The 48,900-nt window shown below is 56.7% G+C and carries 43 protein-coding genes and 2 pseudogenes (1 of these 45 cut by a window edge); 15 read left to right on the top strand and 30 right to left on the bottom strand.

Going from position 1 to position 48,900, the window contains the following annotated elements; translation table 11 throughout:
- Positions 1–274: 274 nt before the first annotated feature.
- The 3 genes from HHUB_RS15420 to HHUB_RS15405 form a co-directional block, all read right to left on the bottom strand.
- Positions 275–655, bottom strand: a complete 381-nt coding sequence (locus HHUB_RS15420) for a hypothetical protein (RefSeq protein ID WP_059059082.1) — start codon at positions 653–655, stop codon at positions 275–277.
- Between the two features lie 14 nt (positions 656–669).
- On the bottom strand, positions 670–1,665 hold the full coding sequence (locus HHUB_RS16910; protein WP_157534033.1) for a hypothetical protein: 996 nt from the start codon (positions 1,663–1,665) through the stop codon (positions 670–672).
- A gap of 509 nt (positions 1,666–2,174) precedes the next feature.
- Positions 2,175–2,711: a hypothetical protein gene (locus tag HHUB_RS15405; RefSeq protein WP_059059076.1), complete on the bottom strand. Its 537-nt coding sequence runs from the start codon at positions 2,709–2,711 to the stop codon at positions 2,175–2,177.
- 297 nt (positions 2,712–3,008) lie between these two features.
- On the opposite strand from HHUB_RS15405, the gene HHUB_RS15400 reads away from it, so the two are divergent.
- Positions 3,009–4,742, top strand: a complete 1,734-nt coding sequence (locus tag HHUB_RS15400) for a transposase (protein ID WP_059059074.1) — start codon at positions 3,009–3,011, stop codon at positions 4,740–4,742.
- Positions 4,743–5,130: 388 nt separating this feature from the next.
- Here the strand turns inward: HHUB_RS15400 and HHUB_RS15395 are convergent, their stop codons facing one another.
- The 8 genes from HHUB_RS15395 to HHUB_RS15370 all read right to left on the bottom strand — a co-directional run bounded on the left by HHUB_RS15395 (position 5,131) and on the right by HHUB_RS15370 (position 12,896).
- Entirely contained in the window at positions 5,131–6,807 is a 1,677-nt protein-coding gene (locus HHUB_RS15395) for a transposase (RefSeq protein WP_059059073.1), read from the bottom strand.
- A 47-nt stretch (positions 6,808–6,854) separates the two neighbouring features.
- The gene (locus HHUB_RS16355) at positions 6,855–7,691 is read right to left on the bottom strand and encodes an oxidoreductase (RefSeq protein WP_197570667.1); all 837 of its coding nucleotides are present in this window, start codon (positions 7,689–7,691) and stop codon (positions 6,855–6,857) included.
- 55 nt (positions 7,692–7,746) lie between these two features.
- Complete coding sequence (locus HHUB_RS16350; RefSeq protein ID WP_082687312.1) at positions 7,747–8,406, bottom strand: helix-turn-helix domain-containing protein; 660 nt, start codon at positions 8,404–8,406, stop codon at positions 7,747–7,749.
- 182 nt (positions 8,407–8,588) lie between these two features.
- Positions 8,589–9,095 carry a hypothetical protein gene (locus HHUB_RS15390; protein ID WP_059059071.1) on the bottom strand — a complete coding sequence of 169 codons (507 nt, stop codon included), beginning with the start codon at positions 9,093–9,095 and terminating at the stop codon, positions 8,589–8,591.
- On the bottom strand, positions 9,092–9,460 hold the full coding sequence (locus tag HHUB_RS15385) for a UPF0175 family protein (protein WP_059059069.1): 369 nt from the start codon (positions 9,458–9,460) through the stop codon (positions 9,092–9,094). Before HHUB_RS15385 ends, HHUB_RS15390 begins: the two co-directional genes overlap by 4 nt.
- A gap of 286 nt (positions 9,461–9,746) precedes the next feature.
- Entirely contained in the window at positions 9,747–11,423 is a 1,677-nt protein-coding gene (locus HHUB_RS15380) for a transposase (RefSeq protein WP_059059067.1), read from the bottom strand.
- Between the two features lie 114 nt (positions 11,424–11,537).
- On the bottom strand, positions 11,538–12,515 hold the full coding sequence (locus tag HHUB_RS15375; RefSeq protein WP_059059065.1) for an aldo/keto reductase: 978 nt from the start codon (positions 12,513–12,515) through the stop codon (positions 11,538–11,540).
- A complete protein-coding gene (locus tag HHUB_RS15370) occupies positions 12,516–12,896 on the bottom strand; it encodes a cupin domain-containing protein (protein ID WP_059059063.1) in 381 nt (126 codons plus the stop codon).
- Between HHUB_RS15370 and HHUB_RS15365 the strand changes: the two genes are divergently transcribed.
- Positions 12,849–13,628, top strand: coding sequence for an aldo/keto reductase (locus tag HHUB_RS15365; protein WP_337589479.1), 780 nt, complete (start codon positions 12,849–12,851; stop codon positions 13,626–13,628). The genes HHUB_RS15370 and HHUB_RS15365 overlap by 48 nt on opposite strands.
- A gap of 286 nt (positions 13,629–13,914) precedes the next feature.
- On the opposite strand, the gene HHUB_RS17460 is transcribed toward HHUB_RS15365, so the two are convergent.
- From HHUB_RS17460 to HHUB_RS16335, 13 genes and pseudogenes are all read right to left on the bottom strand, one after another.
- A complete protein-coding gene (locus HHUB_RS17460; protein ID WP_238324120.1) occupies positions 13,915–14,448 on the bottom strand; it encodes a DapH/DapD/GlmU-related protein in 534 nt (177 codons plus the stop codon).
- A 12-nt stretch (positions 14,449–14,460) separates the two neighbouring features.
- Positions 14,461–14,835: pseudogene (locus HHUB_RS17455) on the bottom strand (DUF2255 family protein); the annotation flags it as partial.
- Between the two features lie 122 nt (positions 14,836–14,957).
- Positions 14,958–16,001 carry a zinc-dependent alcohol dehydrogenase family protein gene (locus tag HHUB_RS15355; RefSeq protein WP_059059058.1) on the bottom strand — a complete coding sequence of 348 codons (1,044 nt, stop codon included), beginning with the start codon at positions 15,999–16,001 and terminating at the stop codon, positions 14,958–14,960.
- Positions 16,002–16,157: 156 nt separating this feature from the next.
- Complete coding sequence (locus HHUB_RS15350; protein ID WP_059059056.1) at positions 16,158–16,922, bottom strand: SDR family NAD(P)-dependent oxidoreductase; 765 nt, start codon at positions 16,920–16,922, stop codon at positions 16,158–16,160.
- Between the two features lie 345 nt (positions 16,923–17,267).
- On the bottom strand, positions 17,268–17,942 hold the full coding sequence (locus HHUB_RS15345) for a helix-turn-helix domain-containing protein (RefSeq protein ID WP_059059054.1): 675 nt from the start codon (positions 17,940–17,942) through the stop codon (positions 17,268–17,270).
- A 137-nt stretch (positions 17,943–18,079) separates the two neighbouring features.
- Positions 18,080–18,844: an SDR family oxidoreductase gene (locus HHUB_RS15340; protein WP_059059052.1), complete on the bottom strand. Its 765-nt coding sequence runs from the start codon at positions 18,842–18,844 to the stop codon at positions 18,080–18,082.
- A 611-nt stretch (positions 18,845–19,455) separates the two neighbouring features.
- On the bottom strand, positions 19,456–19,857 hold the full coding sequence (locus HHUB_RS15335) for a hypothetical protein (RefSeq protein WP_059059108.1): 402 nt from the start codon (positions 19,855–19,857) through the stop codon (positions 19,456–19,458).
- On the bottom strand, positions 19,850–20,788 hold the full coding sequence (locus HHUB_RS15330) for a ParA family protein (RefSeq protein ID WP_082687311.1): 939 nt from the start codon (positions 20,786–20,788) through the stop codon (positions 19,850–19,852). Before HHUB_RS15330 ends, HHUB_RS15335 begins: the two co-directional genes overlap by 8 nt.
- Positions 20,789–20,924: 136 nt before the next feature.
- Complete coding sequence (locus HHUB_RS15325; RefSeq protein WP_059059048.1) at positions 20,925–24,563, bottom strand: UvrD-helicase domain-containing protein; 3,639 nt, start codon at positions 24,561–24,563, stop codon at positions 20,925–20,927.
- Positions 24,556–27,612, bottom strand: coding sequence for a PD-(D/E)XK nuclease family protein (locus HHUB_RS15320; RefSeq protein WP_059059046.1), 3,057 nt, complete (start codon positions 27,610–27,612; stop codon positions 24,556–24,558). Before HHUB_RS15320 ends, HHUB_RS15325 begins: the two co-directional genes overlap by 8 nt.
- Before the next feature lie 358 nt (positions 27,613–27,970).
- Positions 27,971–28,192: a hypothetical protein gene (locus tag HHUB_RS16340; RefSeq protein WP_082687310.1), complete on the bottom strand. Its 222-nt coding sequence runs from the start codon at positions 28,190–28,192 to the stop codon at positions 27,971–27,973.
- A gap of 7 nt (positions 28,193–28,199) precedes the next feature.
- Positions 28,200–28,970, bottom strand: coding sequence for a RipA family octameric membrane protein (locus tag HHUB_RS16905; RefSeq protein ID WP_157534032.1), 771 nt, complete (start codon positions 28,968–28,970; stop codon positions 28,200–28,202).
- Entirely contained in the window at positions 28,963–29,904 is a 942-nt protein-coding gene (locus tag HHUB_RS16335) for a TIR domain-containing protein (RefSeq protein ID WP_082687309.1), read from the bottom strand. The genes HHUB_RS16905 and HHUB_RS16335 overlap by 8 nt, the downstream gene beginning before the upstream one ends.
- Positions 29,905–30,031: 127 nt before the next feature.
- Between HHUB_RS16335 and HHUB_RS15305 the strand changes: the two genes are divergently transcribed.
- Entirely contained in the window at positions 30,032–30,469 is a 438-nt protein-coding gene (locus HHUB_RS15305) for a TIR domain-containing protein (protein WP_059059038.1), read from the top strand.
- A gap of 209 nt (positions 30,470–30,678) precedes the next feature.
- On the opposite strand, the gene HHUB_RS16900 is transcribed toward HHUB_RS15305, so the two are convergent.
- Positions 30,679–31,545, bottom strand: coding sequence for a hypothetical protein (locus tag HHUB_RS16900; RefSeq protein WP_157534031.1), 867 nt, complete (start codon positions 31,543–31,545; stop codon positions 30,679–30,681).
- An 89-nt stretch (positions 31,546–31,634) separates the two neighbouring features.
- Here HHUB_RS16900 and HHUB_RS15300 point away from each other — a divergent pair, with 89 nt between their 5' ends.
- Positions 31,635–33,401: a DUF262 domain-containing protein gene (locus HHUB_RS15300; RefSeq protein ID WP_082687308.1), complete on the top strand. Its 1,767-nt coding sequence runs from the start codon at positions 31,635–31,637 to the stop codon at positions 33,399–33,401.
- Between the two features lie 6 nt (positions 33,402–33,407).
- On the opposite strand, the gene HHUB_RS16330 is transcribed toward HHUB_RS15300, so the two are convergent.
- Positions 33,408–34,379, bottom strand: coding sequence for a competence protein CoiA family protein (locus HHUB_RS16330; RefSeq protein ID WP_197570666.1), 972 nt, complete (start codon positions 34,377–34,379; stop codon positions 33,408–33,410).
- 457 nt (positions 34,380–34,836) lie between these two features.
- Between HHUB_RS16330 and HHUB_RS15295 the strand changes: the two genes are divergently transcribed.
- A complete protein-coding gene (locus HHUB_RS15295; RefSeq protein WP_059059035.1) occupies positions 34,837–35,865 on the top strand; it encodes a Cdc6/Cdc18 family protein in 1,029 nt (342 codons plus the stop codon).
- 18 nt (positions 35,866–35,883) lie between these two features.
- Here the strand turns inward: HHUB_RS15295 and HHUB_RS15290 are convergent, their stop codons facing one another.
- Positions 35,884–36,570, bottom strand: a complete 687-nt coding sequence (locus HHUB_RS15290) for an SOS response-associated peptidase (RefSeq protein WP_059059033.1) — start codon at positions 36,568–36,570, stop codon at positions 35,884–35,886.
- 182 nt (positions 36,571–36,752) lie between these two features.
- On the opposite strand from HHUB_RS15290, the gene HHUB_RS17450 reads away from it, so the two are divergent.
- From HHUB_RS17450 to HHUB_RS15265, 4 genes are all read left to right on the top strand, one after another.
- Positions 36,753–38,198 carry a ribonuclease H-like domain-containing protein gene (locus HHUB_RS17450; RefSeq protein WP_238324112.1) on the top strand — a complete coding sequence of 482 codons (1,446 nt, stop codon included), beginning with the start codon at positions 36,753–36,755 and terminating at the stop codon, positions 38,196–38,198.
- A 273-nt stretch (positions 38,199–38,471) separates the two neighbouring features.
- Positions 38,472–39,416 carry a hypothetical protein gene (locus HHUB_RS15275; protein WP_059059031.1) on the top strand — a complete coding sequence of 315 codons (945 nt, stop codon included), beginning with the start codon at positions 38,472–38,474 and terminating at the stop codon, positions 39,414–39,416.
- A 2-nt stretch (positions 39,417–39,418) separates the two neighbouring features.
- Complete coding sequence (locus tag HHUB_RS15270; RefSeq protein ID WP_059059029.1) at positions 39,419–39,739, top strand: hypothetical protein; 321 nt, start codon at positions 39,419–39,421, stop codon at positions 39,737–39,739.
- On the top strand, positions 39,736–40,380 hold the full coding sequence (locus tag HHUB_RS15265; RefSeq protein ID WP_059059027.1) for a ribonuclease H-like domain-containing protein: 645 nt from the start codon (positions 39,736–39,738) through the stop codon (positions 40,378–40,380). The genes HHUB_RS15270 and HHUB_RS15265 overlap by 4 nt, the downstream gene beginning before the upstream one ends.
- A 51-nt stretch (positions 40,381–40,431) precedes the next feature.
- Here HHUB_RS15265 and HHUB_RS16325 read toward each other — a convergent pair whose 3' ends face one another.
- Together HHUB_RS16325 and HHUB_RS15260 are read right to left on the bottom strand one after the other, a co-directional pair.
- Entirely contained in the window at positions 40,432–40,914 is a 483-nt protein-coding gene (locus HHUB_RS16325; protein WP_082687307.1) for a hypothetical protein, read from the bottom strand.
- A gap of 3 nt (positions 40,915–40,917) precedes the next feature.
- Positions 40,918–41,508 carry a DUF7342 family protein gene (locus tag HHUB_RS15260; RefSeq protein ID WP_059059025.1) on the bottom strand — a complete coding sequence of 197 codons (591 nt, stop codon included), beginning with the start codon at positions 41,506–41,508 and terminating at the stop codon, positions 40,918–40,920.
- A 191-nt stretch (positions 41,509–41,699) separates the two neighbouring features.
- On the opposite strand from HHUB_RS15260, the pseudogene HHUB_RS15255 reads away from it, so the two are divergent.
- From HHUB_RS15255 to HHUB_RS15235, 5 genes and pseudogenes are all read left to right on the top strand, one after another.
- A pseudogene (locus HHUB_RS15255) lies at positions 41,700–41,936 on the top strand (hypothetical protein); the annotation flags it as partial.
- Positions 41,933–42,172, top strand: a complete 240-nt coding sequence (locus HHUB_RS15250; protein WP_082687306.1) for a hypothetical protein — start codon at positions 41,933–41,935, stop codon at positions 42,170–42,172. The pseudogene HHUB_RS15255 and the gene HHUB_RS15250, both read left to right, overlap by 4 nt.
- A gap of 430 nt (positions 42,173–42,602) precedes the next feature.
- Complete coding sequence (locus HHUB_RS15245) at positions 42,603–43,943, top strand: IS200/IS605 family transposase (protein ID WP_059059021.1); 1,341 nt, start codon at positions 42,603–42,605, stop codon at positions 43,941–43,943.
- A 239-nt stretch (positions 43,944–44,182) separates the two neighbouring features.
- Positions 44,183–46,348 (top strand): type B DNA-directed DNA polymerase, encoded by a 2,166-nt coding sequence (locus HHUB_RS15240; protein ID WP_059059019.1) that lies wholly within the window; start codon positions 44,183–44,185, stop codon positions 46,346–46,348.
- A gap of 173 nt (positions 46,349–46,521) precedes the next feature.
- On the top strand, positions 46,522–47,790 hold the full coding sequence (locus tag HHUB_RS15235; protein WP_059059018.1) for an orc1/cdc6 family replication initiation protein: 1,269 nt from the start codon (positions 46,522–46,524) through the stop codon (positions 47,788–47,790).
- A gap of 560 nt (positions 47,791–48,350) precedes the next feature.
- Here HHUB_RS15235 and HHUB_RS15230 read toward each other — a convergent pair.
- Positions 48,351–48,674 carry a hypothetical protein gene (locus HHUB_RS15230; protein WP_059059016.1) on the bottom strand — a complete coding sequence of 108 codons (324 nt, stop codon included), beginning with the start codon at positions 48,672–48,674 and terminating at the stop codon, positions 48,351–48,353.
- 139 nt (positions 48,675–48,813) lie between these two features.
- Between HHUB_RS15230 and HHUB_RS15225 the strand changes: the two genes are divergently transcribed.
- A protein-coding gene (locus HHUB_RS15225) for a MarR family transcriptional regulator (protein WP_059059013.1) crosses the window boundary here: on the top strand, positions 48,814–48,900 show its beginning. It continues 840 nt past the right edge of the window; the window shows 87 of its 927 coding nt (coding positions 1–87); the start codon lies at positions 48,814–48,816; the stop codon falls past the right edge of the window.

Raw genomic sequence — 48,900 nt, 5'->3', positions numbered from 1 at the left:
ACGCTTATTTGCCTAAAGTTCCGAATTCTGGCGGTAGTAGTGTTAATAGCCAAGAAACCGAATTTATAAACTATATATCGCTATATCAAAACTGAGCCGGCGGTCTCACAGATTCGGCGTTTGGATTCCTACAAACCACCAACCAGACGATATATGGCACGTCCTGCAAATCAAAATTGTACTGCCGCTCACGACAGATGAGTGCGAAATGAGGCTACTCGAGTTCTTGAACAGCGTTCACAACTTCAGTGTCGTCCGGCATTGTCTTCAGGTATCACCGCATTCGAACGTAGTATTCGGCGGCGGCTATCACCCCGATAACAGCGAGGAAGAACGGCCAGACACCGAAATAGAATGCTGTGAAGTCTTCCATCGAACCTCCCGGTAGTCTGTCTGCAAAGCAGTACCCAGAGAGCAGAATTGTCAGTAGGGGAGCGGTGACTAGATGGTACTCGAAGTAGAGATAGATCGGGATAGCCCCAAGGAGGAACGGGCCAATGATCCAGTACGACCACGCCCCAATCTGGGTGGCAATGGTAGTTTGGGGGCCAGGACCACTTCCACCTAAAATGGAGATGAGCCACCAGTTGAGAAGTACAGTATTCAACACTCCTCCGGCAACTGCGAAGGTAAGACGGCTGTTCAGGGAGGGCATTATTTTACAAATTACTAGCTATCGGCATAAATGTATCCGATTTTGCCATCATGAGTGTCCCAGTTCGGGTCGTTGTTTCCGACGTCGACGACTTCAGTACTGACGGGCGTGCTATAACCAGACCACCAGTCAACAACGTTCCCACGAGACAGCGCGAACTTCCATTCGTCAATAGTGATTCCCTGATTGTGATTACAGGGGTCCTTGTGCGCCTGTCCGACGGCGTGGGCATTCTGGAGCCCGATATCGTACAGTCGCATGTGGAACTGGGTGGACGGACATGCCCCAACTGAATTCATCACATGAGCGTTCTGGCTCTTCACATTTCCACTATCGTTGATATAGCGGTTCGTCTTCGGGAGGGGTAGTTGCTGAATCCACTTCCCACCATGGACTCCATTCTTCATGTCGTTCGCCACTACCTCAGAACTACACCAGTCAAAGACGACGTTGATTGGTGCCTTCCGAGACTGCATATTTTCCGCTTTCTCTGCGGTCTTGTAGTGATACAGCGGGACATCATTCTCCCAGTCAGGCTGCTCTGCCGAGGCAACCGAAATCTGTGACGCGGGGTCGGCTTTCCGAAGAATTTTGCGTTCTGCTGCTGCGTGTTCAGCAGTCGTTCCAATGACTTGGGTAGTGCGCTTCTGGAACCGTCTCTGTTCACCGTCGCGAATTTCCTCAGGGAGCGTTCTCGCATAGTACTGGTCTGGTTCGTAGACGAGGACTGGAATCCCATACCGTTCCTCGAGATCCGTACTCTTGAACCGCGTCTGAACTTCGAACGTCTCGTCATCGATGCGTTCCCAGACCGCAGTCAGAACGCCCTCCGCATTGATAGGTTGGTTCTGTTCGTTGTCGACAGTTGCGGTACCTGGAGCCGGTGGTTCACCGCCAGCGGATGCCGTAGTGGTTTGGGTTGCGAGTCCGAGTGCGGTTAATGCGCTTGCGGTGTGTTTGAGGAACGTCCGGCGGTTCCGTCCGTTATCTTGCTGGTTGTCTTCTGGCATGCAAAAATAATTATTTCCCACATATTAGTTTATCTTCTTATAGTTGAGATCTAATGAGAACAAGCAAAGAGTTTATGTGGAATTCTGTTTAAATAAAATCGGTTCGGCATCTTTTTCACTGAAACAGCTGTAGGTAGGATTGTGAACTGAACAGTGCTTGGGGGTGTTATCCGTTGACCTCAACGCCTGTATACAGTAGCCAAAGGGCTACCGGCCCGATTACGGGAGCGACGATAGCCAGCAGGAACATTCCGCCAGTCCACACGTACGGGTGATTGCTATGCCGGGTCGCTTCGCGGTAGATACCGACTGTCGGAACCGCTACGAGGAGAATACCAGCCGTGAGTAACAGCAGCAACATCTCGGCTTGTGCTTCGCCGAGAAGCAATCCACTCTGGAGTAGTGTAGACCGCACACTGTAGGTCACTCCACTCAACATGTATGGGTCTTAGGGTGGCCGAGAAGCGCGTTCAGCACATTCGCTGTACTTAGCGTTCAGGAATTCGTCTTCACTCACTACTACCCTCAGCTTGATCGTCCGCAATGGGCTCAAGTGATTCTTCCATGCGCTCAAGTTTGGCTTCACGGAGTGCTTCCTCTGACGGCTCGTTCTGCACAAGCGATGCGCCCTTCGGCAGCTCAACATCCTCACCCTCCAAGGGGCCTGAATCCGCGACCATCTTGCGGATTTCCATATCTCGATTGAGCTTCCCGATCAGCTGCTCGAACGACGTATCACGCTCGTGACGCAGCCGACGCAATTCTCGAACCTTCCGCTCGAACTCCGTCTGTTCTGCCCAATCATAGATCCGCCGTCCAAGCACCGTGAGCTCGTACCGCTTTTCGGTTCCATGTTTAGTCGGCCTATGACTCACAGTGAAAATATCGCGCTCAACGCCCTCGGATAACCGTGAGGACACTGTTGAGGAACTCACTGCAACCGCGTCGACGAGTGTGTTAAACGTCGCTGTTCCTGTCCCGATCTCCGTGACGAGTTCCGGTGCGCCCTTCTGCCGGAGAAAACCCTCTAGGTCGTCTAATCCCATCGTATCCACGCATTCGCCACCACGCACTATAAATCCAACCAATAGATAACTCACACCGATATTTGGACTATACCGTATTTCAGCCACAACCAATTCTTCAACTACAGCACGCACACCCCTTCATACATCCGCACTCACAAGTTCCAGACAGACAGCCGACGCTAATGACTGGCCCTAATCCTACTCTAATCTATACCGATTTTTGCCAGTCCAGCGGAACCACACTACGTTTGAACCACTCCACAATCCGGCTAGCGTCACGCCACCAGTGCAGTAGGGCGGCTCGGAGGCGGGATAATGACGAGTGATCCGGCGGCGGTCGCTGAGTCAATCGTCGTTCACGCGGAGACGCTCTGTGAGCGTGAAGACCACCTCTGGGATGTCATTCGCCAGCTTTCGATTCCAGTTAACGATCTCGAGGACGCCCGTGACCAGAACAAGGCCGATTTCGAGACCGACGAAATGTTTCGCACCCTCCTATTCAAAGGCATTCGCGGGATCTCACAGAACGAATTAGCGCAACGACTCGGACGCGAGCCAAGTCTTGTCAAGAGCTTCCACTTCGATATTACTGACCTCGAGAAGACGCCGACCCAACAGCAACTCTCGTACACGCACGGGAAATTCAGCGAGGACACCCAAGAAGTCCTCAACCGGACTGTGGCTGGCGTCCGGCAAGTCGCGCTCGATAACGACGTTCTCACAGAAGCTCTCGTGCCGTCCGTCCCAACTGAAACCGAGGAAGAGGAGTCACAGAGTACGAGCGAGTACAAGAAGGAGAAGGCCCAGAAGACGCTGACGCTCGCTCGCAAACACGTTATCCCCGAGTTCGACACGCACCGAGCGGCCCACAAGACGTACTCCGACGAGGTAATCCTGGATATGTTCGCGAGTATCTGCGCGAACAACGGGAGTGCTCATTCGGAAGCCGAGTACGGCTGGCTCACCGACGACGACCTCACCTGCGACGATTCAACGTTCCTGCGGGCAATCAAGAAAATCGCGACACCCGAAGACTCGGACGACCAGCTCACGTTCGCGGAGTTCGAGGATGATGATTCGATGCCCGAGATCGACCGGATTCGGGACGCGATTATGACGGCGTTCAACGCCGCCACCGAGAACATCATCAACTCGATTCGTGGCGACGATCCCTTCGACTCACGGGAGACCGTTGCAGCCATCGATATCACGCACGAGCAGTTCCACGTCTGGCCGTGGGAGGACAAGGAAGCAGGTGTCGCGAAGCCGGACTATCCGAAGATGGTGAGTGGCTACAAGAAGGACGGCGAGTACAAACGCGGCTACAAGTACGCCACCATCACCTTAGTAGGGGATCACGCACCAATCGTCCTCGGCATCGAGCCGGTCAAAGAGGATTCTGCGTGGGAGCCCGACGGTTCGCCGTCGTACTCGAAAGCTGACCTGGTGAGTCGATTACTCGACCGAGCAGAGCAGTTCGTCGACCTGGACATGGTGATGTTCGACCGAGGATTCTACGCCAATCGCGTGTACGCCAACGTTGACGAGCGTGGGCTCACGTATCTCTCCCCAGTACCGACGTACGAAGATGACTTGGCGGCGATTCAGGATATCCAAAAGCATCCGACGGCGGACAAGGCCGTCAAACACGATGTGCCGTTGGGGATCGACGGCGACGTCCATCACAAGGCGGAGTTCCTCTACACGCCGAGTACGAGCGATGATGCTGACGGGAAGTACGCGGTGTTCGTGACCAACAAGGACCACATCGAGCCGGAGGAGATTGCGAGCGTGGTGAACGGGTACAGTCGGCGGTGGGACATCGAGAACCAGTACAAGTCGATCAAGGACTTCCTGCCGAAAACATCGTCGACGGACTACCGACTTCGGTTGTGTAACTTCGCGCTGTCGACGTTGATCTATAATCTGTGGCGGCTGACGGACTATCTGATCAAGGTCGCACTCGATGAGCCGATTCGGTCGCCGCCAGTGATTACGGCGAAGACGTTCGTGCGGGCGTTAGGCGACTTCCTACGGGAGTTCGGGTAACGCTTTTCTCACTCCGGGTCTACTGATTCGGTAGCGGCTGCGCTGTTCATTTTCGCGTGTTTTCGTGGTGTCTGTCAGTAGTTCAATCAATAGTCAGTCGGTAAGTCGATCCTGTTCTGTGTTCGCGCCGATTGTGGACTCACCAGCTCCCAGAATTTCCAGTTTCATTTGTAGCCTTAAAAGGACGCGAAGAATGTGCAAGTTGAGACTACACCGGGTTTAGCGGGCCTGTGATGCGTTGTTTCGGCAGAATCGACAAGCGGAATCTGCTTCAGATCGCTTTCTGAACGGCCGTTCTTGTTTCTCAGGCAACTAATCCAGGAGATTCCCGAGACTCCGGATAGTGTAGCCACTCAGACGACGCGCTACCACGGAGAGAGTACCCTCACTATCCGATTCCCGTTTCCTTCTTCACCAGCGTCAGCGTGTTGTCGGCTGTCACAATTGGCGAGTGGTCGTATTCATCAGTCAATTCGACCTGTACAAGCAGGTCCACCGCTCGCCAGATCGAGTACAGGAGACACGCGAACGCGAAGTAGAAGAACCGGAGTCCGAAATGCTTCGACGTTGTGGCGGCCATGAACCGCTTGATCGATTTGTAGCCGCTTTCGATTTCCCACCGGTAGCCGTACTCAGTGAGAAGGCCACTGCCTCGGTTCGTCATGAACACCGAGTACTGTCTGTGATCGTCGTGTTCGGAATTCTCTTTCCGGCGGTAGATCAACGTCGTCAAGTGCCACTCGTTGTTGCCGAGATGTAGCTTCCGGTCGGTCTCATACCTGTCCTTCCCCCGTTTGAGTAGTCGCTTAGCCTGGGCTTTCTCGCTGGTCTGCATCCGCTTGGGGACTACGTAAGAGAGGCTGCGCTGACTCAGCATCTCCAGGATGTGCTGGCTATCGAACTCCCGATCCATCAGCACATTATCGACGTGAACAACTGCCTCAGCCGAGTCCAAGAGGTCCTCGACGATTTCCTTGCGCGTGTCCCCTTTCCGAACTGGGCGCGCATCTAATACGATTGGAACAGCGTTCCCGACCAGCTGGATGGTGGCCCACTGGTAGGCGTATTGGTCGGTCTTCTCTTTGGTTCCGATGATTTCGTCTTCGTGCCCGGCTCGATCTCCGGTGAAGGGGTCAGATTCAGTAATGTCGATGGCAACGATGCCGGCCCGGAAGAACTCCTCAGTCTCTGCTACCTTGTCCAGCAGTCGGCCAACGGCTTGCCGGTACATCTCTCGAATCTGTTCGATTGAGAGGCCGCGTACATGCTCGCGATGAGCATGACCGAGCGGCGTCCGGTCTCGAGAGGATTCATGGATGAAGCTCCGAGCGCCCTCGTTGACGGCGAGATTCTCACGGAGGCCCAGATAGGTCTGGAGGCCCCAGTAGGCGTTTTCGTGGATCTCACACCCCTCACCACGGTCCAGTGAGAACGCGGGGAGGGCGACGCGACTCACCTGCTCAGTGACTGTCTCTGCTTGCTCTAATACTGTCTGGTTATCGGGGTCTGATTCCTCATTCTCGTCACCGCGACTGCGGCTCTGTCGTTCTGGCTCTCGTGGAACAGCGACACCCGCGTTCTGCGCTTTGGTGAGGGTTGTTCGAGCCGCGGTCTTGACGGTGTCTTGGAGATCAGTAGTGAAGCGATGGTGCCAGCTGCGCCACAGTGTCGACTGGTTCGGCACCGACTCCAAGCCTATCTGTTCGCAGAAATCAGGGTGTTGGGTGAGGTACTCGATGAGGTCAGTTTCGTGGTCCCAGCCGTAGCATTCTTTCAGCAGGAACAGCCGAAACAGTATCTCCATCTCATAGGTCGTCGGACCTGCGTATCGGTCGTGGGCATCGAACCGGATGTATGCGAGTGGCAATGAGTGAACGAACGGTTCGACTGCCTTGTGTTCGTCCTGTTTGAACCATGTTTCTGCAACGACACGAATATCCGATTCCAGTGCATAGAGAGACGTGCGATCGTACAGCGGAGTAGAATCATATACCAGCCAATTAACGTATGACTGTGATGCAATCTCTCTAAATACCCTACGTCGGGACTTACAAGACAATGCCATTCTACAAAGCTGAAGGAATATTCACAGGATTTTATACCAGATATCGTTCAGAACTGGTAGTCGATAATCCGATCGTAGAGGCGATCTCCACCAAACCTACGGAGGGGGATCATTAGCTTTGCGTCAATACCCACCGTATAGCGATTCTTCGGGCTATTTGAACGGACTGCATCTGTGATAGTGTTAGCGACAGCTTCCGGCTCACTACTGAAGTCCACGTCTTGAGTTGCCTCAATATATGACTCGGCCAACTCGGCGTATGGCCCATCCGCACTATATTCTCGTAGGTTTTCAACCGCAATCTCCCCCCATTCTGTATCAATAGCGCCGGGTTCAATTATGACTACGTCGATACCATGTGGATCAAGTTCGTAGCGTAAGCAGTCGCTGAAGCCTTCTACCGCATGTTTCGAGGCATGGTACCACGCACCTAGTGGTGCCCAAACCTTCCCGCCACTACTACTGATATTAATGATTTTGCCGTATCCTCGCTCGCGCATACCGGGGATGACAAGCTGGGTGAGGCGAGCCTGGCCGAATAGATTGACTTCAAGTTGATATCGTGCGTCTTCGAGAGGGGTCTCTTCAACACTCCCATAGAGCCCAAACCCAGCATTATTGACGATAATGTCGATTCGGCCAAACTCGTCCTGAACAGTTTCAACAAGAGAGACGATATCCCCGTCATCAGTGATATCCGTGGGTGCGACGAGTGCATCACCACCGTTTGATTTGATGCGATCTGCGACAGTCTCTAATCGCTCTTCACGGCGGGCTGCAAGAACGACTGAGGCACCCTCTTCAGCTAACTCCACTGCTGTTGCTTCGCCGATCCCCGAAGATGCGCCAGTAATAATCGCAACTTGGTCAGTCAGTGATGGCATCACTTCCTAATAGAGACGTAAAGAGAGAGAATTTTATGCTTATATACAAGGGTACTTAAGATATGGTTGGTCCGAGAGTCTGACTGATGAGTTGATTTTCTGCCCGCCTCAGAAGATCAGATGCGGATGCAGCAGATATTCCGAGTTCCTCAGCGAGTTCCTGTGTCGTCATCTGCCGTGGGGAGTCGTAGTACCCGTGAGCGAAGGCAAGGGACATCGCTCGGTACTGTTTATCGGTGAGCCCGAATGTATCACGCTCTCCTGGGTTCTCGGGATCGACGGCGATCCTCAACAACTCAAATGGGATACCAAGAACATCGCACCGGTCTCGAAGTGTCTGTAGTGCTTCATAGTCTGAGAACACTTTCTCTTTTCGAAATCCGTCGCTGGTAATGGTCCCATCCATCATTACACCCTCGTGTTTTTCAAATTCATATGACGCATCAAGACCAGAGTTGAAGATAGCAATTACTTTGTAGAACCAATCGTCTGCTGCCTCCCCGATCTGAACAACATCAGTTATCTCAGGTTGCGTGCGTAATTCTTGCTCGAAGACCGTGCGAGACTGGGAGTCAACACTGACGATGAACAGTAGTTCGTCATCTGATCGTAAACTCAGCTTCGAGACCGAAATTCTACCACTGGGGATTTCATTTGCGACTCCAACCAGCGGAAATGAATGCCCTCCGAGAAGGATTTCTGCGACGATAGCCATATCGCCGGTTATACATGAGAATATAAAAGCATTCACGTAGATTTTGGTCTCTTAGAGCGCCCGGAAATCTGTTTGAGAGCACCTCACACAACGTTATGGTGAATTCTTTGGGAGGAAAAATATTCGGGATCGCTACTAGGATAGGCGATGGGGATTTCATTACACTTAGATATAAGCGTAGCTCACCAGTATTCCGAAATCGACCGGTATGGAACGTAGTACCCGATCTCATCGATCCACGTCGACAGCCACTCATCAGCGGTCGATTCGTTTATCTTTCCAGCATCGATAGCAGCAAAGAGCACACCGACCGAGCCGACAACGGTCACGCCCTGTTCTTTGGCAAACGACCGTGCATCCCCGTCGTCGGTCAGCAGTCGGCCGTCCTGTGCGTCTGCAAAGGCGAACGCCTGTGCCTCACCTGGATCAAGATGTCCACTGACGACCGCCTCTCTGTTTGCGACAGTTTTCGAGATCGTCGCGATTGGAATTTCCTCCTCAAGTGTATCGAGTGCCGACTGAAGATATGGGTGATCGTCGACACCATCTTCGAGTTCCTCGCGAACGACCGGTACCGTACAGATCCCGGAGAGCCCTGCAACCACGCACAGCTGGTCGATATACGCAAAATTCGAAAGGACAGTCGTGTCAAGTACGCTCGGGTTCGCTGGAATATCGTCACCTGTCATTTCGCATGTGACTCCTCGTCGTCCGGGTCGTCATCATCGAATTCGAGTTCGCTCGCTGCCTCGACCTCGTAGGCTGCGTCGTCTTCGTCAACGAGTCCGAGGCGGAGCTCAACGCCGTGCTCACGGAGGATATCCCGCATCGTCCAGCGGTCGACATCAGCAAGTCTCGCAGCATCACCGAGTGTGATCCGCTCGCGTTCGTAGAGGGCGACCGCAGCCGCAATGCGCTCATTTTCGTGGTCTTCGAAGTACTCGCGCACGAACTCTCGCAGCGCATCGCTCTTACCGCCAAACACACCTGCCTCGACTGCTCCCTCGATGAGGAGGTCCAAGTCGTCTGGATAGGAGCCGGTGATTTGTGCCATTGCTCTACCCGGAACTACGCCTTCATACTATTTATGAACTCCGCTGTGATGACCGTATGCATTGAGACCGCCGGTCGCAACTTCTGTGAGCCGATGGAAGTTGAGACTACAGTGGGTTTAGCGGGGCTGTAATGTGTGGTTTCGGGCGAATTTTCGAGACGAAGCTGCTTCGGATCTACTCTCGATAGTCTTCTCGTGTCGTACTACCAACTAGACCAGTGAATTTTCAAGATCCCCGACAGTGTTGCCACTCAGGAATCCGTATTGCCGCGGACAGAGTATCTCTCTATCCGATTCCGGTTTCCTTCTTCAGCAGCGTGAGCGTATTGTCGGCCGTCACAATGGGTGAGTGTTTGTACTCACCCGTCAACTCGACTTGGACGAGCAAATCGACCGCTCGCCAAATCGAGTACAAAAGACACGCGAATGCGAAGTAGAAGAATCGGAGCCCGAAATTCTTCGACGTCGTCGCCGCCATGAACCGCTTTATCGACCTGTATCCGCTCTCGGTCTCCCACCGAAACCCGTACTCTGTGAGGTGACCGCTCCCGCAATTCGTCATGAACACCGAGTACTGCCGGTGGTCGTCGTGCTCGGAGTCTTCTTTCCGACGGTAGATCAGCGTCGTCTCGTGCCATTCGTTCTTGCCGAGGTGAAGCTTCCGATCGGTCTCGTAGCGGTCTTGATCACATCGAAGCAATCGCTTGACCTGGGCTTTCTCGCTGGTCTGCATCCGCTTGGGAACGACGTAGGAGAGCCCGCGCTGGCTGATCATCTCCAAGACGTGCTGGCTATCGAACTCCCGGTCCATCAGGACGTTATCGACATGGACGAGGTCCTCAGCCGAATCGAGCAAGTCCTCAACGATTTCCAGTCGTGTCTCCCCCTTTCGGACAGGGCGCGCGTCCAGCACGATCGGGACGGCATTCCCGACCAACTGCACCGTCGCCCACTGATAGGCATACTCGTTGGTGTTCTCCTTTGTCCCGATGATCTCGTCCTCGTAGCCCGTTCTATCGCCTGTGAAGGGGGCAGCTTCGGTAATGTCGATCGCGACGATCCCCGCTCGACAGAATTGCTCTGTTTCGCCAGCTTCGTTCAGGAGCTGAGTGATGGCCTGCCGGTACATCTCTCGAACCTCTTCAATCGAGAGGTCGCGGATGTGCTCCCGATGGGCGTGTCCCAGCGGTGTCCGATCCCGAGTCGATTCATAGACGAAACTGCGAGCTCCTTCGTTGGCAGCTAGCCGATCGCGAAGTCCGAGAAACGTCTGCAACCCCCAGTAGGCGTTCTCGTGGATCTCACAGCCCTCGCCACGGTTCAGCGAGAATGCCGGGAAGACGACGCGGCTGACGTGATCACTGATCTTCGCTGCGTCTTCCAAAACAGTCTGGTCGTCCGGATCGGTTTCAACAGCCTCGCCGTCATGGTACTGGAGCTTCTGTTTCGGGTCGCGGGGAACCGCAACACCGGCATTCTGTGCGTTAATGAGGATCGTCTGCGCCGTTCTCTTGACTGTTTCACGGAGGTCGGCACTGAAGCGCTTGTTCCAGCTGCGCCACAGCGTCGACTGGTCGGGGACTGTCTGGAAGTCCAATCGCTGACGGAGGTCAGGATGATTCTCGAGGTGCGTGACGAGAGCGGTTTCGTGCGCCCAGCCCTGAAGGGCTTTGATCAGGAACGCCCGGAACAACTGCTCCATCTCATACCGTGTATGGCCAGTGTAGCAGTCATGAGCGTCGAACTCGACATAAGCAAGCGGCCAGTGGCAGACGAATTCCTCAATGGACTCGTGAGCATCGTGGTCGAACCACACGCTTGTGAGGGTTCGAACATCTTCGGCGAGCGCGCCTGTCGAACTACAGTCGTACAGTGGGGTATCCGTATAGGCGGGCCAGTCGTAGAAGGAGGTCTGAGCGATACGCCGGAAGACAGCGCGACGCGAGGAGGGTGTGCTTACCATCTGAGCAGCGATATTCGATCTGTAATGAGCGCTTGTTTTGGGAACCCATTCGGAAAACTGCTGTAGAACGGACAAATCGTCTTGATGTCGTTCGATCCCAATTTGTGGTGGCCGTTACTCGTGCGTGGTAACTTCGACCGGTTCGTAAGGGTCTTCGAGGTACTCGATATCCGAGTCCGACAGGTCGATATCGAGCGCCTCGACCGCTTGTTCGAGGTGCTCAACGCTTGTCGTTCCGACGATCGGTGCATCCACCCAGTCCTTGTGGAAGTGCCACGCCAGGGCGATCTGCGCCATCGTCACGCCTTTCTCCTCGGCGAGTTCTTCCACTCGCTCGTTGATCTCGATGCCACCACCTTCTCGGTAGGGATGGTCGTAGAGCGGGTCGTGGGTCTCGCCGCGTGTGGTCGCGTCCATCTCCTCGTGAGGACGCGTGAAGTAACCGTGGGCGAGCGGCGACCACGGGATAACCCCGATGCCCTCCTTCTCGCAGAGGGGCAACATCTCGCGCTCTTCCTCCCGATAGGCCAGCGCGTAGTGGTTCTGCATCGCCTGAAACCGCTCGAGCGCGAGACGGTCACTGGTGTGCAGCGCTTCCTGGAACTGGTGAGTCCACATAGACGAGGCACCAATGTATCGGACCTGATTGCGGCGGACCGCGTCGTCAAGGGCTCGTAGCGTCTCCTCGATCGGCGTGTCGTAGTCCCACCGATGGATTTGATATAGATCGACGGTATCCATCCCTAACCTGTCAAGTGAGTGTTGGAGTTCTTGCTCGATGGTCTTCCGAGACAGTCCCGCCGCGTTCCGGTGGTCCGTCGCGCCCGGGAACCGCACTTTGGTCGCGACGACCTGCTCGTCCCGGTCGTAGTCCGAAAGGACGTTCCCCAAGATCTGTTCGCTCGTGCCGCTGGAGTAGACGTTGGCGGTGTCGAAGAAGTTGATACCGAGGTCGATCGCTCGCTCGATGATCTCGCGGCCCCCTTCTTCTCCGAGGATCCAATCCTCTTGCGCGTTCGATCCGAAGCTCATGCAACCGAGACAGATCTTCGAGACCTCCATCCCGGTGGATCCAAGGGTCGTGTACTCCATTTAGGGCACCTCCTGAATCTCTAATTCGCCCTCGTCGGGTTCGGCGAGGAAATAGACGTGGCTGAACTCGCTGTCGGCATCCTCGCTCGTCCCGTGCCAGTGTTCCTCCCCGGGTTCGAAGATAACCAGATCGCCTTCCGACACTTCACATTCTTCCTCGCGGTTGCCGACCATCCCGATACCTCCAGTAACGTACAGAATCTGCACGCCGGCGTGGGCGTGAAACTTGGTGCGCTCGCCCGGGCGGAAGGTCACTTCCGCGGCGCTGACGGTCGTCCCGTCGAAGGCACTCTCGAGGCCGTCCGTAATCAGCGGCGAGCCGACCTGCACTGGGTGGTCCGATTCTTCCCTGTCCGCGGACGGAACGTTGGAAACGTCCATGGTTCAGATCTAATTGAGGACAGTCAGTTGCTTGAGTCCGATGCTATCTTGAAAGTTCATTTAAATATTTTCACTGTGTTCCGAAGCACGGCGCAAATGTATGGGAATGAAGACGCGGTTGGAGCTGCCGTCGAGAAAGCAGACATCGCCCGCGACGAGGTATTCGTGGTGACGAAAACTCTCAGTCGAAATCTCGCGTACGACGACCTCCATGACTCTTTTGAGGACAGTTTGGATCGACTCAAAATGGAGTCTGTCGATCTGTTACTGATTCACGAACCGAGTCGGAGCGTCCCAGTCGAGGAGTCGATCAGGGCGATGAATGAGTTACAAGAAGCGGGGCGCGTCCGACATATTGGTGTGAGCAATTTCTCCATTCGGCAACTGCGCGAAGCCGAAGCAGCATCAGATACGCCCATAGTCACGAACCAGGTCGAGTATCACCCATTCACAGACCAATCGCAACTCTTGGAACACTGCGTGGATAATAACATAATGCTGACCGCGTACAGTCCGTTGGCCGTCGGGAGAAGGCTCGAAAACGAGACCCTGGTTCGAATCGGCGAACGGTACGGGAAGTCCCCGGCACAAGTCGCGCGTCGCTGGCTGATACAGCAGGAGAACGTGTCTGCCATACCGAAAGCCTCGAAGCGGCAGCACCAAGAGGAGAATATTGACATCTTCGACTTCGAGCTAACTACCACTGAAATGGACGCGATCTTCGACCTTTAATGTGAGAGCGTCTTGCTGCCGAGTAGGTTGAGAGACTAAGATCTACCATCTTCACTGGTGTTGCCGATTCGATCTGATCAGCGAGTGCTTCGAGTTGGGACAGGGTGGAGCGCGCTCCGACCTCTCGGACCTCGATATCTTGAGTTCGGTGCGGCCGCAAAAAAGGCGAACGAGACAGCGACGAGGACGGGTCGTGTCATAGGGTTCCCCTCATTGGTTTTGGTTCAGCGATGCAGATGCGCAGCAGTCAGGGACCGATCCCGCGTAGCGACTATCAGAATTTCCGTTACAGTTTCCGAACTACTTCTGCCGGCACTCCCGCGACGACGGTGTTGGCAGGCACGTCTTTCGTTACTACGGCACCGGCGGCTACTACCGAATTTTCACCGATCGTTACGTCGGGCAATATCGTCGCCCCGGCACCAATCCACGCATTGCGTTCGACAACGACCTCCCTTGGCACCAACGTCTTTCGACGATCCGGTTCCACCGGGTGACTTTCGGATGTAATACTCACGTTCGCACTGATCAGGACCTCGTCTTCGATGGTGATACCTCCCAAGTCCAGAAACGAGCAGGCGTGATTGATAAAGACGTTACGCCCTAGGCTGGTGTGTTTTCCAACGTTGATGTGAAACGGTGGAAAAATCGTGGTGCTCTCGTCGACTTCTTCCCGAATAATCTTCCCCAGGTAGTGCCGTATTTCGTCGACGTCTGTCGCCGCATTCAGCTTCCTCGTCAGGCCTATCGTTCTCTCTACTTCCTCGAAGACCTTCGGATACTCCGGGTCGTCTAGTGGGACCGGCTCACCGGCTTTCATCCGATCGAAGATATCTCTCGGGCGGACCCGGACCGTCGCGGACCGGGCACGCTCGCTGATCATCGAGTCGAGGTACGGGCTGCCTTCGTACTTCGTGCGGTAGGCGTCGTCGATGCGGTCGTTCAGTTCCTCGTCCTCTACCGACTCAAACGAGACGTCCTTCGTCGTCCCGGCCGCCTCGATCCGCCCAGCGTTTTCCCGAACGGCAGCCTGGTACCAGCTCGAATCCTGGCCGTTATAGGCGCGCACGTAGAGATCGCCCTCTACAGCGACACTCCAGATCCACGTTGGTGTGCCGTAGGTTTCGCCGTCCTCACGGAACGGTGCAATGTGCAGGTCATCAGACTCCACGATCTCGGTCAGTTCGTCTTCTGGCCATTGGTTCATTGTTGACATCTGCTCGAAATTGATGGAAGCATACTCGGGTTCGGTCCTAGTTGTAGTGGCGTTAGATCAGCTATCTGACTCCCGGTCGTTCATAATCTGTGAGTTAGAGAGGATGTGGCACTTTATTCGTCGAGATTCACCATAACCTTGATCGCCTCTCGCTCGTCCATCGCCTCGTATCCCTCCGGGATGCCATCGAGATCAACGGTCTTCGTGAAGATGGGTGACGGATCCAGAGTGCCCTGAAGAACATCCTCCATGAGTTCCTCGGCGTACGCTCGGGTAGGAGCGGGGCCACCGGTGAACGAGGCGTTGCTGAAGAACAGTGGTTCGAGGAACGCCGGGTCTTCGACGTGGGGCACGCCGACGTAGCCGATGCTCCCTCCAGGGCGGGCGACGGTCGCGGCAGTCTCCAGCGAGGATTCCGCACCGACGCATTCGAGGACGTGATTCGCACCGCCGTACGTGAGCTCTTCGATCTCCTCGATGGCTTCTTCGCCGCGGCTGGAGACGGTCTCTGTCGCGCCAAACTCTTTGGCGAGTTCGAGACGGTCCTCGTGGTGGCCGACTGCGATGACGCGCTCCGCGCCGAGCCGTTTCGAGGCGAGGACAGCACAGAGCCCGACTGCACCATCACCGATGACGACGGCCGTGTCGCCGGCCTCAACGTCCGCGCAGACGGCGGCGTGATGCCCCGTCCCCATCACGTCCGTCAGTGGAAGAAGTGCTTCGAGCGTGTCCTCATCGTCTGCGTACCGGTCTGGAACGCGAACGAGCGTACCGTTCGCCTGTGGGACACGGAGTTTCTCTGCCTGTGCGCCACCAACTCCCGGGCCGTCCCAGAAACCGCCGTTCGGACACGCAGTGTGGAGTCCTTTGCGACAGAACTCGCATTCGCCGCAACTGATAGCGAACCCAGCGAACACGCGGTCGCCTGGTTCAACATACCGGACATCTTTGCCGACCTCCTCAACGATCCCCATCGGTTCGTGGCCGACAGGCGCGCCTTCTTCGTAGTCCTCTTGGCCACGGTAGAACCAGAGATCCGACCCACAGATCGCAGTGTGCGTAACTCGGATGACTGCGTCTGTCGGTTCCTCTATTTCGGGGGTGGGATGTTCTTCAATACGGACATCGCTTGGACCTCGGTAGGTTGCTGCCTTCATACTTTGAATCTAGTCTCAATTCAGGGCTCGTATCGCATAGATTCGATGCTATCTCGAAAGGGTGTTTAAATGCCTGCACGGATCGAGGCCAAGCTTTCTCGGCGAAAACGTTTGAGGAATCGCCACCAATGTGGATCGCACGATCTGCGGGTATCGTTAGAGCTGTTGATCGGTTGGTCGGATGAGCATCTCATTGATACTGATGTGCTGAGGCCGGGTCACGGCGTACGCAATCGCATCTGCGATGTCCTCGCTCTGGAGCGGTGTGATCGAGTCGAGAAAGCCATCTTCAATCTGTTCTTTAATTTCTTCGTCAGGGACGTGTTCTTGGAGCTCGGTTTCAACCGCGCCGGGTTCGATGATTGTCGTTCGAATTCCCTCGGTAGTGACTTCCTGCCGGAGAGACTCAGAGAATGCGTTGACACCGAACTTCGTCGCGCTGTAGCCAGAGTTATTCGCGTTCGCGTCCCGACCGGCTGTCGAAGAGACGTTAACGATGTGGCCAGCGCCCTGCTCCTGCATCACTGGGAGTGCGGCGTGGGTGAGGTTCATCAGTCCCAGCAGATTGACTTCGACCATCTGGCGGAAGTTTTCACGATCGGCTCGTTCGACGGGTTCGAGCAACATCACCCCGGCGTTGTTCACGAGGACATCGATTGAGTCGAACTCCTCAAGAGTCGTTTCGACAAGTGCGTCGATGTCGTCTTCTTCAGTAATATCGGTCGGAACGGGGAGTGAATCACCGCCTGCCGATTCGATTTGATCGGCGAGTGCTTCGAGTTCATTCTTGCGGCGGGCGGCAAGAACGACGCTCGCCCCCCGTGAAGCGAGGGCCGTGGCCGTGGCCTCTCCAATCCCGGACGACGCGCCAGTCACAATCGCCACCTGTCCATCAAGTTTGGAATCGAAATCTGCTGACATCAACTGAAAGGAAGGTAGAGAACGAGTTAGATTCGGTGCTATACAGAAAGGGTATTTAAACGTGTTCTGAATTCGATGGGTGATGTGTCGATTTCTAACCATGCCAGCGATTGGAAGGAGGAGACAGCAATCAGGCAGTGGTCTCGTTCACGAGCTCAAAGGTGATGGGAAACTCACTGTTCATGCTCTCGATAGATTCGATCCCGGATTCGATGCTGCCGATCCTCTCGTCTGACCCTCCGTGAATCGACGCTAACGACGGAACTCGTGAGGTGTTCCAGAAGGGATTCCGGCACATTATGATTAGTAGAGGGATATCCCTCGAAGCGCTGGAGTTAGTAGCTCCTACTGCGAAAGCATCTCCAGACGGGGAGAGGGGCCAAGTGTCGCGGTAATGAGTTGGCGCTCAGCGCGGCCGAGAAGGTCTGACAACGAGGGTTGAGAGATCCCCAGCTCGTCTGCGAGTTCTCTCGCCGACGTCTGGCGTGGCTGTTCGTAGTAGCCACGAGACATAGCGAGTGACAGTGCCTCGTACTGTCGCTCCGTCAATCCGTACGGTGCCGATTCTTCGGACGTTGAGGAATCCTGTGTAATAGAGCCGATCTCGACCGAGATGCCGTGTTCCTCACAACTCGTCCTGAACGTGTTAAACGCGGGATAGTCTTTGAACACTTTCTGTTCGTACCAGCCCTCGGGGGTGATCTGTATTGCATCAACAAGCCCCGCATCGGGGGTATTCTTGAACGCTTCCGCGATGAGCTCTCTAAGCACGACTGATAGCTTGTACACCTCCTTTCCCCTCGCGGTTCCGAGATTGGTCGCTTCGATTACGTCATCGAGTTCCAAGAGCGTCTCCTCAGAGAGGGGTTCAGCGGCATTAATCTCAACAACTAACTGTTGGAGGCCCTGTTCCAGCCCGATCACGTGCGGGCATTGTACTCCGTCAGTCTGTTCCAATTCGGCAACGCTGACGAGCGGCAACAGCGGTGAACGGAGGTGAATTTCAGCAGTAATCGTCATTATCAAGGGAGTACGTGCTGGCCAGGCTTATCTGTTATTTTTCTGAGGCGCTTTTTCATTCAGTAGTCTCGTGTGCCGCTATGACACTCGCTCTGTCGAAGGCGTTCATCTCCCCATTATCGACCTCTGTTCGGGGTTTAGGGCTGGACCTGATCGAGTGGACGGATCAGGACCTCGTTGATGTCCACGTGGTCTGGTTGCGTGGCGACGAATGTGATCGTCCGAGCGATATCTTTGGGACGGAGTGGACGCATCGACGCACCATACTCTTCGATTTCCTGCTTGAGTTCTTCGTCGGGGATGTCCTCCATGAGTTCCGTGGCAACTGACCCGGGTTCGATTGTCGCCACTCTGATACCCTCCGCCGCAACATCCAGACGGAGTGCATCGCCAAACATCTTCACACCGGCTTTCGCCGCATTGTAGTGCGACGAGTTTGCCATCAGGAACCGGCCGGCGACCGAGGAGATATTGACGATGTGTCCGCTCTCTTGTTCTAGCATCGTCGGAATGACGGCGTGCGTGAGGGTGATGAGCCCCCGGAGATTGACGTCGATAGTGGTTTGGAGGGTTTCACGGTCTGCATCCGCGATATGTGTCAGTGGCATATACCCCGCGTTGTTCACGAGGATGTCGATGCGACCGTATTTGTCGGTGGTCGACTCGACAAGATTGTCGATGTCCTCGTCATCTGTGACGTCAGTAGGAACGACGAGTGCATCACCGTCTTCGTCTTCTATCTTGGATGCGAGTTCTTCGAGTTGATCTTCGCGCCGCGCAGCAAGGACGACGCTCGCACCCCGCGATGCGAGAGATTGAGCCGTTGCTTCGCCGATGCCCGACGATGCCCCGGTAACAATTGCGACCTGTCCCTCAAGTTCAGCACCGAAATCGGTTGTCATCATCCGAAAGGAGGACAGATAGAGGATTAGGTCTGATGCTATTCAGATAGTGCGTTTAACTATTGCACTAAGATTCGATATCCTAGTTATCGGCTTGGTTGTACTCCTCGTCAATGACGTGCTCCAGCCAGGTCGCAGCTTCTCCATCCTGTACCGCTTGGATGGCAATGTGGGTCATCGCATTGTCGGGCGTCGTGCCGTGCCAGTGTGTCTCGCCTGATAGAAAACAGACGACGCCCTCAGGTCAAATTTGCTTGGTTGTCCTTCCCTCGCGTTAGACGAAACCACAGCCTTTCGTCACGATCAGCCGTTTTCCAAGCAGGTGGTAGGCCACGCGGTGTGAGCGTCTGGTTCAAGCGTGACACCCGCAGCCACGGCGCGAACATCATCTTGGGAGTCACAGGGGGTCGATCCATGCACTGGATCAATCGCAACCACCCACATCATGCTGGTAGTGTTGCTGAAGACGCGAGCGTATGCATTGAGAATGCCAGTCTCAACTACTGTGAGCCGACGGTCTCAACTGAGTCCACCGAATAGAGGCGGAATCAGACTATTCTGAGGTTGCTATTGGGGTATTGTAGAATAGTTTTCTATTTTGGAATAGTACGCTATTCAGTCGATTCTGAAGAAGCAGACTCGCGGGCTTGTTCGAACCGTTCGGCCACTTCATCTACGAGATCTTCCTCCACAACGGTTCGGAGAAGGGCATCAGTCATTTCTCGAACGACGATGTTCTGGTAGCCCTGCTGGTTGAGCTCGCGTTCCAGTTCATACTTCAGCCAGGAATCGAAGTCCTCGATCGTAGCCTCCCGGGCGTAGAAAGGCCGCTGTTTAGCGGCCTCATAGCTGAACGCTGAATCGGTCATCGGGTTTCGTCGTTCGACGGGTTCCTGAGAGGGCGTCTCCTCGTCGCCTCCCGATTCAGACGCGTCATCCGTATCCTGGGGTTCGTCGTCCGGTTCATCTTCGAGTGTCTCCCCGAGGTCGGCAAACGGATCGTCGTCAGACATGGCGGACCACCTCACCTGCCTCGACGATGTGCGCCAACTCGTCGAAACACTGCAACTGGTCACAGTCAGGGTCGTAGTCCAGCAGGGGTTTGCGCTCGCCATAGGCCTTCGTGATGCTGGTTCGGTCCCGGATGCCCGGAGAGGGTTTGAGATCGCCGGCGTCGACAGCCTCCCAGTCCGTGATTCTCGCGAAATTCGGGATGCGGTCCTGAAGGTTATCGTGCGAGTTGAGACGTTCGAGGAGCTGTCGATCTTGAGTCTGCTGGTCGATACGGCCGCTCAACATGTTCGGAACCAGTGACAGAACGTCGACGTCCATATGCTGCCGAAGCGGTGAGATCTGTCGCTCGATGGTTCGCTCCAAGCCGGCCATCGCCTCGTTCCCCGGGGCGAGCGGAAGCACCAAGTTCGCCGTCGCGACGAGCGCGTTGTCCGTGAGTCGGGATCGGTACGCCGGCGAATCTGTGACGATATAATCGTACGTGTCCCCAAGGAGTGGGTCGACGACTTCCCGTTTGAGCAGCGCAGAGGGTTGGAATACGTCGCCGACGACGATCTCCCGCTCGACCTGTTCTAAGTCCTCGCTGGACGGGAGGATATCGAACTCATAGCTGGTATCGTAGACAACTGAAGTCGGGTTAGCATCGTTGAAGAAGACGTCGCCGATGGTTTCCTCGGTGTTGTGGTACTGGTCGTCAAACCCCAGCCCCACGGACGCGTGGCCGTTCGGGTCAAGATCGATGAGGAGGACATCGTGTTCGTGTGCGGCCAGTTGTCGGGCGAGGTTGACCGCAATCGTCGATTTGCCGACGCCTCCCTTCAGCATACACACCGAAACAGCCCGAGAGTTCCCATCGGTCTGTACCGAATCATATGGGCTATTTGGGCTATTCGTTCTATCTATGCTATTCTTACTATCTGAGCCACTCATACTATTCAGCAGTATCAACCCCTCTAAACTTAACTCTGTGGTGAATAGTCCGAATAGTATTCTATTCCAAAGCTACACGCTATTCCAGAATAGTTTACTACTCTAGAATAGTTAGGATAGAATCAGTAAATGTGGCTCAGGAGACGAGCTCCAACATAGAGCGAAGTTCAGATTCGATATCAGTCAGTTCACTCCGTTGCCACTCAAACCGTTCTTCCACCCCAACATCGGTAAACCGGAGTGAAGCACGAACCTGCCGGGCGGGATCGTGCTGGAAGAGCGCGAGAGCGTAGGCAAGCATTTGCGGCCGATAGTGGTCAGCGAGGGTATCAGTCGTCGTCGACGAAAGATCGTTCGTCTTGTAGTCGATGATATGATACGCATCAGGAGTGACCAGAAGACGGTCAATATCACCCACTATGCGGGAATCATCGAGACGAGCGACAACTGAGTACTCGTCATAGGTCGCTTCGAGTGGGAGGTCCGCCTCAGTTTCATCGACGAACCGGATCGCATCCTGGGCATGGCTCACGGCTGCTTGGAGGTCGCCATCCGTCGGTTCCTCACCTCCCATACGACTCAACTGACGAATGAACGAGGGCCACTCATCCCGTGGAGGACGGAGCTCATTGAGCCGATGGACAACAGTTCCGAAGGTGGTCGGACTCAATCCGATTGTCTCATCCCCCGTCGTGTAGCTATGTCCGTCCTCGTAGGCATCCGCAACAGCACTGACGAGAGTCGTCGCGGCAACGCGAACAGCGGCCTGTTGTTCTGGCGGGGAGGGGACAGTAATCGCAGGGTCTACCTCTTCACTCGGAGCCTCAGACTGCCATTCAACCGGCCGAGGTGGCGTCTGAATAGTGTATGAAGCGTCACCGATTCGAGCGTCCGTAGCTCCCTCGTGAACCGCCTCAGCGACTAGCTCTTGGTCGTCAAACAGAATTGGCTGGAGCCAATCCCGCCATCGGCTGGCGTCGTCGAAATCATCTGGCTCACCGAGTTCGATGTGTCCAGACTCATCGATATCGATATCGTGTGTCCCACACAACAGCAGGTGGTCCCGAGTTCGGGTACAGGCCACGTAGAGCAGTCGTTTGGATTCCGCACGCTCTTGCGGGAGCGAGCGACGATCAGCATATTCGTGGACTGCCGTCTTTTCGATTGAGAACGCATCGTTGGGGTGGGGACCACCCACGGCAGGAATCGGTGGAGCATCAGTCGTCCCCTTGACGAGGCGGACATAGCCGTGGTCATCGACGGACCGCCCGAAATTGAGGTCACTTCCGAGATCGGGAACAGTGACGATTGGGAACTCGAGTCCCTTCGCGGCGTGAATCGTCATTATCCGAACTCCCTCAACATCACCGGGAATGTCAGCCTCCCCCTCTCGGGGATCGATCTCGGCTTGGCGGTCGATCCGGTGGAGCAACCCGGCAGCTGTATGAACACCGTTCTCGCTCCAGGTACGGACCTGGTCGCGGAACTTCTCGACGTTCGCGACGGCCTGTCGACCGCGTTCATCAGCACTCACACTAGCCAGATACCCCGTGTCATCGATCACTCGGGACAGCAGGCGGTTCCACGGGAGGACGCCATCCTCAGACGGCGTCGCACAGCCGCTGAGGGTCCGCCACGTCGTAAGGAGGTCGAACGCGTCCGCGAGCTGTGGATCGTCCGCCTCGGCGAGCGCATCCCACACTGAATTGGCCTCTGCGACCGCCGGTGCGAGACGATCATCCGCGAATCCGAACAGCGGCGACCGAAGCACCCCGTAGAGGGAGACATCGTCCTGTGGATCACCGAGAACTCGAAGCAGGTTCGTGAGCGCCTGGACCTCAGGCGTATCGTAGAATCCGACGCCACCGACGACAGTGTAGGGGATGTCGTACTTCTCGAGAGCGCGCTGATACCGATCCAGATGAGTTCGTCGGCGGAGGAGGATTGCCGTGTCGTCCGGCGTAGCGTCACGATGAGCACCTGTGTCGGGGTCTTGGACTTGCGGCGGATCGTCGAACAGGTGGGTCAGTCGAGCTGTGAGCGCTTGCGCTTCGGCCTCGATGGTGTGGTCGAGCGCGCCTTCGGCGACCGGATGGTCGTCGCCGAAGAGCTCCGCTGCCGTATCGGCGTCGTCGGGGACAGCGAGATACTCGACACTCCCGGTCAGTCCCTCGATGTCCTCGACACGGTCGCGCTGCGTACTCAGTCCCTGAGGTGGCGCTTCGTAGGGTTCGTGGGTGTCACCTTCTGGTTGGAACAGGTACTCGAAGAGCTCGTTCAGGAACGACAACGGCTCGTCCAGCGTCCGGAAATTCCCGGAGAGTTCGAGGGCGGTCGGACTCTCGCCGTCGCTGTCGGGAACGTCGTCAACCCCACGAGCCTCGTTGACGGTCTGGAGTTCTCTGCGCGCATCCCCGAACGTCGTCACGTCGGCCCCGCGGAATCCGTAGATGCTCTGTTTCTCGTCGCCGACCAGGAAGACGTTCGACGCCGTCTGCTCGTCGACGCCCGTGAGGAGCTTGACTAACTCCCACTGGCGCGGGTCCGTGTCCTGGAACTCGTCGACCATCACGGCCGCAAACTGCTCTCGAAGCCGCTCCGTGACGACATCGTTCGCTCGCAAGAACTCGAGGGTTGTCTCGATCACGTCGGGGAAGTCGAGCGTATCGCGGCGCTCCTTCTCGTCGGCGTAGGCGGCGAGGACGTCGTTGAAGACGCGCATTAGGGCGAGCGCGTAGTGAGCGCTGTTCGCTTCGAGCTCACCGGGCGTCGTCTCGACCGCATCCGCGTGCGGTTCGACGGCATCGATGACCGTGTCGATGGTGTCTTTCAGGTCGTCGTAGACGTCACCGTACTCACCCCAATCGTCCCGGTCACCGACGACGTACCCCGAACTGCTGTACAGGCCGCCGTTCTTCTTCTCACAGGCCTCGTAGAGCTCGAGGATTGCCCGTTGACAGTCGCGAGGATCGCTTTCCTCCGGGTCGGCCGAGAGTGTGGTCGCGACTTCGGTGAAGGTCCGGTAGGCTCGAAGACCGTCTTCGTCGGCGATAGCGCCCTCGCGGTCGACACGGCCCGCAACCGTGCGTAGCTGCTCAAGGAGTCCGTCCGCATACAGCGTCTGTCGGGCGTCGGCGACGTCGAGATCACAAACGACCTCCCAGCAGATATCGACGTAGTCGTTGACCTCCGCATCACGCCACTCCTCGAGGACCGCCTCGCTCTGTGGGCGCTCATCGAGTAGTCCAGTGAGTACATCGACCAGCTGGTCGCGACCCCAAAGCTGAGCGAGTAGCGCGACGTCGTCATCGTCCAGGTTGCGTTCGAGAAACTCCGTCACGACTTCGCGTTGGAGTGTCGCAGCGCCGTCTTCGTCGAGTACGTCGAAGCCGAGCGGGACCGGAGCCTCGACGGCCCGTTCTCGCAAGAGCCGCGTACAGAACGCGTGAATGGTGTGGACGTAGCCATCCTCCAGGTCGTCGAGGACGTTTCGCCAGCGGTGATAGGCTTCTGGTGAGTCGACAGCCTCGAGCCGGTCGTACACCTCCTCCCGAACGCGCTCGGTCAGTTCGGCAGCGGCCTTTCGTGTGAAGGTGATCGTAACGATGTTCTCCGGCGTGAGCGATGGGTTTTCGGCCAGTATCGTCACGTACCGCTCGGTGAGCGTTGTCGTCTTCCCCGTCCCGGCGCCGGCAGTGATCGCGACGTTCCGGCCCTGGACGAGCGCGTCCTCCTGTTCCTCTGTGAGCTGAATCTCCTCGGGTTCCTCAGTCATCGCTCATCACCGTCTCGATGTCCTCGTCGTCGCGAACACGGAGCGGAACGTACGCAGCGTCGTCCTCGTTAACCTCGTCGACGAACTCCCGCTTGCGGTGATGGCGGACATCGCACGCCCGACGGTAGTCACAGTATCGGCAGTTCGCTCCGCGGGCCGACAGGAGGGTCGTGTGGAACCGACCGTTGCCGATCGCCTCGTCGATTTGGCCCAGCCACTCCGGAACAACATCGTTCAGGAACCGGCGGAGTTCGGCCTCTGAATCGAACTTCGATTCGACGCCGCGTGGAACCTTGAGGTCGTTGGGGGGTCGCACCTGATAGTACGTCGCTGAAAGCGATCCCTGCTCGAACAGATCACCGTCGACGACGTTGGCCGCAGCAAGCAGATAAATGGGGAGTTGGAACTTCGTGCCGCCGGTTGTCTTCGTCATATACGGTGCTCGACCAGTCTTGTAGTCGTAGAGCGTGAGCGTCGGTTGTTCGCCACCCTGGCTCACGTCAACGCGGTCGATGTATCCCCGAATCGAGACAGTCGAGCCGTCCGGTCGCTCAACTGTGAACGGCCCAGCATCCGAGTCGGGAAGTCCCTCGCCGAACGGGGCCTCGAACAAGTGTGGGCGGTCAGCGCCGTCCCGCGAGAGTTCGTTGTCGAGGAAGGTAGCGAACAACCCCTGTTCCGGTGCGTCGTGAGGTTTGCTCCCGGCCTCGTACGGAGCACTCTCGCCGTCACCCAGGCCCGCGAACAGCTCCGCCTTCCACCGTTCATAGAACAGGCCGTCGTACTCGAAGTCAGCATCCCGGAGTTCTTCGACGGCAATCTCGCGAAGGTGTATCGCCAAGTCGTTCCGGTCGAACTCGGTGAGGTCGACACCATCTTCGGTTTCGTCCTGTAGATCCGCGAAGAACCGTTCGAGGACGTCGTGGACGTACGATCCGGTTTCGAGGGGCGTAGGGACGACCTCGACGTCGTCGGGATCCTCGATTTCGAGCACTTCGTCGGCGTAGAACTTGAACCCACACTCGACGTATCGCTCGATCCGACTCGCGCTGTAGGGTTCTCGCTCCGACGGAGGGTATACCTCATCGACTGTCTCGGGATCCAACACGCCGTCGTGGTCGGAGAGGCCAGCCGTTCCCCTGTTGGCCGCACAGTGGAGTCCCCGATCCGTGCGCTTGGTCTGCTCGGGGGAGAGGTCACCTCGGTCGCCGGCGCGGCTGACTGCCGCACGCCGGTCGGCCGTTGCAGCGACGTGCCGCTGGAGGTCTTCGCGGGAGCCCACGCGGTCGTCGACGCCATCTTCGGGTTCGATGCCGGTCACGCGCTGGAGTTCGTCGAGGACCGGCGACCGGACGACGGCGGATTCGTCGTCGCCCGTCTCTGGTGTGGTGATCGTGAGTTCGTCAACGTTCGCCAGGAGCGTCGCGAAGAGATAGCGCCCCCGGAGGCGCTCGTCGCCAGTGTCGAACCGTGGATGGGCGTCGGTCATTTCTTCGAAGAAGGCCGGGCGCTCCGGCGTCACGGGGAAGTGCTCGCTCGTCAGCCCCACGAGAAACACCTTCTCGAACGAGCGCATCCGGGCGTCGAGCAACCCCATCACTTCGACGTGACCGCCAGCAGCGCGCTGCGGAACCCGGATCGGAACACCATCGAACGCACGAGTGAACAGTGCCAACGGGGAGAGATCGCTATTGACCGCCGCCAGCGACTCGAACGAGGAGAGGACCTCGTCTACGAGGTCGTAGGCTCGCTGTTCGACGGCTTGCTCGGCGCCGCTGGCGTAGTCCTCCGTCGCCCCCTCCAGGTCGAACCGTTCGTCCAACAGTCGTCGGAGAGTCTTGGTTGCGCCCTCGACGTCGCCTGTTCGGAGCGTCTCTAGCGTGGCCAGTAGGTTCTCGATCAGTTCCGCCGCCTCGTCGTCGACGTCATCGAGCAGGGGTGACACAGAAACGGTGCCACGCCGGCGAGCAGCTGCCGTGACGGCGTTGGCTTGGTCGGTGTCGACGACATTGACTAGTGGATTCGCAAACAGGGACGTGAGGTCCTCAGCCCGCGGATCCGGTTCGGCGAGGTTCAGGAGGTCGTGGACGACGCTCCCGGTGAACGTCCGGTTCAGCTGTGAGGCGTCGGTCGTGACGTGCGGGATATCGAACGTATCGAACGTATCCTCGACGTACCCCGAATAAGCCTCAGTCCCGGGAACGACGACGGCCAGGTCGTCGGGGTCGCGACCATTGGCCAACTCAGTCCGGAGCTCGCGAGCGACGAAGCGAATCTCGCGCTCGGGCGTCGGGCGTTCACGCCATCGCAGAGTGTCTGGAGAAGGGACGGTGTCGGGGTCCGGGCGGTAGAGCGCCTCGGTGATCGTTCCAAAGGCCTGCCCTGACTCGTCGACGGGCTCGAGTTCTACTGTCTCAAAGTCAAGTGCTTCGTACACATCCAAGGCGTCCTCCGCAACGGCGTCGACTCCGCTCCGGCCATCCTGGTGGAGTGGCAGCAGTGCGATCATCGGAAGCTCGTCGGCGAGGCGTTCGATGAGGCGGCGTTCGACGGGGCGGAACTCGTGATACCCGGAAAGGATGACGACATCCAGTTCCGGGGAGAGCGCCGATAGTGACTGCTCCGCCGTTGCGACGGCGTCGAACATTTCTCCCCGGGTACAGACCCACTCATCGACAAAGTCGGCATGGAGATCCCGGTAGTGTCGGTACGCGTCGACAGTGGCTGTCGCGATATGGTCATCGAGGTCTGAGCCCTCGAACTCCGCCGCCAGTGCGTCAGCGGTACCGACGCCGGCGTCGTCGAAGAGTGAGAAGCGACTGCTGAACGAATCAGCGAGGGCGGCAGAGGCTGGTTCGCCAGCAAGAGCGCCATCTGTCTCGGCTGTTGTTCGGTCAAGCGCGTACTCCGCGAGCCGACGGTTCAGCTGCCCGGAGAGCGGTTGAACCGGACCGTGGAGATGCTCGTACCACTCCCGAACGACCGCGTCAAGCGTCTCCGCACGAAGACGGAGAGGTTCGTGGGAAACGGCCCAGCTGTCCTCAACCATACTCCGGCGAGCGTCGTTCCGCGTTATGTAGAGAATACTCCCCAGCGAATTAATTGCGATATCATCAGCCCGCTGAAATGCCCGTCGTTCCAATCGGGCGTGTTTCGGACCGGTCAGAAGCGTTGAATCCATCGAACATTCCCTACCAAGATATCGGTCTCACTTCACTCTTGGCGAGACTGACAGCTTAGGAGTGGCTTACCGAGAGAGGCCAAAATAAATCAGAGAGGACCTGGAATTCAGTCGACGCTCGCTAGCACCCGGACATCTGTATCCGAGTGCCGTTCACGCTGGGTTCAAGCATTCTGTTCCTGCAGGAAGGTTTCGATCTGATACGAATAGTAACACCGAAGTCACATCAACCAGGCCTGATATCACGCCAGCGCACATCGACAGTTTCGCCATCATCCAATTCGACGCGAAAGAGATACCCCTCGCGTTCATCATCAGTCACATCTCCCGCATCGTCAGTAATGATCTCAACAACTGTTCCGTAACGACCATGGAGCCAGTCATGGTCGGGATCAGTCTCATCAGGAATATCAATTCGGACAGAATCACCGGTATCGAAGCGCCTCATAGTATTTTCAGCGGGTTTGAATCCTAAAGAGGATGGCTAAGCCGAGCAGGAAGACTCCACCAACACCAAAACCAACCATCGATGGGTCCGGCAGTGATGGAATGAACCTCTTCACCTGGGGAGTAAGAATGAACCCGCCGGCATATCCTCCGACGGAGATGTATCCAGCAGCCAATAGGCGGACGAACCACTGTTCCACAATCGTATGCGAGCGGTGATCAGCATCTTCAGCTGGACGAGGATCAACGATTTCTGGGTCAGGCTTCTCCCGCTTCAAATATCGCCACTCATCGAGATACATACGAACAGGCAGGACCGACTCGATCTCATTCAGGATAGCATATCGAGCTTTGTTCAGCCGTCGGTATGATTGAAGACTCTGATACCAGAAGTAGCAAATCAGACTGCCGAATCCTGATGCGAAGAGAACGATCGCAGCATTTGTGCTCGTGAGATTGCCGCGGGCGAGAGCAAAGAGACCGGCCAGTATCGAGGTTAAAATCAGACCGAAAAAACGGTTCATCTGGACTCGCTGATTGGCTGTCTCGATTGCCACCTCCCCGTAATGGATGTACTGCTCCATCAGCCGATTCTTCTCGTCCTCACTCAGATTAGCCAACGGTCCAGCTGTGACATCTTCCTCCTCAGATGGCCCAGCAGGGTCCCCTCCAGTGACCTCTTCAGAGTGCTCAGGTTCTGTCTCGGGCGTGTCTCCATCGTCAGTATCGGCTTCATCCTCGGAAAGATCAACCGCCGCTTCGTCGGTTGAATCAGGCATATTCAGCGAGTGCGTCGACAAGCGAGGCCTTTCGCCATCCTACCTGAGTATCTGCGACTTCTTGGATTTTCTCGGGGACCTTCGATTGTCCCTCTGGAATGATTGCGATCACCGGCTTGTCCAGTTCATCGGCGAGTTCCAGCTCCTCCGGGATCCAAGTGCTGTGAGCACCGTACATTCCACTACTTACGACGACAACCGACGCCGTTTTCATCTGGTTCCGGAGTTCAGAGCGAAGGGCAGACTCGGTATCCACGGGCAGAGGGTCAGTTGAGGGGACACTATGATTCTGCCACTCGAGCGACGGAACCTCGTCAAGGAAATCAACGATACGCTCGTAGTGTTCGTCGTACTCCCACGAGTGAGAGACAAAAACGTTGTACTGCTTGTCCTCAAGTCGAGTTGCAGCGCGTGCTAAGCGTGAGATTGATTGCCCAGTATTTCCGCCTGAGGAGGAAGAGGACTCTTGAGTCGACGAGCCTGCAGAGGCCAAGGCTTCTAGCCCTTTGTAGGCACTATATAGGAGCAAAGCACCGCCAGCAATTTTTTGTCCAGACGAGAGCCCCTGCTGGTTCTGAGTGTCGGTAGAACTGCGGCTCAGGGAATCGTCGGTCGGGACAAGGCCCGACTGTTGGTCATTCGGCTCGAAGAGCGACGGTCGAGAGGAACTGAGCTCAGGGAGACTGTTATCCCCAGATTGCGTGACTGTATAAACGGGGCCGAGTTCTCGAACGGTGAACTCCTTTCCGAGATCGTTCCCTTTGTAGGTCGGTAGTAGGCGGTCTCCATCATCGCGATAGAATCCGGTAGGTAGATCGTTAACAGCTGACTTCAGAACGAATCGAACAGCTGATTCGGGGGTTGGACTGCCACGAATATCATCAAACGCAGCCTCCCAGGTGGTTTTCAATGGGGAGGAGGTGTCTTGGCTCATAACCGTATGAACAATCCGTTTTTAAATAGTATAAGTTCTTCCCCCTGGAATATCGGCAGATTTGGATTCCGCATCAGAGAGGACCATAGTACTAAACGGGTAAGCCGTCAATAAATCGCATATAGTTATGAGCTTCAACAGCAGATCTTCAAGCAACCGTCGGAGCGAATACCGACTGTTCATCTCGCACTCTTGGGAGTACAGCGACGAGTACAATCGGATGGTAGAACTACTTCGCGACTACCCGAATTTCAGTTTCCGGAACTACTCAGTACCGAAGGTTGATGAGATCGATGCTGACACCGAGGAGGAACTGGAACAGGCGCTCCGGGAAGACCAGATCAAGCCAGCTACGGTCGTAATAATACTCGGGGGGATGTACGTAGCACACAGCAAATGGATCAAGAAAGAAACTATTTTAGCTGAAATCGAGAGCAAGCCAATTCTGGGTGTTACACCGCGCGGAAACGAGCAGATGCCCAATTTCGTTGAAGACCACGCAGATCAGATCGTGGGTTGGCAAGGAGAGAGCGTGGTAGAGGGGATTCGAAATCTGGCTGATTAAATCGGTGAGAGTGTGTATGAACTATTGAGGAAGAGTCTGGCTGGCATCAAGACTGTTCCCAACGCCGCGAATCGGGTAGAGTTCAATCGCTTCGTACTCACCATCACCGTCAATATGCCCCAGTTTTGAAAACAGAGATCGGCTCTTGTCGTTCGGTTCGTCGATGTAGTAGACATCATCCTCGCAGTACTCCTGGCACCAAGTCTGAATCAATTCCTCAGCAATCCCCTGCGCCGGTAATGATCCCGGACATACAGCTGTCGAAGAACCTGTATTCCATCCAGCTCTTCCCAAGTGACGTATCCAGCCGCGTCATCATCTCGAATATAGAGCAATCCCTGGTGGTTCTCAGGGATATATCGGGCAAAAGAAGAACTCGTGTCACCACCATAGCTAGTCATCGCGCTGATGACTCGTTCTGTTTTGTTTATTGGTCGACCATCAGAATACACGAGAAATGAATCTTCCGCACCGATCTCCACGATGTCATCCGGAGTCGAATCCGTGAAGAGCCACTCAGCACTGAACACCTCATCAAGATCGATTCTACGACCCTGATACTCGATACCGTATAGGCTCATACAGTTACGGCAGCGAAATTCTGCTGATTCCTCGATTTCAGACATTCCCGGAACACGCCCAATTGACGGGTCGTCAATCCCTGAGCAATCGCAGTCCTGTCTAAGTTCCTCAAATTTGTCCCCCTTCCCAGATTGACTATACGGAACAAAACCCATCTTCCAATGCTCCTCTAACTTCTCACCGAGTTCCTGAGCGAGTTTTTGAACGACTCTCGCGTCTGTTCCCACAAATGCAACGACAGCATCAAGGAGGTCGTCTACGTGAATAATCGGGTCCTCGGACAACTCGTATTCTGTGAGCAATTGCCAGCCATTAGGAGCCCGGTAGATCATCCTAAGATAATCTTCACAGAGAAGGGAAACAGCGACGACCTCAATCCCGTCATCAGCTTCGATATAGAGAGGAACTGTTTGTTCAATCTCCTCACGTTGAGCAAGAGTTTCGAGCCAAGAGTAATCCCCGAGACCCGCAGGAAGAGGAATATTCAAGCTCATTTCTATCCGAAAATCGCTCTGTTACGTTATAAATGATAGGCGACCAGCACTATGTAGATATATAAAACCTGCTTACCACAAGACGGAATATGGAAACCAAGCGGATCGCTGAAGTCGTGGAAAATATAAATTATTCTTATCTCTTACCAGCGATTCAGCGCGAATTCGTCTGGGAAACGAGTGATATAGTCGATCTGTTTGATTCCCTGTTACGGGACTATCCGATCGGTGCTCTTCTTCAGTGGAACCTCTCAGCCGAGGAAGCACAGGCTCAGCCCAAATATCGCTTCGTCACCCACTACGTCGACGAACCGAACTTCCCCCAGTCACTCACAACCCCAACCCATCGAAACCCTCCACACAATTCTGAAGATCCACTCCCCTCACCGGTGAAGCTGGTTCTCGACGGCCAGCAACGGCTGACCGCGCTCAATATCGGCCTCACCGGATCGTTCTACGAACGGAAACACAATCATCCGCGAAACAAGGCCAGTTCGTGGGTCCAGAAACGCCTCTATCTCAACCTCCTCTCCGACCCGCAGACAGCGGACTCGGAACTCGGCAATAAGTACGATTTCTCCTTCCGGTCCGAACAGTCAGCGACTGCGAATGCCTATTGGTATCCGGTCAACCGGATTATGTCCATCTCGGACAACGACGATTTCTATGCAGAACGCCAGGAAATCGAGAGTGAGATTCAAGAGCTGATCGGAGAACACCCGGAGATAGAGAATGCGGATAGTCTGATTCTCAACGCCCAGCGCAATTTCGAGGACCTCTATCGAGCGGTCCACAAGGACGAGAAGCTCCACTTCTTCACCGAAGACGAGAACGACATCACCCGTGTCCGCGACGTCTTCGTTCGGATCAATCAAGGTGGAGTGACACCGAATCGCGCCGAAATCCTCCTTTCCTTGATGACCAGTAGCTGGCAACAGGAACCCCCAGAGATCAACGCACGTGACGAGGTTCACTCGATGGTCGACGAACTGAACGGAATCATCGATGGTGGGAATGCTCCCTTTGCCACGAAACACATCCAAAAGGTGCTGCTCGCAATCAACGGCAACGAGATTCAGTATCGGTTCGACAACTACACACTCGACTTGCTGCGGAATCTGAAGGAGATTTGGCTTACCGATACGTTCTCGAACACGATGGAGCAACTCGCGGAACTCCTGAACAGCTACTATCCAACGGTGACCTACATCCTCAGTCCCGCCCTCTACACGCCTATCGCCTACTACCTCTACCAGAACGAAAATCCCTCGCTCGATTCGACCTCCATCAAGGGTCGCGGGCGGCGCCGTGACATTCTCTACTACATCTGTGCGGCTCGACTCAATGGGTTCACCAGCCAATCATCGAACCAGATCGCCGAACTCGTCCGGGACGTTATCCGAGAAGAAGATAGCTCGGAGTTCCCACTTGAGCGGATTAGTGATGAAGTGGCGTCGAGTTACGGGACGTCCCTCCGTTTCACCGAAGAAAAGCTGACCACGCTTTTCGAGGAGCTTCAGTACGGCAAACGCGACATCGAGTTCCTCCTCCAGCTGTCGCACTATCCCGATGAACCGGCCCGGGGCAAGGACTACGATATCGACCACATTATTCCGAAGTCGGTCCTCCCAGAGGAGGCAGATGCCGACCGAGTGGGGAACCTCCAGCTGCTGATCGACAAGACGAACAAGATGAAATCCGATGACGACTTCGAGGACTGGATGAACTCCCGAACGGACGACTACAAGCAGACTCACCATATCCCAGAGGGCGCCAAGGAGATGACCTTTGAGGAATTCGTTGACTCTCGGGAGCAGCTCATTATGGAGCACATCCTCGAGAACCAACCGTTCTAACCGCAATCAAGCTTCCAATTCGAAAGCCCTCTCAAGGAGATCAGTGAGCTCATTTAGAGCCTGAGTCGCAGTTTCGTCAATTTGGACACTAACGCGATCGGTTTCCTTCGGGTGTTTCTTTCCTAACGAGAGGACAACGTCGTCATCGGGGGAAAGGGAAGCCGAGAGCCAGGAGGTAACACGGGGGGAGCCGGCGAACCAAGCCGTTGTCAAATCATGCCAAGGGCGTTCGCGATCTGCCTCAGTCGGACGATCCGACCCAAATGCCAGCCGTTCCAAGTTATCAGTAAATGATCGGAGTTCCTCGGTATCCGATTCTTCAAGCTGAACGGTGACACGGTGGGTATCTCCGTCCCAGCCCCAGTCCTTCTTTCCAAGCTGAAGAGTTAACTGACCCGTTGGTGAGCGAGAAACAGTCGCCCAGGCGCGCCCCTTCCGTCGGAGATCTTGTTGAGCAACGGTCACCCATTCATCCGACTTATCGAACGAAGCCCAATATTCTCCGGGTATAGGGACCTCTACCGAAACAGAGAGCGATTTCTCTTGCCAGAGCCATCTGATAACTTCGGGGTACCCCTCCAAATCAGACCGCGACGGAAGCGCATAGGGCCAGACGGACAGTATTCCGGAGAGATCAACATCGTACTCTGAGAAATCGTCCTCGTCGAGCCACGCAACGCTAAAACCACGCTGTAGATAGTGGTCAGTAACTGCCTCAATATCTTTGCCCTGATTCCGATACTGAGCCTCTATCGCGATACCCCTTCCATAGGGCTCTCGGGGAGTATCGAATGTGAGCAGGACATCCGCAATTCGGCCGTCGATACCGGATTCAAGCTCAACCGTCGCATCGGGGAAATCGTGATCCAATCGAGCATATGCAATCGACTTCATTTTCATATGTTCGTCCGATTCACCAGGGCACTCGCCGACATCTACAAGATCAGCAAAGGTTGCCTGACCTGCAGTTTGGCCCATCTCAGAACGACCCTCTTGTTCGTGGTGCCGAAAATGACGGGAAATGAAAGCAGAACCTCGTTCGTGAGACCGTACAACGGCCATCGGTTGGTCGCACGCAGGACAAGTAACAGACGTGCCGTCGGCTACTTGCGGTGGGATTACCCGTGTTCCGTTTAGAACTCCAAGATATGGCATCGAAGTCGATGGCTGTATTAGATTTGCTTGTCACTCGATCATAATGACCATTTCTCCGGCACCCCGTCGTTCGGGGTCGAAGAGAAATCACCCACTTGGTGTCAAATCAGTAGTGGAGGATGAGTTTCCGGAAGTTTCCGGAAGCCTCGACTTTCCACAAACACAAATCGGGATACAGCGTAGGTTTTTGAGTACTCACGATGGTACTATCATAGGAGTTTCCGGAAACAACCCGGTCAGGCTTTTGTAACCTGACCCGAAATCAGTCTGTCAGAGACAGATGATTCGCGATGCTCGCGTCCTCCGGGCCAGGTTCGTTCCTCGGGAAGTTGAGCATCGCGACGCCGAAGTCAACCACCTCTCCAGTGTCCTCGAGCCAATCACGAACGGCGAACCCGCCGATACCGCTATTGTCACCGGACCCAGCGGCGCCGGCAAGACGTGCATCTCGCAATTCGTCACCGAACGACTCCGGGAAGAGGTCCTCGATGTCGAGACCACCTACGTCAACTGCTGGCGCAACTACACCCGGTTCCGGACGCTCTACCAGATCCTCGACGAGCTCGGCGCGACCATCGACATCCACCGGCAGTCGACGCCCCACGACGAACTCGTCGATCGCCTCCAGCAGCATGACGGCCCGCGAACCGTCGTCATCCTCGACGAGGTCGACCAGCTCGAAGACCCCAGCGTCATCTACGACCTCCACAGCCTCCCGCAGTTCGCGATCATCTGCATCGCGAACAAGGAAGAGGAGCTGTTCAGCCGCGTCGACGACCGCCTCGTGAGCCGACTGCGCTCCAGCGAACACGTCCGGATGGACAAGTACCACGACGAGCAGCTGTACGACATCCTGAGTGCTCGGGCAAAGTGGGGGCTCGACGAGGACGTCATCACCGACGACCAGCTCTACCGGATCGCCGACGCGGCCGCCGGCGACGCCCGCCTCGCAATCGGCATCCTCCGAACGGCCGCCGGCAAGGCCGATCGCGAGAACCACGAGCGCATCACCGACGATATTCTCTTGGACGCCGCCGAGGATGCTCGGGCCCAAATCAAGCAGAAGAGCCTCGACTCGCTCACGCCGCACCAGCGCGTCGTCTACGACATCGTTCGCGAGCACGGCCCGGTCGGGCCGAGCGAAATCCACGAGCGATATTCCGAGGACGTCGATGATCCGCGGACGAAGCGGACTATCCGCACGTACCTCTCGAAGATGGAGCAGTACAACCTTCTCGAGGCGGAAGGGACGAGTCGGGACCGAGAATACTCGCTCGTCGATTCAGCGGCGGCGTCACCGATGCAGTGACCGTAAGCCCGTCAGCTATCAGGAACTGAACTCGCCGAGGCCCGATTGCTCGTGGTCTAGCGGCTCGATGACCTGGGGATCGTCGTTGCCGGGGTTGTTGACTCGCGTCGAAATCTCGTAGGCGTCCAGATCGTCCTTCGGATACGGCTGGCACAGTTCCTTGCGGGTGTCCGGGTCTGCGGCGAGCCAGTCAGATTCCGCGTCCTGTGGGAGGACGACCGGCATCCGGTCGTGGATTGAGTTCATCAGGTCGTTCGGCTCCGTCGTGAGAATCGTGACGCACGAGATCGTCTCGTCGTCGCCCTCCCAGACGTCCCAGAGCCCGGCCATCGCGAATGCGGGGTCGTCCTCCCGGTAAATGCGGTAGGGCTGCTTCGACCCGCCGTTCGGCGATTTCCATTCGTAGAACCCTGACGAGGGGACGAGGCAGGGACGTGATTCCCACGCCCGCTCGAAGACGCGTTTCTCGTCGGCAGTCTCGGAGCGAGCGTTGATGATGCCCTCCTCGGGTTCGTCCGCCCAGAATGGAATCAGCCCCCAGTGGTAGGTGTCAATCTCGTCGGGATCCTCGTTCGTGATGATGTGGAGGTCGTCGCCAGGCGCGATGTTGTATCGAGGTGTGTACCCGCCGTCCGCGACGACCTCGGCGTCGAAGCGAGCCTCGAGGTCGGCCTGGTCGATGAAGAGCGAGTTCCGGCCACACATACCGAGGAGTTCGGAGGGAAGCATCTTCAACGTGGTCGCACAGGAATCACACCGTTAACCAACAGATTGTCCCGATGAGCCTGAGCTGTTGGTTAACGACAGCGGGGCGAAGAATCTCCTAATGCCAAACGGTACACCTAAACAAACGATAGAAGAGGCTACACTAACTACGCTCAACCAAAATGACCCACATTCTCGCTGTATCTGACTGGCGCTCTCAACCCATTGACGATCTCTACACCATTCTCGAAACTGTAGAACCAACTCCTGATCTACTACTGTATGCCGGCGACGACCTCTCACGTTTCAAAAACGCCGATACTGACACAGATCATCTTGCAGAACTTGCTCGCCTCACGAAGCACCAACAATCGCTCTATGTCCGAGGAAACGACGACTTCCCCCCGTCAACCGGTCCGCAATTCGATGCGGAATTTACCACCGACCTCCACAGGACACCATACATCTACGAGGATCTCGTGTTCATCGGCCAGGAAGGATCGACCCAGGGACCTGGTCTCATCACCTATACCGAGGACGACGTCCAACGGCACCTTTCCGAACACCGCACCGCTTGTGAAGACAGAACTCCGATTCTTATCACTCACACTCCTCCCTTCGGCATTCTCGATATCGGGAAGCGATTCGGGCAACAACATATCGGGTCGAAGGCCGTCAGGAGCTTCATAGACGACATCCAGCCCCCAGCTACCGTCTGCGGTCATTGCCATCAATTCGGAGGGAGATCTGAAACCCTCGAGTACGGCACGGTGATCAACATCGCATCCCACGACGGAGTAGACGACCCCGGAAGGTACGCACTCATCACCATCGACGCCTCGAACGAGTCTATCGAGTACGAGTTCTACGACACTCGCCATCTGCTAGGGAGTCGACTGACTGATCTCGTCCAGGTCGGGCGAAACCGAGTAGAACAGTTCAGTGAGTTAGGGATCACTAGCCCAGATGAGATTACCGAAGAACGGCGTGCCGAACTCGAAGCCCTCCCTGGAGCCTCGTCATGGCACGTGGACCGGTGGATTGCTCATCGACAGGCTTTCGAAAACGATGAGGTCGTGATTCTAAACGAGTCCGCCTTCGACGACCTTCAGGATACGGAGCCTCTCCTCTTGGACATAGAAACGGATCTCCAGCAGGATCGGATCTGGCTGGTCGGCACCTACAGTTACCAGAACTATGCGTACCGACAATTCTTCGAGCCGGACGACGAGTCAGCACTCCTTCAGGAGCTGTCTGAGTACCTTGATGATCATGGCTCCGAGCCGATCATCTACTACGGAGGGAACTACTTCGACGAGCAGTGTCTCAGTCGCAGATTCGACGAACACGGCATCACTGAGGGGCTCGACCATCTGGAGCGAACACACGACCTTGGAATTACTGCCCAACAGGAACTCTTCGGGCCCTTCAATCGGCATAAATTGGATGTCGTAGCGAGCGCACTCGGCTTTGAATATCAAGACCCGACCGTCGACGGGTTTGTGGTCGGGAGCAAGTACACGCGATATCTCCTTGACGGCGAAGAACCAGACTGGGATCTACTCAAACAGTACAATTACGACGATGTAACCGCGCTGAAAACAATCGTCGATCACATCAGATCGTAGGCTCGGGGGATATGCCGGGCCGTCAACAGAATTGTGTGAGGGCGAGATCACCATACATTCAGGGAGTCTTAACCAACAATCGAGTTGGGATCCCCGGTCTGTTGGTTAATCCGATGATACTGTCTGCCTTCCTCTCTGGAAACGTTCTTGGAAACGGTCGAACGATGGCAGAAATCCGTTGCCTGAGTCCGGTTCTACATACCTTCCAGCCCTTCCCTGAAACGCGGAAGCGCCACGCCGCGGCTTATCGGGAACGTAGACAATTAGTCGAGTATGGGAGAACACTCAACGCCGAACCGATTGGCGGTGGACCAGCCGACACGGGGAGCTGACCGCAATCGGTCCCTTGCTGATCAGGCCGATCCGTCTACGGACGAGATGTTGTTGCCGTCACTCGGCGACGGAATCACGCTGCTCGACGTCGAGGGAGGCCGTGGCGTCCCAATCCTGCAGTCGCTCGTACTCGACCATCTCCTCCTGCACGACGGGCCCGCCTTCTGGGTCGACGCAAATGGTCACGCGACGACAACGACACTCGCCCAGATCGCGCCCAGTCAACGGTTGCTCAACCGAATTCACGTCGCCCGCGGATTCACCGCCTACCAGCACTACGGCGCCGTCTGTGATCTCCAGACGGCAGTGAACAAGTCGATCCAGATGTCTACCGCCGATATCGGGACAGCCAGTCGACGGGCACTAGGTCGCGACGAGGACACGTCACCCCACACGCCCGCCCTCCTCGTCGCGCCGGCCGTCGACGCCCAGTACCGCGCCGACGATACCCTCGGCGAGACTCACGCGAAAACCCTCCAAGCCCGAACCCTCGCCCGGCTAGCGACCTACGCCGAGGGGTACGACATCCCGGTGCTCGTCACCCGGGCGCAGCGCGACGACTTCACGGTGCCGGTCGCGACGGCCGCCGACCACCACCTGGAATGCGAGCAGACCCGGATGGGACCACGGGTCGTCGGCGAGGACTTCGAGACGCTCGTCTATCCCGTCGACGACGGCGCGTACTACCAGACGACGTTCACGTACTGGCGTCAGCTGCTCGCGGCACGCGCCACGCAGGTTGGCGTGGAACCGACGACGCCGACGCCGTCGACGCCGACTCCGGAGAGCGTCGGAACCGGCGTCACCGCTGACGGTGAGACGGTCGCGGCCACCGCGGATCCCCTGCTCGATGCGTGGACCGCAACCGGGGCAGGAGGACGATAGCGATGGGGCGTACGAACCCAACCTACCGAGATGCGCTGCGGGCCATCGAAGAGCGCTGGGCAGAGTTCCGCCGGGCACTGCGGCGTCGCGACCAGCCGCGCTTCGACCGGCTGTTCGAGTACGCCCGCGAGCACGCCGACGCGAGCGGGCTGTTGAACCACCAGAACCCGCTGCTGCCGGCGCTGCTCAGCATCGATCTCGAACAGGAGTCCCGCCTCGACGACCACGAAGAGCGCCTATCAGAGCTTGAGCAACGGCTTTCGGAAACCGGGGGCGAACAGCAGCAATCGCCCGCCGAAGGTACCACTGGAGGTGTAGAATGACTGAGTTGACGACGATTGCATTCGATATCGAAACGACGGGATTTCAGGCCGATGATGAACTCACAGTAGTTGGGTTCGACTCCGCGGTCTCGTCGCGAGTGTTTCTCCATACCGGAACGGCACCACAAACAGGCCTCGCAGATCGGCTCAACGACGCCCTCCAGACACCGGTACAGCTCTCACTCCACGACAGCGAACAGGAACTCCTGAACGAACTGGCGACGTTTGTCACATCGACACTCACCCAACATGATGCAAAGCTCGTTGCGTACAACGGTGAGCGGTGGAACGGAGGATTCGACCTCCCGTTCCTTCGCACACGGCTCTGTACGCACGGGCTCGAGTGGCCCTTTGGCACGTTGCCATACGTCGACGTAATGGACGTCTTCGAAACACGGTTCAATACGAGTGAAGACACGCTGAGTGGCGTCTACGAGGAACTGATCGGCTCCGAATTGAACGATCTGGATCCATTTACCGACAGTAGCGAGGCAGTCACCGCTTGGAAGGATGGCGCCTACGAGCCACTCATCACTCACAACGTCGCCGATATTCGACGGACTCGAGCGTTGATGGAGCTTGCAGAACGGTATTGCTCGAAGTCGGATTTCTCGATGAAATCGCTGGAGCCTATCGCTTGAAGAAATTACTTCTCAGTGGGAGTTCGTGGAAGAAAGCACTCGGATTAGTTCCTACGGCGGGTTGCGACCTGCGTTGAGTGGTTCATACGAGTCTGTATGGTAGGCAACCCGCCAGAGCTTGAGGACGGCGCGAGTGACTAACTCTTCGGGAGACTGTGTGATACAAGACTCTTCGACGTCGTCTGGGTCAGAACTCGCATTCGGCGGTGGGTGGTAGTGTTCTAATCCGGGGACGTGGATGTAGTCGTCTGCGTGTGGGTGCTTTCCCCAGCGCAGATTCACCCCTTGCGTGTCCGTGTAGTGGAACTTGTAATCATCTCGTGTCGTCCACTGGATGTCGATTCGGCCCTCATCGGCTGCACATAGTCCGTCGTCGAGCACAACTTCGAGGACGGATGGATGGAGGTAGTCGTCGAGTTCAGGTGTTGCGAGCGGTTCCATCTCCTCGACGACATCACGAATCGTCAGTAGCGCCGGCCGATCCGTAGCCCCCCGAAGAGTATGGGTTTCTGCTTGGTCAGGAGAATCCCGCATTACTCAGGCAGGGACGCTGTCGTCAGTCGACCGACGGTCACTGTCGACGAATTGCTCGGCATTGCCGATCGAGAGGGCAGCGTTCGCGAACGCGAGATTCCGTCGGAGCGTCTTCCACTCACGAATCGTCTCTGGGTCGATCTCGTCCTGTGGGGGCCCGGTCTCGCTGAGGGCCTGATTCGTCTGGTTGACCGCCAATTCTTCGGGGGAATCAACACCGAATTCGGACCGATACTCGGTGAGCTGCTCGCGCATCTCCTGAATTCGGGTGACGAGTTCATCGGTTGAGACGTGCTCAAGGATGTCGGCAGCCTGTTCGACGACGAGTGATTCAGGTGAGCGGCGATAGAGCGTGCCACCCTGTTCGCCGGGTGTCGTCTCGACAAACCCCTCGTCTGCGAGTGTGTTCAGGTGCTTTCGAGCGGTCTTTGGAGCCGTCCGTGCATCGTCAGCTACGGCATCAGCTGAGACGGGACTGTACGTATGTGCAACGACGTGTCGAATGCGCTCGTAGGGCGTCGTTTCGGCCTCCCATTCCTCGCCGACCGCCTCGTTGACATCAGCAAACTCCTCCGGTGGACTTCGGTCGTTCATATGGAAACGCACGGTTCAGGGGAACATAGTTCTTTGGTGAAATACTATATTCCTTCATGGAGAGTACACCGGCTGAATCCAACCAGGTGAGTTCTGGAAAGCGAACGACGGAGGCGTGAGCGAGTAGGATGGGTAGTATACTATCGACTTCTGGACGATGGTCGCGTCCTGGGGTGGGAAGCTGCCGACGGCGGCGTCGCGACCAGCCACGCTTTGACCGGCTGTTCGAGTACGCCCGCGCGCATACCGACGCGAGCGGGCTGTTGAACCACCAGAACCCGCTGCTGCCGGCGCTGCTCAGCATCGATCTCGAACAGGAGGCTCGCCTCGAGGACCACGAGGAACGCCTCGAAGAGCTCGAACGGGGACTCGAACAACGGGAAGCGAGCCACGAGCGGGAACACCACCAGTATGGAGCCACGAAATGACGGGACTCGATACCGTTGCGTTCGACATCGAGACAACCGGCTTCGCAGTCGACGACCAACTGACGGTCGTCGGGTTTGACGCAGATATCGGCTCCCGTATCTTCCTCAATACGGACGGGCGAGCACCGCCGTCAAATCTCGAAGCACGGGTCAACGATGAATTGGCGAACTCAGTCTCGATGTCGGTCCAGCAGACTGAGCGAACCTTGCTAAGCGAGATGGATGCGTTCGTCTGAATCATCTGATAGCATTTAACGACAGGGACTCGCGGTATGTGGCCAGACGTCACTGTTACGTCTTAACCAACATTCGGTGCGGATCTCCGAATACGTTGGTTAACGTCGGCTCACCGATTCCGGAAATCGTTCCTGAAGCCCCACGACGACGAACAAGAAGCCAGAACATAGCGTTGAGAACGCTTTTCGAACTAATTTGCTGTGCTCAGAAGCGACACGCCGTCGCCTCTCGGAACCAAGGTCCGAAGAGGGTAGACGGGAATCGCGGCCGATCCGCTGATATTCCGCCGTATTCCTTCTGGTCAGAAGCCTCCAACGTAGCGACTCCAGTTTTTTCTGGTCAGAAGCCTCCAACGTAGCGACTCCAGTTTTACTTTCACTCTGGCTGGACAGTGTTTACGTTTCGACGGAACAGATCAATAGGTGGTAGATGAAGCGCACCAACACGTTCGCCGTGCGACCGCTCTCCGAGACCGGAGAGCAACTGTTACGGGACCTGTTGGACGCTTCTGCCGCCCTCTGGAACGAAGTTAACTACCAACGCCTTATGCGGTACAACGACGAGGACGGCTTCGAAGGCGGCATATGGGACGCCGATACCGGCCGACTCGAAGGCCGATACAAAGGCGTGCTCGGGGCGTCTACAGCTCAACAGGTGATACGCAAAAACAGCGAAGCGTGGCGCAGTTTCTCGCATCTGAAAGACCAGTACCACGACGAGTCGAACACGTCGGTTACGGAACATCCTAACCCGCCGGGATTCCGTGGCAACGAGGACGACGGACGCCAACTCAGAACCGTCATTCGTAACGACGCATACACGACTGAGTGGGGCGATCGGTCTCGGCTTGAGATTCTGGTCGGCAGCAAGCTGAAGGACCGATACGATCACACCGGCCGCCTCCGACTCGAAATCGCTGGTAACCCGAATTGGCCCGACTACGAAAAACAGGGCCGGTTGGAGCTATGGTACGACGAGACTGAAAGCACCTTCCGAGCTTCCCAACCCGTGACTGTGTCTGATAGTGCACGGGCAACGCCACTGGCCGATGAAACGGCCGCTCTGGACATCGGTGCGAACAATCTCGTCGCCTGTACCACCACGACCGGCGAGCAATACCTGTACGAAGGCCGCGAATTGTTCCAGCGGTTCCGTGAGACGACACGAGAGATTGCCCGGTTGCAGTCCAAGCTCCCGGAAGGCCGGTACAGTAGCGAGCGTATCCGGCGACTGTACCGCAAACGCACCCGCCGCCGCGACCACGCTCAAGAAGCACTGTGTCGTGACCTGTTGGACCGACTGTACGCCGAGGGCGTGGATACGGTGTATATCGGCGGGTTGACCGACGTGCTGGACACACACTGGTCGGTCAAAACCAACGCCAAGACCCACAACTTCTGGGCGTTCAAGAAGTTCACAGAGCGATTAGCGTGTACCGCAGAGGAATACGGGATTTCGGTCGAGGTTAGATCGGAAGCGTGGACGAGTCAGGAATGTCCACGGTGTGGATCGACTGACCGAACGACGCGGCATCAAGACACGCTCACCTGTCCGTGTGGGTTCCAGGGGCACGCCGACCTAACCGCGTCAGAGACGTTTCTCGAGCGGCACACAAAACAGGCAGTCAGGCCGATGGCACGGCCCGTGCGGTTCCAGTGGGACGACCACACCTGGTCGGAGTCACCACGCTCTCAAGAAAGTCCTAAAGAACAGCGCACAGACCCGAGTACCGTTCACCACGGGAATGTTGCCCTCAGGGAATCGGCATAGCCGAAAACTCCACAGAGGAAACCGCGCCCTAGAAGGCGCGGAGGATGTCAAACTCCACGCTTCTACGTCTTCCCTCACGCCCCAGAGGCCGACCTCGACCCTACGATCCTCCAGTCGGTGTACGACGAGCATCCGTCGCCGCCGTGACCGAGATGGTTGCGAGAGAGACCATCGTTCCCTGAAATCCGGAAGTGACACGCCATCGATTATCTGGAACTCCACTGTTGATTCTGTAGAGAATGCCGTTCACAATTGACTTCCTAACCGACGGTCGCGTCCTGGAGTGGGAGGCGACCGCCGACGGTGCCGTCGCAACAGAACGGGATAACTACACACCGCGATTCTACGTCGCCCCTCGCGACCCAGCGTCCGACCTCGACCTCACGACACTCCAGTCAGTGTACGACCAGCACCCGGATGTCGTCGCGACCGAGATGGTTGCGCGACGCCCCGGCTTTCGACGAGACGAGGAACCAGTCCTCGCCGTCGACGTCGCCCACATCGACCGCGTCACCCCACTCGCCCGGCAGGCACGCCAGCTGTCGGACTATCCAGTCGGGGATCTCGCCTGTTTCAACGTCGACTTCTCGCGAGAGTTCCGGTACTGTCTGGAGACCGGCGCCGATCCGACGCCGGCGAGTGAGCTGTCGACGCTCCGGCTCAGCGTCCCAGTGACCGAAACGAGCAACGACGTCTACGGCGAGCTGACCGTCGCCGGCGATACTGTTACCGGCTCGCCGACGGATCTCCTGACCGCCGTCCAGAGGGCGCTCGACGCGCACGATCCGGACGTCCTGGTCTGCTCGACGAGCGAGATCGTCCCGACCCTGTACGAGATGGCGACGGACGCCGGCGTCGACGACTTCTCGCTGAGTCGGTGGCCGGACGTCGACTACCAGCAGCTCGCGAGCCGGTCGACGTATTCGAGCTACGGCCGCGTCGGTCACTCCCCGGCACGGTACAACGTGCCCGGCCGGGCGATCATCGACGAATCGAACACGTTCTTCTACGGGGAAACGAACCTCGACGGCGTCCTCGACCTCGTGTCGCGCTCGAAAAAGCCCGTCCAGGAGCTCGCGTGGGCGTCAATCGGGAACGTCCTCACGGCGATCCAAATCTGTGAGGCCAACGACCGCGGCGTCCTCGTCCCGTGGAACTCCTGGCGCCACGAGTTCTACAAGTCGATGGGGACGCTCCACGATGCCGACCGCGGCGGCTTCATCTTCGCACCCGAGGTCGGGCTTCACGAGAACGTCCACGAACTCGACTTCTCCTCGTTGTACCCGAACATCATCTGTACCCGGAACGTTTCGCCGGACGTCATCCGGTGTGAGTGCCACAGCGACCGCGACGACGTCCCCGGCCTCGGGTACTCGATCTGCGACGACCGGGGCTACCTCGTCGACGTGCTCCAGCCGATCATCGACGCTCGCGACGAGATCAAGGCGGCCATCCGTCGCGAGAAGGAACGAGACGACCCCGACGAGGACCGCCTGGCTGAACTCGAAGGGCGGTCGGGAGCGCTAAAGTGGATCCTCGTTGCCTGCTTCGGCTATCAGGGGTTCAGCAACGCGAAGTTCGGCCGCATCGAGTGTCACGAAGCGATCAACGCATTCGCTCGCGAGATTCTGCTGACGGCGAAACAGCGACTGGAAGCCGGCGGCTGGCGGGTCGTCCACGGCATCGTCGACTCCATCTGGGTGACCCCGGATCCCGACGTCGACGACGAGGACCGCGAGGACCTCCAGACGCTCGCAACGGAGATCACCGACTGCGTCGAGATTCGGCTCGAACACGAGGCGCACTACGACTGGGTGGCGTTCGTGCCGCAGCGCGAGAGCGACGCCGGCGCGCTGACGAAGTACTTCGGGAAGGTCGCCGGCGACGACGACTTCAAGATCAGAGGCATCGAAGCCCGGCAGCGCTCAACCCCGCCGTTCATCGAGGACATCCAGCGGGACTGTATCGACCGGCTCGATGCCACGCGGTCACCGGACGCGGTGCTCGGGCGTCTCGAACGAGCAATCGACGAGCTGCAGGCGGGCAACGTAGCAGTGGAGCAGCTCGTCGAGCGGAATCGTGTCTCCAAGCCCTTGGAAGGGTACTCGCAGAATACCCAGAATGTGGCGGCCTTGAAACGAGCTCGCGAGCAGGAACTGGCAGTCCACCCGGGCCAGGATATCGAGTACGTAGTCGTCGACGACGAGAAATCCTCGCGAGACCGGGTCGCCCTCGCCCACGAAGCGGTCGAGACCTACGACGCCTCGTACTACGAGACGCAGCTGGTTCGAGCGATTGAGAGCGTGCTGTTGCCGCTGGGGTGGGATCGTACAGATATTCGACGGAGACTCGCGGAGACACGAGAGGTAGAGCTGACGGAGTTTACAGCAGCCCGGAACGGATGAGTAGTCTCAGATGTCACTTGCGGCGAGCAAACCACAAGTGGGCGACAAGGTTGATTCCATTCACACTCTGGGGGGCCTTGCTCTATGGAACACCCCCCGGAGTGTGAATGGAGGGGAATCAATCACACCGAGGGTGGGCAACCTATATGTGAATGGGGCGAATTGGTCCGCCCATGCCAAACAACGATTCCACGCAAACAACCGTCGACGAGATATTAAATGTCGACGAGGGAGATAGCGAAAACGTATCGGATATATTTGAGAAGCCATGGTTACTCGAGATCGATAACGTCCCTGACGCCAATCGAATCGTCGGACGAGATGACCATATCACGTTCTTGGCCAAGAATCTCCGGAAGATGCGGACAAACAGCGTCCCGGATAACGTCCTGGAGTGGGGCGAAACCGGGACGGGGAAGACACTAGTTGCAAGACACGTCTGTGAGCGGCTCGAAGCAGCAACTGCAGGAACGGACTCCCCGATCGTTACTGCCTACATTAACCCGGACCCCATCTCTACGTATACCTCCACCTTCCGAAAGATCGCAGAGCAGGTGAACGCGAAAGCAGAGAACCCGCTCGATGTCCCCTATCAGGGCCTCTCAGCTGAGCATTATCGCGACCAGAAATTGTGGCCCGTTGTTCAGAGGGAGTTCTCTGGCGGTCTTGTCGTCATCATCGATGAAATCGACAAGCACGGAGAAGTCAATGAGGTTCTCTACACGCTATCACGGACACAATCAAAAGACGACGTTGACTTCCCAGTCGTTACAATCGGAATTTCGAACGACATCGAATTCAAAGGAGAAATCGAGTCACGGGTTCAATCGACTCTCCAGCCAGAACACCGAACGTTCACGCCGTACGAAGAAGACCAGCTCATTGCAATCCTCGAAAATCGGCGGGACGCATTTTACGACGGTGTCCTCGATGACGAGGTGATTCCAACCACAGCTGAACTCGCAGCTGAAGAACACGGTGACGCTCGACGCGCAGTCCGATTGTTCCGGAATGCGGGCGAGATCGCTGACGAAGAAGGCGACGAGATCGTAACCGCGAATCACGTTCTCGAAGCTGACGAACTCGTCGAAGTTGAGCTCTTTATGGAGATGGTGAAAGGGACTCCGTTGTCCGGGAAATTACTCCTGTTTGCTCTCACACGTCTTGACCGAAATAACCCGGAGAAAGAATGGTTCCGGACGTCAGAGATTCACGAGGTTTACCAAACAGTAGCACGGGACGTCGAAGTAGAGCCCAAGGGGTACAATCGTGCGCTTGAGCTTCTGAACAAGCACGTGACGACAGGAGTTCTCGAATCAAAAAAGAAGGAAGGCGGAGATCAGGGGAAGTTCAGGTCGTATTCGCTCCAAGGAGACGTCGAGAGTACACGAACTGGACTGATCAACTCGACGCCGGAACTCCAGACGTTGATGGGATGGTGACACCCCCACCCCTCGGTGTGAATGGTCCCCCATAGGATACGACGGTTGTAGAGATAGAGCAGGAGTCGAGGAAGCAGGCTCGTTCGTCTGAAGAACCTAGTACGGCACGGAGAGCGGCTTACACGTTCTGCCACGGTAGCTGACCCGACCCGCTACTGCACCGCACCGCAGCTGTAGTTATCTTTATTATACTACAGTCTAAACAGCTCTCCGAGTAGGCGTATTCTGGAAGGCGAGGCCTTGTGCCGAAGCCGAAGGTTCGCCACTGAGGCGAGAACCCTCCCTACGGCGTGAGGACTTCTGCCGGTAAGGACTTCTTAATCGCGGTACCCTGGGTGGTAGACCATTCACACTGAGGGGTGTGGGGGTAAACGAGGCGTAATCTATCCGCGTGTTGCTCTGTCTTCTATCGACGTGAAGTCCCGTCAGAGAGTACCCGTTGGTAGCCCATTCACACCGAGGGGTGTCGGGTAAACCGATCCCATTCACACTCTGGGGGGTGTCATCTGCTACGCTACGAATCACGTTGAAACGAACATCAGGCTACAGTTCCATCTCGTCTACTCGTCGGGATTCACCGGCCCTTTGTACTTCGACGTCACCGAATCGCCTTCCCGCCACTGCCAGTAGTAGTAGCGGTTGTCGTTGATCTCCTTGATCGTGATCGTCGCCTTCGCCGGTACGTCGTCTGGGAGGTCATCGGGGCGCTCCTTCACATCGGCGTCGTCCACCTCCTCCTCGAGACGAGCTTCCCGTTCTTTGTGTTCGGCCAACGCCTCGGCGTAGCTGGCAACGTCCCGAAGATGCTCCGGTGTTGCTTCATTGAGCGTGTTGACGATCTCAGTCGGGAGGTTCGCCGGTGGGGTCGGGGGTTCGTTGGACATCGGCTACTCTCGTGTTAACCAACACGACCCACGAATCCATAGTTTTGTTGGTTAAGACGATGGAGCAAGCTCTTGTTCCTCTCTGTCTGTAACACTACTCGAAACTCCTTTATATATAAGTTTCGTACTGTGTTACACTGTGCTCCGGCGCATCGAACTCGAGGTCCTCGCCACGGTCGACCGCGGCGACACGATCTCCGAACTCGCGACGAAGCTCAACCACAGC

It is taken from the genome of Halobacterium hubeiense, from assembly GCF_001488575.1.
In the GTDB taxonomy this organism is placed as follows: Archaea; Halobacteriota; Halobacteria; order Halobacteriales; family Halobacteriaceae; genus Halobacterium; species Halobacterium hubeiense.
This window is presented reverse-complemented; position numbering and strand designations above follow the sequence as displayed.

What these genes read in the sequence shown, in the direction of transcription:
- HHUB_RS15420 (WP_059059082.1), bottom strand. Translation starts at nt 655, where the DNA reads ATGCCCTCCCTGAACAGCCGTCTTACCTTCGCAGTTGCCGGAGGAGTG.
- HHUB_RS16910 (WP_157534033.1), bottom strand. Translation starts at nt 1,665, where the DNA reads ATGCCAGAAGACAACCAGCAAGATAACGGACGGAACCGCCGGACGTTC.
- HHUB_RS15405 (WP_059059076.1), bottom strand. Translation starts at nt 2,711, where the DNA reads ATGGGATTAGACGACCTAGAGGGTTTTCTCCGGCAGAAGGGCGCACCG.
- HHUB_RS15400 (WP_059059074.1), top strand. Translation starts at nt 3,009, where the DNA reads ATGACGAGTGATCCGGCGGCGGTCGCTGAGTCAATCGTCGTTCACGCG.
- HHUB_RS15395 (WP_059059073.1), bottom strand. Translation starts at nt 6,807, where the DNA reads ATGGCATTGTCTTGTAAGTCCCGACGTAGGGTATTTAGAGAGATTGCA.
- HHUB_RS16355 (WP_197570667.1), bottom strand. Translation starts at nt 7,691, where the DNA reads ATGCCATCACTGACTGACCAAGTTGCGATTATTACTGGCGCATCTTCG.
- HHUB_RS16350 (WP_082687312.1), bottom strand. Translation starts at nt 8,406, where the DNA reads ATGGCTATCGTCGCAGAAATCCTTCTCGGAGGGCATTCATTTCCGCTG.
- HHUB_RS15390 (WP_059059071.1), bottom strand. Translation starts at nt 9,095, where the DNA reads ATGACAGGTGACGATATTCCAGCGAACCCGAGCGTACTTGACACGACT.
- HHUB_RS15385 (WP_059059069.1), bottom strand. Translation starts at nt 9,460, where the DNA reads ATGGCACAAATCACCGGCTCCTATCCAGACGACTTGGACCTCCTCATC.
- HHUB_RS15380 (WP_059059067.1), bottom strand. Translation starts at nt 11,423, where the DNA reads ATGGTAAGCACACCCTCCTCGCGTCGCGCTGTCTTCCGGCGTATCGCT.
- HHUB_RS15375 (WP_059059065.1), bottom strand. Translation starts at nt 12,515, where the DNA reads ATGGAGTACACGACCCTTGGATCCACCGGGATGGAGGTCTCGAAGATC.
- HHUB_RS15370 (WP_059059063.1), bottom strand. Translation starts at nt 12,896, where the DNA reads ATGGACGTTTCCAACGTTCCGTCCGCGGACAGGGAAGAATCGGACCAC.
- HHUB_RS17460 (WP_238324120.1), bottom strand. Translation starts at nt 14,448, where the DNA reads ATGAAAGCCGGTGAGCCGGTCCCACTAGACGACCCGGAGTATCCGAAG.
- HHUB_RS15355 (WP_059059058.1), bottom strand. Translation starts at nt 16,001, where the DNA reads ATGAAGGCAGCAACCTACCGAGGTCCAAGCGATGTCCGTATTGAAGAA.
- HHUB_RS15350 (WP_059059056.1), bottom strand. Translation starts at nt 16,922, where the DNA reads ATGTCAGCAGATTTCGATTCCAAACTTGATGGACAGGTGGCGATTGTG.
- HHUB_RS15345 (WP_059059054.1), bottom strand. Translation starts at nt 17,942, where the DNA reads ATGACGATTACTGCTGAAATTCACCTCCGTTCACCGCTGTTGCCGCTC.
- HHUB_RS15340 (WP_059059052.1), bottom strand. Translation starts at nt 18,844, where the DNA reads ATGACAACCGATTTCGGTGCTGAACTTGAGGGACAGGTCGCAATTGTT.
- HHUB_RS15335 (WP_059059108.1), bottom strand. Translation starts at nt 19,857, where the DNA reads ATGTCTGACGACGATCCGTTTGCCGACCTCGGGGAGACACTCGAAGAT.
- HHUB_RS15330 (WP_082687311.1), bottom strand. Translation starts at nt 20,788, where the DNA reads ATGAGTGGCTCAGATAGTAAGAATAGCATAGATAGAACGAATAGCCCA.
- HHUB_RS15325 (WP_059059048.1), bottom strand. Translation starts at nt 24,563, where the DNA reads ATGACTGAGGAACCCGAGGAGATTCAGCTCACAGAGGAACAGGAGGAC.
- HHUB_RS15320 (WP_059059046.1), bottom strand. Translation starts at nt 27,612, where the DNA reads ATGGTTGAGGACAGCTGGGCCGTTTCCCACGAACCTCTCCGTCTTCGT.
- HHUB_RS16340 (WP_082687310.1), bottom strand. Translation starts at nt 28,192, where the DNA reads ATGAGGCGCTTCGATACCGGTGATTCTGTCCGAATTGATATTCCTGAT.
- HHUB_RS16905 (WP_157534032.1), bottom strand. Translation starts at nt 28,970, where the DNA reads ATGCCTGATTCAACCGACGAAGCGGCGGTTGATCTTTCCGAGGATGAA.
- HHUB_RS16335 (WP_082687309.1), bottom strand. Translation starts at nt 29,904, where the DNA reads ATGAGCCAAGACACCTCCTCCCCATTGAAAACCACCTGGGAGGCTGCG.
- HHUB_RS15305 (WP_059059038.1), top strand. Translation starts at nt 30,032, where the DNA reads ATGAGCTTCAACAGCAGATCTTCAAGCAACCGTCGGAGCGAATACCGA.
- HHUB_RS16900 (WP_157534031.1), bottom strand. Translation starts at nt 31,545, where the DNA reads ATGAGCTTGAATATTCCTCTTCCTGCGGGTCTCGGGGATTACTCTTGG.
- HHUB_RS15300 (WP_082687308.1), top strand. Translation starts at nt 31,635, where the DNA reads ATGGAAACCAAGCGGATCGCTGAAGTCGTGGAAAATATAAATTATTCT.
- HHUB_RS16330 (WP_197570666.1), bottom strand. Translation starts at nt 34,379, where the DNA reads ATGGGCCAAACTGCAGGTCAGGCAACCTTTGCTGATCTTGTAGATGTC.
- HHUB_RS15295 (WP_059059035.1), top strand. Translation starts at nt 34,837, where the DNA reads ATGATTCGCGATGCTCGCGTCCTCCGGGCCAGGTTCGTTCCTCGGGAA.
- HHUB_RS15290 (WP_059059033.1), bottom strand. Translation starts at nt 36,570, where the DNA reads ATGTGTGGCCGGAACTCGCTCTTCATCGACCAGGCCGACCTCGAGGCT.
- HHUB_RS17450 (WP_238324112.1), top strand. Translation starts at nt 36,753, where the DNA reads ATGACCCACATTCTCGCTGTATCTGACTGGCGCTCTCAACCCATTGAC.
- HHUB_RS15275 (WP_059059031.1), top strand. Translation starts at nt 38,472, where the DNA reads ATGGGAGAACACTCAACGCCGAACCGATTGGCGGTGGACCAGCCGACA.
- HHUB_RS15270 (WP_059059029.1), top strand. Translation starts at nt 39,419, where the DNA reads ATGGGGCGTACGAACCCAACCTACCGAGATGCGCTGCGGGCCATCGAA.
- HHUB_RS15265 (WP_059059027.1), top strand. Translation starts at nt 39,736, where the DNA reads ATGACTGAGTTGACGACGATTGCATTCGATATCGAAACGACGGGATTT.
- HHUB_RS16325 (WP_082687307.1), bottom strand. Translation starts at nt 40,914, where the DNA reads ATGCGGGATTCTCCTGACCAAGCAGAAACCCATACTCTTCGGGGGGCT.
- HHUB_RS15260 (WP_059059025.1), bottom strand. Translation starts at nt 41,508, where the DNA reads ATGAACGACCGAAGTCCACCGGAGGAGTTTGCTGATGTCAACGAGGCG.
- HHUB_RS15250 (WP_082687306.1), top strand. Translation starts at nt 41,933, where the DNA reads ATGACGGGACTCGATACCGTTGCGTTCGACATCGAGACAACCGGCTTC.
- HHUB_RS15245 (WP_059059021.1), top strand. Translation starts at nt 42,603, where the DNA reads ATGAAGCGCACCAACACGTTCGCCGTGCGACCGCTCTCCGAGACCGGA.
- HHUB_RS15240 (WP_059059019.1), top strand. Translation starts at nt 44,183, where the DNA reads ATGCCGTTCACAATTGACTTCCTAACCGACGGTCGCGTCCTGGAGTGG.
- HHUB_RS15235 (WP_059059018.1), top strand. Translation starts at nt 46,522, where the DNA reads ATGCCAAACAACGATTCCACGCAAACAACCGTCGACGAGATATTAAAT.
- HHUB_RS15230 (WP_059059016.1), bottom strand. Translation starts at nt 48,674, where the DNA reads ATGTCCAACGAACCCCCGACCCCACCGGCGAACCTCCCGACTGAGATC.